Origin of the sequence: Acuticoccus yangtzensis, assembly GCF_001927245.1 — a bacterium.
GTDB classification, from domain to species: domain Bacteria; phylum Pseudomonadota; class Alphaproteobacteria; order Rhizobiales; family Amorphaceae; genus Acuticoccus; species Acuticoccus yangtzensis.
The window spans coordinates 115,344-171,817 of the sequence record NZ_MJUX01000006.1 but is presented as its reverse complement, the minus strand read 5'-3'; the positions used below and the strand labels follow the sequence as shown (position 1 = coordinate 171,817).

Below are 56,474 nucleotides of genomic sequence, written 5' to 3'. Positions count from 1 at the left end.
CGCCGCGTCTGGCGGGGCGGCGGCGTCACCGTGCAGTTCCTGCCGGAGGCGGCCGAGCGCATCGTCGTCCACGACATCGACCCCGGCGACGCGCCGGACGATGCCGCGCGCGACGAGAGGGACGAAGACGACGCATGGATCGAGGCCGCCGCCCGCACCCAGAGCGCGCAGGACCACGAGCTGGTCGACCCGGAGATCACCGCCGAGCGGCTCCTCCTGCGCCTCTTCAACGAGCGCGACGTGCGGGTTTTCGACCCGTTCAGCCTGAGTGCAGAGTGTCACTGCTCCAATGAGCGGATCCAGGTGATGCTGGGCCAGTTCAGTGAGGAGGACCGCGCCTCGATGGTCGAGGACGGTGCGATCAAGGTGACATGCGAGTTCTGCAACACCCACTACGTCTTCGAGCCGGAAACGCTCGCCCCGCGCGGCAAACCCCACTGACGGGGCCGTCGGTGGCAGAGCCCGTCTCCCGGCCGGGAGTATCGTCATGAGGCGTATGGCGGCCCGCACGGCCCGTCTTCTCGCCCAGGCGGTGCTCCCGGCCGTCATCCTGTTCGCCGCCTTCACGTGGACGAACCGCCTCGTCGCCGACCGGCCGCAGATGCCGCACGGCGCGGCCGGCCGGGCCGAGACGGTCTACTCCGTCACCGCCGAGGACATTACCCTCGGCACCCACCGCGCCACCCTGCGCGCGTTCGGCGAGGTTGTGGCGCGGGAGAGGGCCGAGCTGCGCGTCGCCTCGCCCGGCCGCGTGGTGGACATGCACCCGCGCCTTGCCGTCGGCGCCGTGGTGGACGAGGGCGAGGCGCTCGTCACCATCGACCCCTTCGCCTACGAGGGCGCCCTCACCGAAGCGCGCGCCCAGCTGCGCGAGGCCGAGGCCGCCGCCCGCGAGGCCGAAAGCCGCATCGCCATGGCGAGGAGCGCGCTGGACCGCACCCGCGAGCAGCGCGACCTCGCCGAACGCGACCTCGAACGCGCAACGCAGCTTCGCACCGGCACCATCACCGACCGCGCCGTCGACGAGCGGCGCCTGATCGTCAGCCAGCGCCGCCTGTCCGAGGACGAGGCGCGCTACAATCTGGAGGGCGAGGAGGCCCGGCTGGAGCAGCAGCGCGCCGCCATCGAGCGGCTGGAATGGGCTGTCGCCGAGGCCGAGCGCGCGCTGGAGGACACCGTGCTCACCGCGCCCTTCCGCGGCATCGTCGAGAGCGAGACCGCGGCGCTCGGCCGCATCTTCGCCGCCAACGACGTGGCCGTGACCCTGGTGCGGGCCGACGCGCTGGAGGTCCGCTTCGTCCTGTCCGACGCGCGCTATGGCCGCCTCGTCGCCGGCGGCTCGCTGATCGGCGCCGAGGTGGAGGTCGCATGGGCCATCGGCGACGTTCCGCTGACCTATAGCGCCGCCATCGAGCGCATCGGCGCCGAGGTCGAAAGCGATACCGGAGGCGTCGACGTCTATGCCCGGCTGGCGATACCCGCGGGGGCCGTGCCGCGCCCCGGCGCCTTCGTGGAAGTGTCCGTGCCCGATCGCGCGCACCCCGGCGCCGCCCGCATCCCGGCCGCCGCGCTCTATGGCGACCACGTCTTCGTCATCGGCGACGAGGACCGCCTGGTGCGCCGCCCGGTCACCGTGCTGGCGCGCGACGGGGACGAGGTCATCGTCCGCGGTCCGCTGAGGCCCGGCGAGGTGCTGGTCACCACCCACCTCGCCGAGGCGGGGGAGGGGCTGAAGGTGCGCCGCGTCGAGCTCGCCCCGGCGGATGGGCCCGGCGCATCCGCCGCCGCCCGCGAGCCGTCCTGATGAACCGTCTCATCGGCGGCTTCGCCCGCCATCCCAACGCCGCCAACCTGTTGATGGCGCTCATGCTGGCGCTCGGCATCTTCGCCTTGTCCGGCCTCACCACGCGCTTCTGGCCGCCGACCAACCTGTCGCAGGTCGAGGTGACCATCCGCTGGCCCGGCGCCAGCGCGGAGGACGTGTCGGACAACATCCTCTCTGCCGTGGAGCCGGCGGTGCGCTATCTCACCGGGGTCGACACCGTCCGCTCCACCGCGCGCGAAGGCTCCGCCAACACCACCATCGAGTTCGAGGCCGGCAGCGACATGCAGAAGGCCTTCTCCGACGTGGAACAGGCGATCAACGCCATCACCACGCTGCCGGAGGAGACCGAAACGCCCGTCGTGCGCTTCGACACGCTGCGCGATCCCGTCGCCAAGGTGTCGGTGTCCGGCCCCTTCTCGGAAGCCGCGCTGCAGGTGTTCGCGCGGCGTATCCGCGACGGGCTTTTGGCCGAAGGGCTCGACCGCGTGACCATCGGCGGCGCGCGCGACCGCGAGATCGTCGTCGACACGCGCGAGGCGGACCTCCTGCGCCTCGGCCTCACCGTGGAGGACGTCGCCGCCGCGGTGCGCGCGAACACGAGGGACCGGCCGTCCGGCGTCGTCGAGGGGGTGGTCGAGCGGCAGGTGAGGGTGCTGGCCGCGGGCGACACGCCGGACGCCATCGCCGCCTTCCCCGTCCGTGCGCTGGCCAACGGCGAGGCCATCACGGTTCGCGACGTGGCCGACGTGGCGGAAGGTTTTGCGCGCGGCTCCGTCTCTGGCCTGCGGGGCGGCAACCCGGCCATCGAAATCACCATCGAGCGCGCCCCCACCGCCGACGCGCTCGACGCCGACCGCACCGTGCGCGCCTACGTGGAGACCGTGCGCCCGACCCTGCCCCCAAGCCTCGACGTGAAGCTCTACGACGTGCGGACCGAGATGCTGTGGGAGCGCATCTCCATCCTCGTCACCAACGGCTGGCAGGGCCTCGCCGTGGTGCTGGCGGTGCTGTTCGTGTTCCTCGACGCGCGCATCGCCCTGTGGGTGGCGCTCGGCATCCCGGTCGCCTTCGCCGGCACGCTCGCGGTCATGCTGGCGAGCGGGCAGAGCCTCAACATGGTCTCCCTGTTCGCCCTCATCATGATGCTCGGCGTCATCGTCGACGACGCCATCGTGGTGGGCGAGCATGCCGACACGCTGGCCCAGCGCGGCGTGCCCCCGGCCGACGCCGCCGTGCGCGGCGCGACCGAGATGATGGTCCCGGTGCTCGCCTCGTCGGTCACCACCGTCGCCGCCTTCGCACCCATCTTCCTGATGCGCGACGTGATGGGGCAGATGATGTCGGCGCTGCCTCTGGTGGGGATCGCCATCATCGTCGCCTCGCTGGTGGAGTGCTTCCTGGTGCTGCCGGGGCATCTGGCCCATTCCGGCCACACGAGCGCAGGCACGGGCGCAGGCACCGGGGGCGGGCGGCTGGCGCTGGGGCGCTTCGTGCGGCTCACGGTCATCGCCGGGCTCGGCGCGGCGTTCATCGGCGGGCTGATCCGCGCGACGGCCTGGCTCATCGACAACGGCACGGCGGCGGCCGAGGGGCTCGCCTTCCTGCGGCCGGTTCTGGCGCTGCCGCCGTCGCTCCTCGCCGTCGTGGCGATCCTCCTCGGCCTCGCGGCGGCGGGGCTTGTGGAGCGGCGCATCGCACGCGGTGCCGGGCGCCTGCCGCGGGACCCTCTCGCCCGTTTCCGCGCCGGTTTCGACCGTGCCTTCAACGCCTTCCGCGACGGGCCCTTCACGGCGATCGTGCGCGCCACCTACGCCTTCCGCTACGCCACGGCCGCCTTCGCGGTGGGCGCCATCATGGTGGTGGTCTACGGGCTCTATATCGGCGGCGGCCATGTGCGCTTCGTCTTCTTCCCGTCGCCGGAGTCCGAGTTCGTCACCGCGCGGGTGGAGTTTCACCCCGGCACGCCGCGCGGCTCGGCCATCGCCGGCATCGAGGCGATCGAGGCGGCGCTGCTCGCCACCGAGGCGCGGTTGGCGCAGGAGGGGGCGCTTGTGGCCGACGCCTACGCCCTCATCGGCCGTGCGGGGCGGGACACAGGCGACAACCTCGCCACGCTCAACGTGCAGCTCACCCCGTCCGAGACGCGTCAGGTGAGGACGCCCGACCTGGTGCGCGCCTGGCGGGCGGCGCTGCCGGACCTCGCGGGCGTGAAGTCGGCCTCCATCGAGGAGCGGCGAGGCGGGCCGCCGGGGCGGGACCTCGACCTGCGGCTGACGGGCGCCGCGCCCTCCGCGCTGAAGCTGGCGGCGACGGAGGTGATGTCCATCGTCTCCGCATGGGACGGCGTGTCGGGCGTCGCCGACAACCTGCCCTACGGCAAGCCGGAGCTGGCGCTGAGCCTGACCCCGCGCGGCGAGGCGCTGGGCTTCACGCTGGAGAGCGTCGGCGCCCAGATGCGCGGCGCGTTCGAGGGGGAGATCGCGCGGCGGCTCATCATCGGGCCTGACGCTGAGGAGGTGCCTGTGCGTGTCCGCCAGCGGGACGGCGGTGCGGCGGTGGCGGTGGAGGACCTCTTCCTGCGCGCTCCGGGCGGGCGCTTCGTCCCTGCGTCCGAGGTGGTGTCGGTCACCGAGCGCAACAGCTTCTCCACCATCCTGCGGCGCGACGGGACGGTGACCATCGCCGTCACCGCCGACGTGGACGCCGACGTCATCACCCCGCAAGCGCTGACCGAGCGTGTGGCGGCGGAGGTGCTGCCGATGGTGGAGGCGCGCTACGGCGTGCGCGGCGAGTTCGGCGGGCGCGACCGTGAGCGGCGGCGCTCTTTCGAGGATCTGCGCGCCGGGGCTTGGATGGCGCTCACCGTCATCTACCTCACCCTGGCGCTCGTCTTCGGCTCCTACTGGCGGCCGGTGGTGGTGATGCTGATCATCCCCTTCGGCGCGGTCGGGGCGATCCTCGGCCATGCCGCGCTGGGGATGAGCCTCACGATCGTGTCGTTCGTCGGGCTGCTCGGCCTGGGGGGTATCCTCGTCAACGATTCCATCATCCTGGTGAAGCGGTTCGACGAGCGTCTGGTGGAGGGCGAGGCGTTCGCGGGCGCGGCGGTGGGGGCGAGCGCGGACCGGCTGCGGGCGGTGCTCCTCACCTCGCTGACGACCATCGGCGGGCTGGTACCGCTGATTTTCGAGGGCTCGATCTCGGCCGAATTCCTGAAGCCGATGGCGGTGACGATGGTGTTCGGCCTCGCCTCGGCGACGGTTCTGGTGCTGGTCCTCGTGCCGGCTTTGCTGGGCATCGGGGCCGATATCGGGCGCACGGTCCGCGTCCTGCTCGGCCAACGCGCCCCTGAACCGGCGGAATGAGGCGCAGCAGGTGCGGGGGCGGCCTGTAGGCGCGGTAACGATGCGGTGCTCTCCGATCCGGCGACCATGACCCGCGCGGCGGATTGATAGCGGTGCGGGCGCCGCAGGGCGAGTTGGCGCGGTTGCCCGCGGACCGCGTTGGCGCCGGTATACGCCCGGGCGGATCGGTCTCGGCCCGTGCGAGGCGGTTTTGTACCGGTTTGTTCGAGGCGGATTGGGGCCTGTGCCTGCCGGATGCGGTATCGCCGGTGCGCGGGCGGCAGGTTAACGCCGATCTTCATCGCGTGTCGGCGTCGGCGCGCGCGATGCACGTCGTAGCCTGTCGGCGCCGGGCGAATTTGCGCCGAGTGGGTCGGTACCGCTGCGTGCGGGGCGGGTTGGCGTCTATGCGTGCCGGACGCGTAGTCGCCGGTGCGCGCGAGGCGGATTGGCGCCGGTGCGCGCAGGGCGGCTTGCGCCGGTGTGCGCAGGGCGGATCGGCGCCGGTTTGTGCCGGTTCCGCGTCGGTCAGTGCAGCGCGGTGGCAGCGTCGTTCTGCGCCTGGATTACTGCCAGGCGGATGGCGTCGTTGAATTCGTTGCGCGTGAAGGGTTTGGCGAGAAGGTTCACCGTATCCGGCAGGCCGACGCGTTCTTCGACGCCGAGATCGGCGAAACCGGAGACGTAGACCACGGCGGCGTGGGGGAACTCCTCTTTCACCTTCTCGGCGAGCTGATGCCCGTTCATGGCGAGAGGCATGACCACGTCTGTCACCAAGAGGTCCAGGCGGGGCAGGCCCTTGAGGAGGCGCAGGGCCATGGGGCCGTTCTCGGCGCCGGTGACAGCGTAACCGAGGCGTTCCAAGAGCTTGGTGGTGTGCTCGCGGACCATGGTGTTGTCGTCGGCCACGAGGGCGTGCTTCGTGTTTCTGCCGGGTTCCAGGGCGAGCCGTCCCATCGGCCAGCTTTGGAGCGGTGCGTCTGCGTCGCCACCGGAGCCCATGCCATCAGAGCCCTCGCCACCGTGGTCCATATTGCCGGAGCCCACGCCACCGGCGTCCATACTGCCGGGGTGCGCATGGCCGGAACCCATGGCGCTGCCGTTGAGCCTGCCGCTGCCGGGGCCGGCGGTGGGGCGCGGAACCTCGCCGCTTGGCACTTCGCAGGGTCTTCGCGCGCCGGCACCGTGTGGGGCCGTGCTGGAGCCTGGCGGCGTTCCGGAGGCGGGATTTGCCGCGTGGGCTCCGTCCGGCTGGGCGACCGAGGCGGCGGCCTCGGCGTGGCGGTCCATCATCCCGGCATCCTGATCGGCGGGGTCGCCGTGGTCGGGAAGGCCGAGCGCCAGCATTAGACTCTGGCGAAGCGTTTCTCCGTGCCGGTTGGGCGCGAGGAGAAGCGACAGCAGGGACACCTCTTCGCGGACGAGGTCCTGCAGCTCGTCCTCACGGTTTGGGCCGGTGGGCTTCGGAGTCTCGGTCATCGTGAACTCGCTGCTTGGATCTGCGCCGGGGCTACCCTCACTGTCGCCGCTCAGGGTTGTTCCAAGCTTGTAAGTGCAACCAGAGGATAGGTCCAGCCTCAAGAGCCAAATCCGTCCGATGCACCCGCCGAAATGTTCGATTCTTCCGAAGTTTTTGCCGGTTAGTCCAAAATATATCCGACGCCATGCACCGTCCGAATGCGATGCGGGTCGTTCAATTTCAGCTTTTTGCGCAACCCTGAGACGTAGACGTCGATCCGCCGGTCCAGGGGATCACGCGCTCCGGGTCCGACGACCTCGCGATAGAGACCGTCGCGGCTCATGACCACGCCCTGGTTGCGGAAGAGGCTGATCAGCGTGCGGAATTCCGCGTCGGACAGAGCCGCCCGGTCGCCGGTCTCGTCGTAGACGGCGCGGCGCGACTCGTCGATCGTCCAGCCGCCCAGCGACGCACCGGCCTTGCCGTTCGCGACGGGCTCGGACGTCGGACCCGACTGTCCGCGGATGAACTGGATCCGTGCGGCATGACGTCGCAGTCTAGCAGCGAGTTCCCGGTTGTTGAACGGTTTCGTCACGTAGTCGTCGGCGCCGACTTCGAGGCCGATGATGCGGTCCATGTCGTCCGCCGCGCCGGACATGATGATGGTCCCCACCATGGGATCCATCGACAGCCGGCGGACGAGATCGAGGCCGTTTCCGTCACGCAATGTGAGGTCGATCAGGGCGAGGGTCACATCCTCGCTTTCCAGGATCGCTTCGGCCGAGCGCACGCTGTCGGCCAAGGCGACGCGGAATTTCTCACGCTGCACAATTTGGGAAACGAGCTCCTGAACAGGCACTTCATCCTCGACGATGAGGACCAATGCACTTTCGGCACCGCTTTGATCGGTGCGTCCGTTGCCGTTTCCAACGCCCACTTGCTTACCTCATGCATGCCATACCTGGCGGCCACGGGCGGAGTTTTACAATTGAATCGAGAGTTCGGCCATACCCCTGTCAGTGCAGGTTGGGCTCTTTCCCTTTAAAACCCTGTGCTTAGGGCGAAAATAAGATTATTCAGATGTGCACGAGTTTACTACATCAACTATTTTGTAAAACGAGCCGCGGCGTGAACACTTGTGCGGCTTTTTAGCATATACTCCAACAGTGGTGCGTAGATCATCGTACGAACGCCAGGCGGTCTGCTGACCAAACTGGCCCGGCCTCGCCTGTAAATTTCCAATGATCGTCTTGTGGAAGGGTATGACCAAGTCGGCGTCCATCCTCCTCGTCGAAGATAATCCCGCAGACGTGGTTCTGATGGGCGAGGCGATTGCTGACCGCGACATCGAACTCCACGTGGTCGGCGGCGGGGCGGACGCGTTCGCCTTTCTCACCGGGCAGCGGCCCTATCAGGGTCAGCGCCGGCCGGACCTCATCGTCCTCGACCTCAACCTGCCGGACATGAGCGGCAAAGACGTCCTCGCCGGCATCAAGTCCGACCTCGACATGCGCTCGATCCCGGTGGTCATTTTCTCATCGTCGCGTGCCCGCTCGGACGTCAGCGAAACCTACGAGCTCGGCGCCAACTCGTACATGCAGAAGCCGCTCGAGCTGGAAAGCTACCGCGATGCGGTGCGGTCGATGGAGCATTATTGGTTCTCCGTCGCCCATCTGCCGCCGACCCCGGTGATGGGCCACGCCTGAGCACCGGGCGGCCGATCCGCCTCTTTCGTAAGCAAACATGACCGATCTCGCCGCAGTTTCGCCACACTGCGGCCGGCATCGCGGCTGCAACCTCCGCGCTCGGTTGCCGCATCTGTGTGCTGCGATTGTGGCAAGCGTCTTGCTTCAACCGATTCGCGCATCTGTCGCAGTCGAAGGAGCAATCAATGAAAAAGACAATCGTCGCGGCTGCCCTCGTGGCCGCCGGCGCCGTGCCGGCCGCCGCGCAGGACGCCGAGTGCCCGATCAAGGTGGGTGTCCTCCACTCCCTCTCCGGCACCATGGCGATCTCCGAGACCACGCTGAAGGACACCATCCTCATGCTGGTCGACGAGCAGAACGAGAAGGGGGGCCTTCTGGGCTGCCAGCTCGAAGCGGTCGTCGTCGACCCCGCGTCCGACTGGCCGCGCTTCGCCGAGCTCGCCCGCCAGCTTCTGACCGTCGACAATGTCGATGTGATCTTCGGCAACTGGACCTCGGTGTCGCGCAAGTCCGTGCTGCCGGTCATCGAAGAGCTGAACGGCCTGCTTTTCTACCCGGTCCAGTATGAGGGCGAAGAGTCCTCCAAGAACGTCTTCTACACCGGCGCCGCGCCGAACCAGCAGGCGATCCCGGCCGTCGACTACTTCCTCGAAGAGCTCGGCATCGAGAAGTTCGCGCTGCTCGGCACCGACTATGTCTATCCGCGCACGACCAACAATATCCTCGAGGCCTACCTCAAGGAGAAGGGCATTCCCGAAGAGAACATCTTCGTGAACTACACCCCGTTCGGTCACTCCGACTGGTCGACCATCGTCACCCAGGTGACCGATCTCGCCTCCGACGGGTCCTCGGTCGGCGTCATCTCCACCATCAACGGCGACGCGAACATCGGCTTCTACAAGGAGCTCGCCGCGCAGGGCGTGTCGGCCGACGACATCCCCGTCGTCGCCTTCTCGGTCGGTGAGGAAGAGCTGTCCGGCCTCGACACCTCCAACCTCGTCGGCCACCTCGCCGCGTGGAACTACTTCCAGTCCGCCGACACCCCGGCGAACGAAGAGTTCATCGCCAAGTGGAAGGAGCGCATGGGCGAGGACCGCGTCACCAACGACCCGATGGAAGCGCACTATATCGGCTTCAACATGTGGGTGAACGCGGTCGAAGCCGCCGGCACCACGGACGTCGACGCCGTCGAGCAGGCGATGATCGGCCAGGAGTTCCCGAACCTCACCGGCGGCACCGCGGTGATGCTCCCGAACCACCACCTCGCCAAGCCGGTCCTCATCGGTGAAATCACCGCCGACGGCCAGTTCGACATCATCTCCCAGACCAAGGAAGTCGACGGCGACGCCTGGACCGACTTCCTGCCCGAGTCCGCAGTCCTGGAGTCCGACTGGAAGGACCTGAAGTGCGGCATGTACAACACGCAGACCAACACCTGCGTGCAGATCAAGTCGAACTACTGACGCGCCGACGGGGCCGGGGACATCCCGGCTCCGTTCCAACGCGCCCGCGCGGTCCCGCCGCGCGGATACGCCTCGATCATATGATCATTGCTTGCGTTTAACCTAATTTAACTGCAAGATTGATCCGGAGTTCGTGCCGCGTTGCGCCGCCGCCATCGGCCCACCACCCGATGGCGGTCTCGGCGGCCGCCGTACAGGCCATTCCGGCCGCCGCCGCGCCAGGCGGTGCGCCTTCCCATCCTCGAGGGCCGTCTCTTGCCGATCCATGCCGCCGCACGGGCCATGCGCCCCCTCTTCGCCGCGCTCGCCCGCCTGACGCTCGGCCTCGTCGCCGCTTTCGCCGTCCTGATCGGGGCTGCCGCAGCCCAGCCGGCACCAACGCCGATCGAGCAGCTCCTGCTCGACCACACCGCCGAGATTCAGGAGAGCTCCCGCCGCACCATCGGCCCGGTGATCGACGCCATCGCCGCATCCGGCATCGACGGCGCCGACACGGTGCTGGAGCGTTGGAGCAACCGCGAACTCGTCGCCCGCACGACGGACGGGCGCATCTTCCTCGGCGCGCGCCAGGGCAACGACTATGTGCTCTCCCACGTCATCACCGGCGAGGAGCTCGCGACCGCGCCGCGCGGTGACGTCAGCGAGCTGCGCCCCAACCGCGGCATCCAGGGCCTGATCGCCACGGCGCTCGTGCGCTTCCAGCTCACCAATCCGGATGCGGACGTGCGCAAGTCCGCCGTCGCGTCCATCCTGTCCGACCCCTCCGAAGAGCAGCTCCCGCTCCTGCGCGAGGCGCTGGCCGCGGAGGAGACCCCCTCCGTCAAGCGCGAGATGCTCCTCGCCGAGCGGCTGCTGGCGCTCCGCTTCGCCGACGACGAGGCCGAGCGCGTCGCCGCCATCGAGAGCTTCGCAGGCGACATCTCCGTCACCGCCCGCGCCGCGATCACGCCGCTTCTCGCCACCACCACCAAGGTGATCGAGGGCGAGCCGGCGGAGGACGAGAACGTCGCGCGCGTGCTGTCGCCGGGCTCGGAGACGTTCGGCACCGCCGCCGCATACGATCTCCTTGTGCGAAACGACATGGCGCCCGCCATCATCGACGCCGCCCAGCGCGACGCGGCATTGGTCGCCAACATCGAGAACGGCAGCGTCGCCGGGGTGCCGGTCGCCAGCCTGGACAGCCGCGAGGCTCGCGACGAGGCCTATGCGCGCCTCGCCGCCGCAGGCACCGTGCGGCCGACGCTGACGGAGGAGGACCGCGACGACCTCATCAGCGGCCACACCTTCTACGAGGCCTACCTGCAGCCCAAAGCGATCACCGACGCGGCCGAGACCGCGCTGAACGGCATTCAGACCAAGGTCGGCGCCTACCAGGTCCTCGACCTGTCGCTCGACGCGCTGTCCCTCGCCTCCATCTACTTTCTCGCCGCCATCGGCCTCGCCATCACCTTCGGCGTGATGGGCGTCATCAACATGGCCCACGGCGAGTTCATCATGATGGGCGCCTATACCGGCTACGTGGTGCAGCAGTTCGTTCCGGACCGGACGCTCTCCATCATCATCGCCCTGCCGCTCGCCTTCGCGGTCGGCTTCGTCGCGGGCGTGATCCTGGAACGCCTCGTCATCCGCTGGCTCTACCACCGCCCGCTTGAGACGCTGCTCGCCACCTTCGGCATCTCCATCGCCCTGCAACAGCTCGCCAAGAACATCTTCGGCACCCAGGCGCGCCCGCTCACCTCGCCGGACTGGCTCGCCGGGTCGTGGGAGATCAACGCCATCGCCGGCATCTCCTATATCCGCATCGCCATCTTCGTTCTGGCGCTGGTCTTCTTTGCGGCGCTCCTGCTGGTGCTGAACCGCACGCGCCTCGGCCTCGAGGTCCGCTCGGTCACCCAGAACCGCCGTATGGCCTCGTCCATGGGCATCAACCCCGACCGCATCAACATGCTCACCTTCGGCCTCGGCTCGGGGATCGCCGGCATCGCCGGCATCGCCATCGGCCTCTACGCCCAGGTGACCTCGGAGATTGGCCAGCAGTACATCGTCCAGTCCTTCATGACGGTCGTGGTCGGCGGTGTCGGCAACGTCTGGGGAACGCTCACGGGCGCGGCGATGATCGGCTTCCTGCAGAAGGGGATCGAGTGGTTCAACCCGTCCAACACGCTGGCGGCGCAGACCTACATGATCATCTTCATCATCATCTTCATCCAGTTCCGGCCGCGGGGCATCTTCGCCCTCAAGGGCCGCGCGGCGGAGGCGTAAATGGCGCTCACGATCAAGCCGGCGGACCTTTCCGACCCGGCCGTGGTGGGGCTCCTCGCGACCCACGCCGGCCACTGCGAGGCGTCGAGCCCCAAGGGAAGCTGCCACTATTTCGACGTCTCGAAATTGAAGGCGCCCGGCATCACCGTCTGGGCCGCCTATGAGGGCGACACGCTCTTCGGCGTCGGCGCTCTGGCCGAGATCGGCGAGGCGGACGGCGAAGTGAAGTCCATGCACACCGCGGCCGCCGCGCGCCGTAAGGGCGTCGGCCAGGCGATCCTGGCGGAGATCCTCGCCGCGGCGCGGGCGCGCGGCTACACCCGCCTGTGGCTGGAGACCGGCAGCAACGAACCCTTCGCCGCCGCGCGCGCGCTCTATGCCCGCAACGGCTTCACGCCGTGCCCGCCCTTCGGGTCCTACGTTTACGACCCGTTCAGCTCCTTCTTCACCCTCGACCTCATGATGGCGGAGGCCTGAATGCGCGCTGTCTTTGCACAACCCTCCACCATCATCGTCCTCCTGGCGCTGGCGATCTTCACCGGCACCATCGTCGTGATGGCCGGCAACGGCGACATCTCGACGAGCCTCGTCAAAGTGCTCGGGATGACGCTCTGCTTCTGCCTCGCCGCCGTCGCGATGGACCTCATCTGGGGCTACACCGGCATCCTCTCGCTCGGCCACTTCGCCTTCTTCGGCATCGGCGGCTACGCGGTCGGCATGTGGATCATGTACGCCCGCACCGAGGCCATCGTGGTCGCCGCGCAAGCCTCCGCCGCCCTGCCGCCGACGCCTGAGGAGATCCGCTCCGCCATCGGCACGCAGATCTTCGGCGTCGTCGGCTCGGCCGAGATCCCGCCGCTGTGGATGTTCGCGCACAGCTTCTGGCTGCAGATGCTGATGGTGATCCTCGTGCCGGGCCTCCTCGCCTTCGTGTTCGGCTGGCTCGCCTTCCGCAGCCGCGTCACCGGCGTGTACCTGTCCATCCTCACCCAGGCGATGACCCTGGCGCTGGCGCTCTACCTCTTCCAGAACGATTCCGGCCTGCGCGGCAACAACGGCCTGTCGGGCCTTCAGAACATCCCGGGCTTCGAGGGCACGCCGCAGTCGGACATCTCCATCGCCTTCTTCATCGCCTCGGCGGTGGCGCTGGCGCTCGGCTACGTGCTGTGCGCCTGGGTGGTCTCCGGCAAATTCGGCTCCGTCATCCGCGGCATCCGCGATGACGAGAACCGCGTCCGCTTCCTCGGCTACCAGGTCACCCACTTCAAGCTCTTCGTCTTCGTGCTGACGGCGGTGATCTGCGCCATTGCGGGGGCGCTCTATTACCCGCAGGCCGGCATCATCAACCCGGCCGAGATCGCGCCCATCGCGTCGATCTACCTCGCCGTCTGGGTGGCGATCGGCGGGCGAGGGCGGCTCTACGGGGCGATCCTGGGCGCGGCCACCGTGTCGCTCCTCTCCACCTGGTTCACCGGCGGCCGCGTGCCGGACATCGACCTCGGCTTCACCCGCATCCTGTGGGTCGACTGGTGGACGGTCCTCCTCGGCCTCTCCTTCGTCCTCGTCACCCTGTTCGCGCCGAAGGGGCTCGCCGGACTGTTCGACTATCTGCGCCTGCCGAGCGCCGTGAAGCCCTACAAGGGCGAGCCGAAGAGGATCAAATGAGCGCGCTCCTGGAAGTCGCCGGCGTCTCGGTCTCCTTCGACGGGTTCAAGGCCATCAACGATCTCTCGTTCGAGATCGAGCCGGCCTCGCTGCGCGCCATCATCGGCCCGAACGGCGCCGGGAAGACGACGTTCATGGACATCGTCACCGGCAAGACCCGGCCCGACAAAGGCCGCGTGACCTGGGGCGAGCACAATATCTCGCTGTTGAAGAAGAGCGAGGCGGAGATCGCGCGCCTCGGCATCGGCCGCAAGTTCCAGCGCCCCACGGTGTTCGAGGACCAGAGCGTCTTCGAGAACCTCATCATGGCGCTGAAGAACCCGCGCACCACCTTCGCCACGCTGTTCTACCGCCGCACCGAGCCGGACGTCACCCGTGTCGAGGAGCTGGCGCGCGAGATCGGCCTGACCTCCGAGCTCGGCCGCAAGTCCGGCGAGCTCAGCCACGGCCAGAAGCAGTGGCTGGAGATCGGCATGCTGCTCGCCCAGGACCCGCAATTGCTGCTGGTGGACGAGCCCGCCGCCGGCATGACCGTGGGCGAGCGCGAGCACACCACGCGGCTGTTGCGCGAGGTCGCCAAGACGCGCTCCGTCATCGTCGTCGAGCACGACATGGAGTTCGTGCGCCAGCTCAACTGCCGCGTGACGGTGCTTCACGAGGGCTCGGTCCTCGCCGAAGGATCGCTGGACTATGTGACCAACGACGAGCGCGTGATCGAGGTCTATCTCGGCCGCTCGGGGGAGAGGTGATGCTGGAGCTCTCCAACCTGACCCTGCACTACGGCCAATCGCAGATCCTCAACGGCATCTCCATGGACGCCGCCGTGGGTGACGTGACCTGCGTGATGGGCACCAACGGCGTCGGCAAGACGAGCCTTCTGAAGGCGATCGCCGGCGTCCACCACCGCTCGGGCGGCGGCTACCGGCTGAACGGCGAGGACATCGCCAAGCCGCCGCCTTACGCGCTCGCCAAACGGGGTGTCGGCGTGGTGCCGCAGGGGCGCGACATCTTCCCGCTGATGACGGTGAAGGAGAATCTGGAAACAGGGTTCGCCTGCCTGCCGCGCGCAGAGCACTTCATCCCGGACGAGATCTTCACCCTCTTCCCGGTGCTGAAGCAGATGATCGGCCGCCGGGGCGGCGACCTGTCGGGCGGGCAGCAGCAGCAGCTCGCCATCGCGCGGGCGCTGATCACCAAGCCCAAGCTGCTGCTGCTCGACGAGCCGACCGAGGGCATCCAGCCCAACATCATCGACCAGATTGGCGACGTGATCGAATATCTGCGCGAGCAGCGCACGATGGCGATCATCCTGGTCGAGCAATATTTTCAGTTCGCCTACCGGCTGGCCGACACCTTCGTGGTGATGGAGCGCGGCGCGGTGGCGCTGCGCGGCCGCAAGAGCGAACTGTCGGAGGCCGAGCTGTTGAAGGCGGTTTCGGTTTAGGCCGCTGTGGGTGGCGGCGCCGGGGATTATCCGGCGTTCCGGGCCGCGGCCTTGGTTCTCACCGCGGATGCTCCGCCATCGGCCAGAACAAGCGTGTCCGCGGTTTCCTTGCATGGCAGCCATGCAGGGCGGCAGGCACGGATCCGGCCGGCGCATGGCCAGCGCTAACGTGACGCGCGGGAGATCGTGGGAAAGGCGTAGGCCGTGATGCCGGGCGTTAAGCTTGGTCAGGGCGTTAAGCCGGGGCAGGCGGTAACCCGAGGCAGCGGGGGCGGCGCGCGCCGATGCTACGCTGGGGCCGGCGTGCCGGTCGCCCGTGCAAAATCGGGATGGATGTTAAAGTTTGGCGCCGATTGCGTGACCCGTCAGCCTCAGGACAGCAAGGTGGGCCAGAGTTCGGAGGCGCCGAGGAAGATGAGGTATCCGGCAACGATGTAGTTGAGGATACGGGGAAAAATCAAAACAACCAGTCCGGCGATGATGTAGGCGGCTGGTTGAAACTCGGGAAGATTTTCCATCGTCGGCTCGGTCGCTTGCCTTTGGTGCGGTGATCGCGCGAAAGCGTTGCGGTGATCGCGGCCACGGCTCCGCCTCGTGCTCTCACCCTTCTAACAGGTCGGGTGGATATGTGGCGGTGAAGATGGCGCTTTGATGATGCCGCACGCCAGGCGGGCCAAAACGATGCGCAGCGGGCAAGATGCCCGCCGCGAAAGGTGGTGCCGGGAAGAGGCTTAGGCCGCCTTCTCGTGCAGTTCGTCCTCGTCGTCCTCGGAGTCGGCGTCCGCTTCGGCATCGGTCTTTGCCGCGCGCTTCGGGCTCTTGGCGAGCTGCGTCTCGATCAGCTTGATCGCCTCGTCTTCGTCGCTCTTGTTGATCGCGGCGATTTCGCGGGCCATCCGGTCGAGCGCGGCTTCGTAGAGCTGACGCTCGGAATAGGACTGCTCGGGCTGCGATTCGGCGCGATAGAGGTCGCGGACGACTTCGGAGATGGCGATGAGGTCGCCGGAGTTGATCTTCGCTTCGTATTCCTGGGCGCGGCGGGACCACATGGTGCGCTTCACGCGGGCGCGTCCGGCAACGGTTTCGAGAGCCTTTTTCATGGTCTCGGCATCGGCCAGTTTACGCATGCCGACGGATTTGGCTTTACCGATGGGCACGCGAAGGGTCATCTTGTCCTTCGGGAAGGTCACCACGATGAGTTCGAGCGGGTGCCCCGCGAACTCCGTTTTCTCGATGGCCTGTACTTGGCCGACGCCATGCGCCGGATACACGACGTGCTCGTTCGGCTTGAACGCCGACTTGGGAGCGGCGCTCTTCTTCACCGTTGCCATATGGTCTGAGTACTCCTCGAGAACACGGGTCCGGATGGACCTGCGTGCCTAGTTCTTGTGGATCGTGCCTCTGTGGCTTGCGCCCCGGCACAAAATGCGGCTTACAACTCGACGTGCGAGGTTGGGGCGACGCCATGCTGTCGACCGAACCGGACTCTTCGCTCCTGTTGATGCTGCAACTTTAGCCTCGCGGTCGCACAAAAAGAGCGCAACTGGACGTGCGCGGCATTTTGACAATATAGCACAGCCCGCCGCCAAAATGAAGGGGGGCGAGTGACGTGCGCAATTCGCCCGTCGATTGAAACGGTTTGTTAGGACCTCGGGGTCTTGACTGGTCCGCTCGCGATACAGGTGACCGCTGCCGCCAACGTCGGCACGCCCGCGCCCTCGAGGAGGGGGCGCCGGTTTCGCCAATGGCGGCAAATCCTTGCGGCAGCGGTCGCTCGGACTCCCGCCGCCACATCCTGACTGGGTCTCAGTCGCCGGCGCCCGGCTCGGCGCTGAAGTGGGTGTCCAGCTTGTCCTTCACCTCACCCCACTTGTCCGCATCCGGGAAGGGGTCCTTCTTGACGGTGATGTTGGGCCAGGACTCCGCATATTTGCGATTGAGCTCCACCCACGGCTCGGTGCCCGGCTCGGTGTCCGGCTTGATCGCGTCGATCGGGCACTCCGGCTCGCACACCCCGCAGTCGATGCACTCGTCAGGATGGATCACGAGCATGTTCTCGCCTTCGTAGAAGCAGTCCACCGGGCACACTTCCACGCAGTCGGTGTACTTGCATTTGATGCATGCGTCGCCGACGATGTACGTCACTTCACAAACTCCTTCTATGCGCGTTGGATTAGGGCGTTCGCGCGTCCGGCACAAGCGCCGCCATGCGCTTCGGCACGGCAACGCAGTGTTGCAGCGGGCGAGGATGCCGGCGGGGAAGGGGGCTCTAAGCGGCTCAATCCTCGCCTTCGGTGACGACGGGTTGGTAAAGCCCTGCGGTTTCGGGCGGGGACACGCGCCGGTCCGAGAACCCCGTGACCCGCACCACCTTCACGTCGCGCGGCAGGCGGATCGTCAACACGTCGCCCGCCCGCACCAGCCGGCTCGACGACGTGATCTTTTCGCGATTGAGGCGCACCTTGCCGCCCTCGACCAGCGCCTGGGCGACGGTGCGCGTCTTGGCGAAGCGGGCGTAGCAGAGCCACTTGTCGAGGCGCTGCCCGCCGCTTTCGTCCTCAGCGATCGCGCTTCTCCATCTGCTCCTTCAGCGCGGCGAGCTTGGCGAAGGGCGAGTCCGGGTCCGCCTCGCGCTCGCGCTTCGGCGGGCGGGTGTCGCGCACGGGCTGCTGGGTGTCTTTGCCGCCCTTTCCGCGCTTCTTGCCCTTCCCGCGCGGATGATCGCCACGAGGATGGTCGCCCCGAGGATGATCCCCACGAGGATGGTCGCCGCGCGGATGATCACCGTGGGGTGCGCGGGCCTCGGGGGAGAGGCCGTGCGCCGCTGCGCCCGCCTCGCCACCCGCCTCGGCACCACCTGCGGCCGCCGCCGGCCGGTCGCCGTGCGGACGACCGCCGCCCTGGCCACCTCGTTCACCGCCTCGTTCAGCGGGACCACGGTTGTCCGGCCCGCCGCGTCGGCGTCCTTCCTGCTGCCCCCGCCCGCGGCCTCCGCCCTGGGACTCGCCGGGCTTGCCGCGACGTCGCCGCTGCTGGTCGCCGCGATGATGCCGCGGAACACGCCAAACCTCGACGAGCACCACTTCGGGCTCGGCGGCGTCTGCGGCGGGCTCGGCAGCGCCGGAGGTCTCCTCGGCGCCGGCGGGATCGGCCGGCGCGGCCTCTGCCGTCTCGCCGCTCTCGGCCGCGTCAGCACCAGGCGCCGCTTCCTCGCCGGACAACGGGGCGCCGGACTGGTCCGGTGCCGCCGCGTCGGCAGGCGCAACCGCCGTCTCCTCGCCATGGGCCGCTTCGGTGCCAGCCACCGTCTCGTCCGGCGCAGCGCCTTGCGTCTCGGTTGCCGCCGCGTCGCCGCCGATGCTGTCGGCGTGGGTGCTCTCGGCGTGAGGGCGCGCCTCGGTTGCCGGTTCGCCGGCGGCCGTGTCCGCCGTGTCGGCGGTCGGCGCGGTCTCGCTCGTCGTCTCGCCGGCTGCTGACACCTCGGACGCAGGCGCTGCAGCCTCGGCTGACGGATCCGCCGCAGGCGCCGCAGGATCGGCCGCGGGCTCCGTTGCCGGTGCGCTGCCGGGGGCCGGCGGCACAGGGGCCGACGCCACGCGGATCGGCACCGGAACGGGGCGCGCCCCGCGCTCGGCCTGACGCGCCGCCTTGGAGCGGATCTCGTTCGCGGCCTTCAGCGCATCGCGCTCCGCGGCGTTGGCCTCGTGCCGGTCCACACGGTAGCCGAGCGACGTCAAGATCGCCGCGAAGTCCTCGCCCGAGCAGCCGAGCAGCGACGTCATCGCCACGGTGACGAGGAAGCCGCCGCCCTGGGGCACGGCGCCCGGAGGCGGGTCGCCCGCATCCGGCCCCGGCCGCCAGGCGACGAGCGGGCGGATCTGATCGGCCAGCCGCTCCAGAATGTCGATCCGAACCGCGCGCGGCCCGCACGGGCGGAAGCCGACGACCTGGTAGAGCGGCTTCGGCACATCCGGGTCGAGCGTGATGGAGGTGCGGCCCGATGCGGAGAGCTGCGGCACGTCGGTCAACCCCGGAACGTCGAGGTCGGCGTTCTTCAGCGCCCAGAGGAGCGCCATGAGCTGGCTCGGCGCCGGCTTCAACAGGGCCGGGACGAAGATGTGATAGGCGCCGAAACGCACACCCAGCGCCCGAAGCCCAGCACGCGCCGTCTGGTCCAGCGCCTTCGCCTCGTCGGCCACCTCGGTCCGCTCGATCGACCCGAGCTGCTCGGACAGGCGATAGGCGAGGCCGCGCGCCCCGCCGTCCAGCGTCTCGGCATCGCGCAGATCGAACAGCGGCTTCAACTGCGTGCCGATGTGCGCGCCCAGCCACTGCGTCAGCCGCGCGTGCACCTTCTCGCGCGAGGGAGCGGGCAGCATGTCGTCGGCCAGAAGCACGGCGTTGGGCTTCAGCGTGTCGTCGCTCGCCACCACCTTGGCGATCACCGCGCCCTGCCAGCGGATCGCCGCGTCAGAGCCGAGCGTCATCGCCGTGTCGGGCGCAGCCGCCACCTTGTCGGCCCGGCGTTCCATCTCCTTGGCGAGCGCCTTGGAGGCCGCCGCGCGGAGTGCTTTCGCATCCCGCGGGTCGTCCGCCGACGTGTCGGCCTGGAAACGGAACCCGTGCAGCGACCCGACGTGCTGGCCTTCCACCATCACGTCTCCCGCGTCGTTCACTTCGGATTCCAGCATCGCATTCTCTCGTAACCGCTTCATCAGGACGCTGGTGCGCCGATCGACAAACCGCTGCATCAAACGCTCATGGAGAGCGTCCGACAAGCGATCCTCAACTTTTCTCGTCGTTTCGCGCCATTCGGCCGGGTCGCCAAGCCAATCATTACGATTGGCGACGAATGTCCAGGTCCGAATGTGCGCAATCCGGTTCGACAGGGTGTCGATATCACCGTCTGTCCTGTCTGCGTAGCGCACTTGTCGCGCGATCCAGTCGTCAGGGATGGTCTTTTCCGTGACGAGGAAGCCGTAGAGCGTCAGGATCAGGTCCGCGTGGTTGGCCGGCGCGATCTTGCGGTAGTCCGGAACCTGGCAGACCTCCCACAGCCGCTCGACACGTGCCGGACTGTCCGCAAGGTCCATGATCTCGGGGCTTTTGGCCGCATGCTCCAGCGCGCGCTGGTCGTCCGCCGGGGGCGCTTTGGTGAGCCCGTCCTCGTTCGGCGGATCGTCCAGCGAGGCGCGCAAGGCCGGCACGGACGAGAAGTCCAGCGCCGGATTGCGCCACTGAAAAACTTTCGCCGGCTGGAAGGCGTGCGTCTCCAACGCTTCGACCAGGCTGTCCTCGAACGGGGCCACGCGGCCCGTCACGCCGAAGGTGCCGTCGCGCGTGTGCCGCCCGGCGCGGCCCGCGATCTGGCCGAGCTCGCCCGGATTGAGGTTGCGGTACTGGTACCCGTCGAACTTGCGCGCGGCCGCGAAGGCGACGTGATCGACGTCGAGGTTCAGCCCCATGCCGATCGCGTCGGTGGCGATGAGGAAGTCCACGTCGCCGGACTGGAACAGCTCCACCTGGGCGTTGCGCGTGCGCGGCGAGAGCGCGCCCATGACGATGGCCGAGCCGCCCCGCTGGCGGCGCATCAGCTCGGCGATGGCGTAGACCTCACCGGCCGAGAAGGCGACGACGGCGGACCGTGGCGGCAGTCGCGTGAGTTTCTTCTCACCCGCATAGGTCAGCATCGACATGCGCGGGCGGGTGACCACGTTGAGCCCCGGCAGCAGCTTCTCGAGGAGGTTGCGGGCCGTCAGCGCGCCGAGGAGCAACGTCTCGTACTGGCCGCGCACCCTCAGGATGCGGTCGGTGAAGACGCGGCCCCGTTCGAGGTCGGCGGCGAGCTGCACCTCGTCGATCGCGACGAATTCCGGCTTCAGGTCGAGCGGCATCGCCTCGACGGTCGCGACGTAATAGCGCGCCCCCGGCGGAATGATCTTCTCCTCGCCGGTGACGAGGGCGACCGCGTCGGGCCCGATGCGGCCGACCACGCGCCCATAGACCTCGCGCGCCAGAAGGCGCAGCGGCAGGCCGATGAGCCCGGTGCGGCGGGCCAGCATTCTGTCGATGGCGAGGTGGGTCTTGCCCGTATTGGTGGGGCCCAGCACCGCCGTCACGTTGCGCGAGCGCTCGGCGCGGTGGAGGAGGGGGCTGGCGGCAGTCACGACGTGTGTCCCCGAGCAGATGCCGGCAGAGGGCCGCCGGCACGGTGATTGTCAGGCGTTTGTGGCGCCGGTGATGATGGGCATGGTGGCCGCCAGAAGCTGGGGTCGCCGATGCCGCAATGAAAGTCTCATAGTGCCAGCGGCGCGCCGATGCACCCCCCCGCACCGCCTCACGCACCGCCTCAGACGCCGGTGCCTGTGACCGAAAAGGCGCTCGGCTCGATCAGGATCTCGCCGTTGGGTGTGCCGATCTTCACGCCCCAGGGAATGGCATAGCCCGTTCCCGTCAGCGGCACCATGGTGACCTCGAGCGCCTTGTTCCGGGCGAGGTACTGCACCTCGGGCTTCTGCGGGCGGTGACCGGCCACCGGCACCCAGCGCGCCCCGCATACCGAGGCGGTGCCCGAAAAACCCTCGGCCTGAACGTTGCGACGGCCCTTGTAGTAGAGCTTCACGTCGTAGCGGGTCCAGCCGTCGAAAATCTGCAGCGTGTTGTCACATGCGTCGCGCGCGTCCGCCGCCTGGGCCGGCATCAGGCCGGAGGACAGCGGGTCGACGATACCGCGGCGGTGCGCATTGGTCACCGGAACGCGGCCTGGCCGCTCGCGCAGAGGCGGCCGCGCCCGCAGCGCCGACACGTTGCCCGAGGCCATCTGCATCGACACACTGACCGGCCGGTTAATCTCCTCGGCGCTCACCGTGTAGTTGGACGGCAGAACGCGGCCGCGGGTGGCGCTTCCCTTCGCCGTCACCGTCGTGCGAACGGCGGTGACGATCGTCGCCACACCCTTGGGGCGCATGAAGAGATCGGCCTCGTAGCGCCCTTGCTTGTCGAGCGTGAAGTCGAGCGTGGCGCGGGCGATCCCCCAGCCGGCGATGGAGATTTCGTATGTCGCATCGACCTTCACGTCGGCCTGCGCCGGAGCGAAGCCCAACGGCACGAAGGCGAGTGCCGCTGCAAAAACTGCCATACGAACTCGTGTCATCGCACTCCCCAATCCCGCGCGAAACGCGCCCCGAACACGGGGGCCGCACGGGCTGCCCAGGTGGACCATCCTTAACGAGCTTTAGGAGATGCCCGTTGCAAGATCAAATCGCTTCCCCTAATGAACCCCACTTGAACAGACGGGGTGGCGCAAGCCAAGGCACGCCGACGGCGCATCCGCGCTTGACGTAGCCTCGCCGCATGCCTATTCACCCCGTTCACCTTCGTACTCTCGTTTATAGGGCGCTGGCCTCAAGGCTGGCGATTGGAACATGGCTCGGCGCTGCGAACTGACAGGCAAGGGCGTGCAGGTTGGCAACAACGTCAGCCACGCCAACAACAAGACGAAACGTCGCTTCCTCCCCAACCTGGTGGATGTGACCCTCCAGTCCGAGGCTCTCGGCCGCGGCGTGCGCGTCCGCTGCGCCGCCGCCGCCCTGCGCACGGTCGAGCACCGCGGCGGGCTCGACAAGTTCCTCGCCGTGGCGAAGGAAGGCGAGCTCAGCACCCGCATGCTGAAGGTGAAGCGCGAAGTCGCCGCGGCTGCCGCCACCCCGGCCGCCTGATCCGCTGCCTGCGACGCCAACCATGAACCCTCTCGTTCTCGGTGCCGGCGTCGCCGCGATGGCGGCCGTCGTCGTAACGTCGAATATCCTGGTCCAGCACCCGGTGACGGGCACCGTCGGCGGGATCAACCTCGCCGACATCCTCACCTGGGGCGCCTTCACCTACCCCTTCGCCTTCCTGGTGACGGACGTCGTGAACCGGACCTTCGGGCCGAACAAGGCCCGCCTCGTCGCTCTCGCGGGCTTCTGCATCGCCGTCGTCATGTCGGTGATGCTGGCCAGCCCGCGCATCGCGCTCGCCTCCGGCACCGCCTTCCTGCTGGCGCAGATGTTCGATATCTCGCTGTTCAACCGCCTGCGCGACGGCGTTTGGTGGCGTGCCCCGCTGGTGTCCTCCGCGGCCGCCTCCGTGCTCGACACGGCGATCTTCTTCACCCTCGCCTTCGCCGCCTTCATTCCCTTCGGCGGTGACGATTTCGCCACCTCGGTGGACGGACTGTTCGGCATCGCCGGCGCACCGGAAGCCCCGCGCTATGTCTCCTGGGCCATCGCCGACTTCGTGGTGAAATTCGCGGTCTCCGCCGTGGCGCTCGGACCCTACCGCGTCCTCACCGCCCGCACCGCGCACTGACCGCGGACGACCGGCAAGATCTCGCATGAGACAAGACCTCGCATGAGATAAGGCGCCCCATCGGGCGGCTTTTTCGCGTCAGCCGCTCTGGCTGCGGGCCTGGCGCGAGGCACGGGCCTCACCGGGGAGCGGCTTCGGGCGCGGCAGCGGATCGCGCAGCGCGAACCGCAGCATCAGCGTGCGCTGCAGGAAGGCGTGGTTGTCGTCCGACATCAGCGTGAAGACGAGCCGCCCGTCGTCCTCCACGCTCGCCGCGATCGCCTCCATGTTGTCGATCTCCGAGGAAAAGCCCGCCTCCATCAGCACCGGACCATCCACGACACCCGTCGCGCGGTCCACGGCGTCCGCACCGATCCGCCGGACGCGCATGCCGACGTCGATGCCGCCACCATAGCGCCGCTCGACCAGAACCATATCGCCGCCGGGCAGCATGTCCGCCCCGGTCACCGACCAGTCCGCATCGCGCTTCACGGCAAAGCGCCGCTCCTGTCCGCCGGGCTGCGGCAGGTGGAAGACGGGGAGGGTGTCCACCCGCCTCTCGCCCCCTTCCGCGATGGCGATGAGCGAGCCGTCCCCGCGCGCCGCAAGCGCCTCGAACCCATAATGGCGAAGCTGGACAATGGCCTCGGTGGAAAGATCGCGCCGCGTTGCGGGCGCCGTCACGTCGACGTCGATGCCGTCCGCCGGGTAGAAGAGGATCTGCTGCGTCATCTCCACGCCGACGAGGACGCCGTCCTCGGCGCGGGCCAGCGTTTCGGCATCCCCGGCAGTCTTTCCCATGATCGGCCGGCCGTGAATGTCGACCCGCGGATCCATCCGCGCGTCCGCCACGCCGCTCAGCCGCCCGTCCGTCAGAAGAAGGCGGCCCTTCAACCAGGCCCCCGTGTCGCTGACGGCGAGGAAGCGCTCACCCTCGACGAGGAGGCCAGACCAGCCGCCGAAGCCGCGCGGGCCGGACAGCACCAGCCCGCCGCGAAAGTCGAGCCGTCCCTCCTCCTCCGCGGTGCCGCCGAAGCGGGTGATGACGCGCGTTCGCAGCTCCAGCGGTTCCGCCAGGACCGGCCGCGTGAGGGACGAGAGGAGGGCGGCGGAGCCGAGGAGGGCGGCGGCGAGCGCGGCGCCCGTCCGGCGCCGCGGCAGGCGGCGCCGTGCGCCGGGCCTCACGCGGCGCGGCGCTGGCCGCCGGGGCGGGCCTTGCGTCCGCGGGGGGACGTCTCGCGCTCGTCGTCGAACAGCTCAGCGAGCTGGTTCACCATCGCGCCGGCCAATTCCTCCGCGTCCACGATCGTCACCGCGCGGCGGTAATAACGAGTCACGTCGTGGCCGATGCCGATGGCGATCAGCTCCACCGGCGAGCGCTCCTCGATCTCCGCGATCACCGCCCTCAGGTGCTTCTCCAGATAGTTGCCCGCGTTCACCGACAGCGTGCTGTCGTCCACCGGCGCACCGTCGGAGATCATCATCAGGATGCGCCGCTGCTCGGACCGGCCGATCAGCCGGTCGTGCGCCCACATCAGCGCCTCGCCGTCGATGTTCTCCTTCAACAGCCCCTCGCGCATCATCAGGCCGAGGTTGCGCCGCGCCCGGCGCCACGGCGCGTCGGCGGACTTGTAGATGATGTGGCGCAGATCGTTCAGCCGTCCCGGTGCCGGCTTCTTGCCGTGCTGAACCCAATGGTCGCGCGACTGTCCGCCCTTCCACGCCTTGGTGGTGAAGCCCAGGATCTCGACCTTCACGTGGCACCGCTCGAGCGTGCGGGCCAGAATGTCGGCGCAGGTGGCGGCGACCGAGATCGGCCGCCCGCGCATCGAGCCCGAATTGTCGAGCAGCAGCGTCACCACGGTGTCGCGGAAGTCGCTCTCGCGCTCCATCTTGAAGGCGAGCGGCTGCATCGGGTCGATCACCACGCGGCTGAGGCGCGCGGTGTCCAGAACGCCCTCCTCCTGGTCGAACTCCCACGAGCGGGACTGCTGCGCCATCAAGCGCCGCTGCAGCCGGTTGGCGAGCCGCGCCACCGCGCCCTGAAGCGGCTGAAGCTGACGGTCCAGGAAACCGCGCAGACGGTCGAGCTCGGCCGTGTCGCACAGCTCCTCGGCGGTCACGATCTCGTCGAACTGGCGCGTATAGACGCGGTAGTCGGACCCCGGCGGCCCCTGCGTCAACGGCTCGTCGACGCGCATGCCGTCCGTCGTCTCCTCCGCGTCGCCCATCTCGTCGTCGCGCACGTCGTCGGCGGTGAACTCGGAGACGTCGACCTCCTCGGCCGTCTCGTCCTCGCCGGAGCGCTCCGAATCCTGCGGCGCGGCGTTCTCGTCGGACTCGTCCTCACCGACTTCGCCTTCGCCCTCGTCCGGCGAGTCGGTCTCCGACTGGCCGTCCTCGCTCTCCTGCTCCTCGCCCCGCTCCTCGGCGATGGACTCGGCCATGTCGAGCGCCGACAGCATGTCGCGCACCACGGTCGCGAAGGCGCGCTGGTCGTCGATCTGGCCGGAGAGGGAGGTGAGGCTCTCGCCGCACTTCTCCTCGAGCTCGGACCGCCACAGGTCGACCAGCTTCTGCGCGCTTTCCGGCGGCTTAGAGCCGGTCAGCTTCTCACGCACCAGAAGGGCGAGCGCGTCCTCGATCGGCGCGTCGGCCTGATCGGTGATCTCGTGATAGTTGCCGCGGAAATATTTGTCTTCCAGCATCGCGCCGATGTTGCCGGCGACACCGGGCATCGCCTGGGAGCCGAGCGCATCGCACCGCGCGCCCTCCACCGCGTCGTAGACGGCGCGTGCATCCGCCCCCGCGGGGGCGTAGCGGGCGTGGACGCCGGGATTGTGGGCCGCCAGCTTCAGCGCCATGGAATCGCCGAGGCCGCGCGTGACGGCGACCTCCTTCGGCGTCAATCGGCGCGGCGGCTCCGGCAGGCGCGCGGCATTGCCGATCAGCGCCGGCTTGTCCGACGAGAAGGTGACCTCGAGGTCCGGGTTCGCCGCGATCGCCCGCATCGTGCCGGTGATGGCCGAGCGGAAGGCGTCGTGGCGCACGTCGCCGGGTTTGTTTCGCTTCGCGTTATCGCCGGGACCGGCCATAACAAATCACTCCTTACGACGTGCGTTCCGGCGCATCCGGCCCGCGCCCCGGCCGGATCGGCCGGGCGAAGCGGACCTTGCGCTGCGGGCCGACCAGCGCGGTCGCCGCATTTTCACTCACGCCCATCTTTCAAGCTAAGCCGCCGCGCTGCAACTGAAAGAGCGGCGACGGGGGCAAATTTTCGCGGCTCAGCGTTCGGCCAAGGCAAGGCGGATGCCGAGCCCGCAATAGACCGATCCGACGATGCGCCGCTGCCAGCGTGCGACGCGCGAACTGCGCCGCAGGACGCTGCCGATCCACCCCGCCATCAACGCCGCGCCGATGGTGGCGCACAGGCCGATGGCGACGAAGAGGACACCCAGAATGGTGAGCTGAAGCGCCGGCGAACCACCTGCCGGGTCGACGAACTGCGGCATGAAGGCGAGGAAGAACATTGCCGTCTTCGGGTTCAGCACCTCGGCCAGCATCGCCTGGCGCATGGCGGCTCCGGCCGTCAGCCGTATGGGCGCGGCCGGTTCGGTCTCCGCCGGACGGCTGAAGAGCGCGCGGATGCCGAGCAGGACGAGATACGCCGCGCCGAGAAGCTTGAGCATCGTGAACAACGTCGCCGACGCCGCGATCACGGCGGAAATGCCGACGACAGCCATCAGCGTGTGGGTCAGGTCACCCCCGGCGATCCCCACCGCCGTCGCGATGCCGACACGAGGGCCGGACGTGCTCGCCCGCGCCATCGTGAGAAGGGTCGCCGGGCCGGGCATCACGGCGAACCCGGCGACGATCGCAACATAGGTGAGGAGGGTCGCCTGCTCGATCATGCCCCGCTCCCGTCTCCGTTTTCGGGGGCGCGGCCCGCCGGAGCGGGCACCCGCGCTCAGTTCATGACGACGTTGTGGCTCGCCGGCAGCTCCTTGCCGAAGCACCGCTGGTAGAACTCGGCGACGATGCCGCGCTCGGTCTCGTCGCACTTGTTCAGGAACGACACCTGGAACGCGAAGCCGACGTCGCCGAAGATCTCGGAATTCTCCGCCCAGGTGATCACCGTGCGCGGGCTCATCACCGTCGACAGGTCGCCGTTCATGAACGCGTTGCGCGTCATGTCCGCCACGCGCACCATCTTCGAGACGGTGCTTTGACCGTCCTTGTTCTGGTAGTGCGGGCTCTTCGCCAGAACGATCCCGCACTCCACGTCATGGGGCAGATAGTTCAGCGTGGTGACGATCGACCAGCGGTCCATCTGACCCTGGTTGATCTGCTGCGTGCCGTGATAGAGGCCGGACGTGTCGCCGAGGCCGATCGTGTTGGCGGTCGCGAACAGGCGGAAGGCCGGGTGCGGGCGGATCACGCGGTTCTGGTCGAGCAGCGTCAGGCGTCCGGCGACTTCCAGCACGCGCTGGATCACGAACATCACGTCCGGGCGGCCGGCGTCGTATTCGTCGAACACCAGGGCGGTGTTGGTCTGCAGCGCCCAGGGCAGGATGCCGTCGCGGAACTCGGTCACCTGGGCGCCGTCGCGCACCACGATGGCGTCCTTGCCGACGAGGTCGATACGGCTGATGTGGCTGTCGAGGTTGACGCGGATCAGCGGCCAGTTGAGGCGCGCGGCCACCTGCTCGATGTGGGTCGACTTGCCGGTGCCGTGATAGCCGGCGATCATCACGCGGCGATTGTGCTTGAAGCCGGCCAGGATCGCTTTCGTCGTCGGCGGGTCGAACACGTAAGACGGGTCGACGTCGGGCACATGTTCCGTGCGCTCCGAGAACGCCGGAACCTCCATCTCGCTGTCGATCCCGAAGGTCTGTGCCGCGGACACGGTCATGTCCGGCGTTCTGGTCGCCGCAGCGGGCGTCTCTGACATAGTCATCCTCGCGGGGGGTGTCCGCGCGGGAACGCGAACTGTACACGAAAGTCTAGAGGGGACCCGCCTCGATCAGCAATACCCCGCACGCCTCAGCATGTTGTAGGCATTGATAATGCTGCGCAGCCGGTCCTCTGAACTGCGATCCCCCTGGTTTGCGTCAGGATGGTGACGCTTTACAAGCGTTTTGTAGCGGGATTTGATCGCCTCCTTCGAGGCCCCCGGCTCCAGCCCCAAAATCTCGAACGCGTGCCGGTCCGCGGCCGAGATGCGGCGCGTCTCCGCCTCCGGCGCCGGATGAGGGTCCTGGCCGCCGAACAGGCCGAAGGTGTCGTCCACCATCCCCGTCCAGGCGTTGCGGGCCGCGCGCGCCTGGCGCCCGCGCACGCCGATCGGCGAGGTGGGACGGTGCCCGGTGATCGCATCGCGCTGGTAGGCCAGCACGTCATCGTCGGACATGCCGTTGAAATAATTGTAGCTTTTGTTGTACTCGCGCACATGGTCCAGGCAGAACCAGAAGAACTGCCCTTCCTTGCCGCGCCCCTTCGGCGCCCTGTACGTGGCCTCCGATTTGCAGCCCTTCACGGCGCACTCCCGCCCGATGACGGTGGCGTCCGCCGCACCGCCGCCATCACGCGATCCCCCGCGGCCGGACGCTTTCCGGCGCGATGCGCGTATGCGGTCGTAATCTTTGCCCGAGAAGTCCATGGCGCCGATTATGGGGAGCGGCGCCCAAGCGAACAAGGACTTGACTTTACGCCCTTCACAGACCTCGCCCCGCCGCGCTGACGCGGGGCTGCCCTGCCGTCTGTTCGCGGCCCGTTCCGGCGCTCCGGTCTTGCCAGGGAGAGCCCGAGACACCATCTCGCACTCTATGGAAACCTACAAGACTTCGCCCAGACAAACGTCGTCCCTGGACCAGGCCACCGATGACCTTTTCGGCGCATCGCCCTTCAACGCGATGCTCGTTTGGTCGTCGTTCCTGGTGGGATTCTTCGTGCCGATCACGCCGTTCATCGGCGTGGTCTTCGCTTACATCAACCGGGGTCGCTCCGATCCCGGTTTGCGCACCCATTATGATGCGGCCATCACCACCTTCTGGGTGACGCTCATCCTGGGCTTCGTCGGCGGCCTTCTGACCTGGATCCTCATCGGCTTCCCGATCCTGTTCTTCCTCGCCGTGTGGACCATCTGGCGCTCCATCCGCGGCATGATGAAGGCCAATAGCCGCCGCCCGATGTGGCCGATCTACTCACAGCCTGTCTGATCGGGCCCGTCTGATCCGCCCGCCGGGTCAGCCTCGCGAGACCGAAAGGGCCGCTCCACCGAGCGGCCCTTTCTTCGTCACCACAGCGTCTCTTGCGCCCGCGCCGGCCATGCCTCGTCATACTCGGCCGCGTTGAACTCTTCGGCGACCGCCTCGATCATCTCGCCCACCGTCGGCAGCGTGGCGACATCCACATGGCCGCCGCTCCACAGCTTGGAGCGCACCACCGACTTCGCGCACTGGAAATAGACCTCGTCCACGTCGACGAACATGACCGTGCGCGGCGGCTTCTTCTTGACGACGTAACGCTCCAGCACCGCAGGGTCCGCCGTCAGCGAGGCGCGCCCGTTCACCCGCATCACCGTGCCCGAGCCGGGGATGAGGAACATCAGCGACACGCGCGGGTCCCGCAGGATGTTGCGCAGCGTGTCGATGCGGTTGTTGCCCATCCGGTCCGGCAGGGCGAGCCGCGTGTCGCTGACGATGTCGACCACGGGGCCGTCGTCGCCGCGCGGCGAGCAGTCGAGCCCCTCCGGCCCCACGCTCGCCAGCGCGCAGAAGGGCGAGGCCTCGATATAGGCGCGGTAGAGCGGCGTGATGCGCGGCAGCACCTTGTTGCGCGCCGGCGTGGAGACCGCACCATAGTGCCCCTCCAGCTCCTCGATCGTTTCGATCAATTTCATCGGCCCGGCCTCACTCCTGCTTGCGGCGCATGTTCAATAAGGTGCAAAGACGCACCCAGTTCAGTCCCATCTTAACGGGCGTGAGAGCGAGAGGCGATGACGATGACGGCCAAGACCGACTCCTCTGCTAAGCATTTCGAGCTCAAGCTGAAGGACCGCCCGGCCGGCTCCATGAGCCAGACCGAAGCGATCCAGCACCACTACGACAACGACACCCGCTTTTTCTCCCTGTGGCTCGACCCGTCGCTGACCTATTCGTCCGGCCGCTGGTTCGATCCGATCACCGGCGCGCCGCTGGCGGACGACCTCGCCGCCGCACAGGACGCCAAGCTCGCCTTCCACCTCGACGCGGCGCAGGTCACCGAAGGCACCCGCCTCATCGACATCGGCTGCGGCTGGGGTGCCACCTTGCGCGGGGCCTCCCAGCGCGGCGCGGCCCATGCCCTCGGCCTCACCTTGTCGAACGACCAGCTCACCCACATCGCCGCCCAGGGCTGGGACAATGTCGAGGCGCGCCTGGAAGACGCCTACACCTTCACCACCGATGAGCCCTATACCGCCGCCATCTCCATCGGCGCCTTCGAGCACTTCGCCAAGCCCGGCCAGACCCGCGCCGAGAAGATCGCCACCTACGCCCGCTTCTTCGAGGTGATGGCCGCGGCCCTGACCCCGAATGCGCGCTTCTCGCTGCAGACCATCGTCTGGGAGGCGGTCGACTTCGAGCACTCCAACACCTCGCTCCCCGAAACGGTGTTCCCGGAATCCTCGATCCCCTACATCGAGGAGGTGGTGGAGGCCTCCGCGCCCACGTTCCGCCTCGTCTATCTCGAAAACGACCCGCGCCATTATGCGATGACGCTCGACGTGTGGCTGAAGAACCTGAAGGCCCAGAAGGCGCTGATCGAGGCCGAGTGGGGCACCGAGAAGTACCAGTTCTTCCTCGACTATCTGCGCTATAGCCGCCTCGCCTTCACCCGCCGCAAGAACTCGCTCGCCAGGTTCGTCCTGCAGCGCCGCTGAGGCACCCGCTCACGGCTTGAAGATCGAGTTGCCGCCGTCGGCCAGCATCGCCGTCCCGGTGACGAAGCTCGCCTCGCCGCCGAGCAGGAAAAGCGCCGCGGCGGCGATCTCCTGTGCCTCGGCGAGCCGCTTGCCGGGGTGCAGGCCGGCCGCCCACGCCTGCGCTTCGGGATCGGACATCATCTCGGTCTTCGTTCCGCCCGGCATGAGCGCGTTGACGCGGATCCCCGCCGCGGCATGCTCCACCGCCAGCACCTGCGTCAGCCCCACCAGCCCGGCCTTCGACGCCGCATAGGCCGCCATGCCCGGCAGCCCGATGGTGTGGCCGACGAAGGACGAGGTGAAGACGATCGACCCGCCGCCCCGCGCCGCCAGCGCCGGGATCTGGTGCTTGGCCGCCAGCGCCGCTGCGGTGAGGTTGGCGGCGATCACCGCGTCCCACTCGTCCCGGCGCATCGCGGGAAGTGGGCCAGGCGCGCCCATGGTGCCGGCGTTGTTGAAGGCCGCGTCCAGCCCGCCGAACCGCTCGTGCGCCAGGGCGACCAGCGCCTCGTGGGTGGCCTCGTCCGTCACGTCGCCGGCCTGGGCGGCCGCCTCTCCGCCGTCCGCCGCGATCGCCGCGGCCAGCGCCGCGATCCGCTCGCCCCGCCGGGCGCTGAGCACCAGCCTGGCCCCGCCCCGCGCGGCCATGCGCGCCGTCGCCGCGCCGATCCCGCTCGACGCCCCCGTGATGATGATGACCTTGCCGCCGACCTGCATGCCGCCCCTCCCGCGCTGACGGGGGAAGGAAAGACGATCCCCGCCGCGCCGGCGTCCGGCCGCTTGCCGTCAAACCCGCGAAGAGGGCGCTACGCCTGGCCGATCAGGATGCCCGCCGCCAGCACCAGCGCGCCGCCCATCACCACCTGCATCGCCGCGCGCCAGAACGGCGTTTCCATATAGCGGTTCTGGATCCACGCGATCGCCCACAGCTCGATGAACACGAGAACGAAGGCCGTCACCGTCGCCGTCCAGAAATGCGGGATGAGATAGGGGAGGGCGTGGCCGAGGCCGCCCAGCGTTGTCATCACGCCGGTCACGATGCCGCGCACCACCGGCGAGCCGCGCCCTGAGATGACGCCGTCGTCCGACGCGGCCTCGGTGAAGCCCATCGAAATGCCCGCACCCACCGACGCGGCGAGGCCGACCAGGAAGGTCGCCCCCGTGTCACCCGTCGCGAAGGCCGCGGCGAAGATCGGCGCCAGGGTCGACACCGACCCGTCCATCAGCCCCGCCAGGCCCGGCTGCACATAGGTCAAGACGAAGCGCCTGTGGGCCGCCGCGTCCTCCTCCGACCGCGCGTCCTCGGTCAGGTGACGGCCCTCGATGTCGTCCCAGGCCTTCGCGTGGCCGTCCTCCGCCGCGGCGAGGTCGCCCAGCAGCTTGCGCGTGTCCGCGTCCTGGGTGCGTTTGGCGGCGCTGAGATAGAAGTCACGCGCCTCGTCCTCCATCCGCGCCGCCTCCGCGCGGATCCGGTCGATGCCGAGATGCTCCATCATCCACACCGGGCGCCGGTGATAGTAGCCGGACACGTGCTCGCGCCGCAGCGGCGGAATGACGTCGCCGAAGCGCTTCTTGTGAAGGTCGATGAGCCGGGCCCTGTGCCCGTCCTCCTCCGCCGCCATCTCCTCGAACGCATCGGCGCTGGCGGGAAACTCCGCCCGCAGCGTCTGCGCATACCAACGATAGATCCGCGCGTCCTCCTCCTCCGAGCCGATCGCGAGGGCGAGGATCTCCTGCTCGGTCAGATCGGAGAAGCGGCGGCGGCCGGTGAGTCTCGAGAACATGGCGCTACCTTCAAATCATTCTAATTCTATTGAGCGCGCACGGCCCGCCGCGTCAATGCCGCCCGCCGCCGGCGCCGCTTGCCATCGCCCGTCCCGCCGTGGCACACCGCCGCCATCCCGCGCACACCGGCCCGCTCCGTGCGCGACCCCCCGCGCACCGACGAACCGATCAGACCCCGCATGTCAGACTTCAAAAAGATCGTCCTCGCCTATTCAGGCGGCCTCGACACCTCCATCATCCTGAAGTGGCTTCAGACCACCTATGGCGCCGAAGTGGTGACCTTCACCGCCGATCTCGGCCAGGGCGAGGAGCTGGAACCCGCCCGCAAGAAGGCCGAGATGATGGGCTGCCGCGAGATCTACGTGGAGGATCTGCGCGAGACCTTCGTAAAGGACTACGTCTTCCCGATGATGCGCGCCAACGCGCTCTATGAAGGCGTCTACCTGCTGGGGACCTCCATCGCCCGCCCGCTGATCGCCAAGCGGCAGATCGAGATCGCGCATGAGACCGGGGCCGACGCCGTCTGCCACGGCGCGACCGGCAAGGGCAACGATCAGGTCCGCTTCGAGCTCGGCTACGCGGCGCTCGACCCGAAGATCAAGATCATCGCCCCCTGGCGCGACTGGGAGTTCAAGTCCCGCACCGACCTCATCGAGTTCGCGCGCCTCAACCAGATCCCGGTGACGAAGGACAAGGAGGGCGAGGCGCCCTTCTCGGTCGACGCCAACCTTCTGCACTCCTCCTCCGAGGGCAAGATCCTGGAAGACCCGGCGGTGGCTCCGCCGAACATCGTCTACCAGCGCACCATCAGCCCGATGGACGCGCCGGACGTCCCCACCGAGATCGCCATCGACTTCAAGGCCGGTGACGGTGTGGCGCTGAACGGCGAGGCGATGAGCCCGGCCACGCTGCTGACCGCGCTCAACAAGCTCGGCCACGACAACGGCATCGGCCGGCTCGACCTGGTGGAAAACCGCTTCGTCGGCATGAAGTCGCGCGGCGTCTACGAGACCCCCGGCGGCACCATCTACCATGCCGCGCACCGCGCGATGGAGAGCCTGACCTTGGACCGCGGCGCCGCTCACCTGAAGGACGAGCTGATGCCGCGCTATGCGGAGCTCATCTATAACGGTTTCTGGTTCTCGCCGGAGCGGGTGATGCTGCAGGCGGCCATCGACCAGTCCCAGGCCGACGTCGAAGGGCGCGTCACGCTGACCCTCTACAAGGGCAACGTGATCGTGACCGGCCGCTCCTCGCCGCGCTCGCTGTACCAGGAAAAGATCGTCACCTTCGAGGACGATGCGGGAGCCTACGACCAGAAGGACGCCGCCGGCTTCATCCGCCTCAACGCGCTGCGCCTCAGGATCCTCGCCGACCGCGGCTGAGCGCCGGGCCGCCTTCGCGGCCCGCGAACCGAACACGCCGGGCCGCCTCGCGGCCCGTGCGCCGGGCATTCAGGGCCGCCGTTGCGGCCCGGTGATCCACGCCAGCGCCTTGCGCTTATTCCGTGATGATCTTGGCGAGGTCGCCCGCGGTCAACTGATGCTCGTCGAGCCCGTTGAGCACGCGGAACAGCGGCAGCTTCATCGCCGGCTCGACACCGCTCATGCGCTCGGCAAGGCTCGTCTCGCTCTCGTTCGGGCGGACGGGAACGATGCGGACCCGCAGCGGGCGCATCGCCGCACGCTGCGATGGGCTGAGCAGGCGGAACGAGGACAGCGTCCGCCGAAACGCCCCTTCATAGGCCGACGCCGCCTTCGACGACGCGAAGATGAATCGGAAAATCCGGTTCTTGTCGCGCACCACGCCGATGCGGAAGGACCAGCCTTCCACCAGCGCCGAAGCGGTCGCGCCTGGCAGGCCGTTCACGGTGTCGAGGCGCACAGAATCCTCCACCAGGCCCTTGATCCAGCCGGACTTGAGGTAGGAGATCAGCGACTCGTTCTCCGGCAGGCCCAGCGCGTCGAAGCGGATCGCCGTATGCTCCCCGTCCGTCGCCAGCACCGCCTGGGAGGTGTTCTTCAACACGTAACCCTCGGGCACCGTGAAGGCGATGCCGAGATCCACATGGGCGAACTCGCGCCCGCGCACGAACCCTTCGCTGGGATCGTCGCCATAAAGGATGCCGTTCAGCGCGCGCAGATATTTGGTGCGCTGACGCTGGCCGATGCCTGGCGCGCCGAACTGCCGCGCCACGCGCTTGGCGTGCTCCACCCGCGCCGGGGTGGACGGGTGGGAGGACAGGAAGCCCGGCTTCTGCTCGGTGGCCGAGTTCAGCGAGGGGAGGGCGGCGAAATCGGCCATGGACTTCAGGAAGCGCGCGGCGGCGAACGGGTCGAACCCCGCCTTCGCCAGCGTCTCGACCCCCAGCTTGTCCGCCTCCAGCTCCTGCTGCTGGCTGAAGGTGGCGAGGCTGAGGTCGGCGGTCTCGCGCGTGTCCTGCGCCACGGCGGGGTCGATCACCACTTCGCTGACGCGCCGGGCCAGCGCCGCGGCCTCCGCCTGACGCGCCCGCGCCCGCGCATGGTCGGCGGTCACGTGGGCGATCTCGTGGGCGATGACGGCGGCAAGCTCGCTCTCGTCCGTCGCCAGGGCGATCAAGCCGCGGGTGACGTAGACGTCACCTGTCGGCAGCGCGAAGGCGTTGATGGCGGGCGAGTTGAGGATGGTGACGCGCACGGAGCGGTCGGTCAGCCCGCCTGCGGTGACGAGCTGGGCGACGATATCGCCCACCATCGCCTCGATCACCTCGTTGCGATAGAGCCCGCCATAGGCGCCGATGAGCTTCAGATGCTCGGCGCTTCGGGGCGTCGACGGGCGTGCGACCTGTCGCGGCGCCGGGGTTTGCGAGACGGCAGGCGCCCCGCCGGTCATCAAGGAGTTTTCGCTGATCGAGCCGCCACCGCACGCGGCGAGCCCCAGAACGAGGGCGAGCGTCAGCGCAGTCGCGCGAACGCGTCCAGCCGCTCGATTTGCGCGGGATGCTCGACCTTGATCAAGCCGCCGTTCCACGCTTCCAACACACCCCTTATTCGCACCCGCGCGCCCTCGAGCGTTGCCGGTGCCTCGGCCCACTTCGACTGCCCGTCCCGGTCGATCATGGCGGTAAAGTCGGTCCGCCATTCCGCTCCGAAGTTCAAATAGATCGTTTTTGTTGACTGCCCGATGGTCAACACCGTGCCCTCGACCAGCACGCTCTCGCCCACATGATCGAGCAATTCCGACGCCTTGGCCGACACTGCCGGACTGCGCCCTGACCATACTCCTTTCGCAGTTTGTTCAGCGCGCCGCTCGGCGGCAAATGACTCATCCAGGCACGCTACGGACATAACAGTCGGATCGACGAGCGCAAGGCCGGTTCCGATCAACCGATCACGAAGTCCGCCGGTTGTGTCTTTGACAACAACGTCACCCTGCAGCCTGCCGTAGCGATCGCGCGGATCCGCCGCACGGACGGGGCGGAAGATCGCCGCCTTGCCCGCCGTTGCGGCGAGGGTCGCCATGGCCTCCTCGGGCGGGCCGGCGAGGCGGATGTCGGCCAGGCGGACGGTGCGCCCGTCGGCAAGGCGCAGCGAGAGGGGGTCGGCCGGACCGGCGATCGCGACGACCTCGTCCTCACCCCAGCATGCGGGTGCGGCGGCGTCGGCCGTGCTGTCGTCCCCGGTCAGGATGAAGAGGGCGACGCTGGCGGCGCAAAGACGGGAGGCGAGGCGGCGCGACGGGAAAGCGCCCGGACGGCGGCGCGGCGGAAGATCAGGCGGCGCGGCATCGCGGAAGGCGCGTGCCGTGCCCATGGCTCAGCGGGTCGGAACCGGGGTCTCGCCCCGATAATCGTAGAAGCCGCGCCCGGCTTTGCGCCCGAGCCACCCCGCTTCGACATATTTCACCAGCAGCGGGCAGGGCCGGTATTTAGAGTCCGCCAGACCGTCGTGCAGCACCTGCATGATGGAAAGGCACGTATCGAGGCCGATGAAGTCGGCGAGCTGCAGCGGCCCCATCTTGTGGTTGGCGCCGAGCCTCATCCCGGTGTCGATCGCCTCCACCGACCCGACGCCCTCGTACAGCGTATAGATCGCCTCGTTGATCATCGGCAGCAGGATGCGGTTGACGATGAAGGCGGGAAAATCCTCCGCCGTCGCCGACACCTTGCCGAGACGCGACACGAAGCCGGCGGCGAGCTTGAAGGTCTCGTCCGCCGTCGCGATGCCGCGCACCAGCTCCACGAACTCCATCACCGGGACGGGGTTCATGAAATGGATGCCGATGAACCTCTCCGGCCGGTCCGTCGCGGCGGCGAGGCGGGTGATGGAGATCGACGAGGTGTTGGTGGCGAGCACCGCTTCGGGCTTCAAGAGCGGGCAGACCTGCGCATAGATCTTGCGCTTCATCTGCTCGTTCTCGGTCACCGCCTCGATGACGAGGTCGACGTCCGCCAGCTCGTCGAGATTTTCGGAGGCGTGGATCTTGTGGATCGCGGCCTTGCGGTCGGCATCCTCGATCCGGCCGGAGGAGACCTGACGGGCCATGTTGCCGGTAATCGTGGCGAGGCCGGACTGGATCCGCTCGCGGGCCATGTCGTGCAAATACACGTCGTAGCCCGCGAGGGCCGCGACGTGCGCGATACCGTTGCCCATCTGACCGGCGCCGATGACGCCGATGCTTCTCACTTCGTCCATGAACGCCGCCGCTGATCGCCGGTACTTGTCGTCGATGAAACCGGACTTGCCCGGCACGTCAAGACGGCGGGCGCCGGACATTGGTCGATCGCGGCGGCTCGTGGTCAAGCTTTCTTCTCGAGTTCGGCCTTCAGTTCCGGCACGATCGTGAAAAGATCGCCCACAAGGCCATAGTCAGCAACCTGGAAAATGGGAGCCTCCTCGTCCTTGTTGATGGCGACGATCACCTTCGAGTCCTTCATGCCCGCCAGATGCTGAATGGCACCTGAAATGCCGCAGGCGACGTAGAGCTCGGGGGCGACCACCTTGCCGGTCTGGCCGACCTGCCAGTCGTTCGGAGCATAACCCGCATCGACCGCCGCGCGCGAGGCGCCGATCGCGGCCCCCAGCGCATCGGCCAAGGGCTCGATCACTTCGCGGAACTTCTCGTCCGACCCCAGAGCGCGGCCGCCGGAGACGATGCGCTTGGCGGAGGTCAGCTCGGGACGGTCGGAGGCGGCGACCTCCTCGCCCACGAAGGTCGAGAGGCCGGGATCGGCGACAGCGTCGGCGGCCTTCACCGTGGCCGAGCCGCCTTCCTCCGCCGCCTGGAAGGACGCGGTGCGGATCGTCATGACCTTCTTCGAGTCTGTCGACTTCACCGTCTGAATGGCGTTGCCGGCATAGATCGGGCGCTTGAAGGTGTCGGCGGAGACGACCTCCATCACGTCGGAGATCTGCATCACGTCGAGGAGGGCGGCGACGCGCGGCATCACGTTCTTGCCGAACGTCGTCGAGGAGGCGACGAGGGCGTCGTAGCCGGAGGCCAGCGCCACCACGAGGGCGGCCACGGGCTCGGCCAGGCCGTGCGCATAAGGTTCGTCCGCGGCGGTGAGGACGGTGGAGACACCGGCGAGCTTGGCCGCCTCGTCCGCTGCGCCCGCAGCGTCCTTGCCGACGACGAGGATGTCGACCGGCGCACCGAGCGCCACGGCGGCGGTCAGGGCCTTCTTCGCGGAGTCTTCGAGCTTGCCGCCGGAGGTTTCGGCGATCAGGAGCGTCGTCATGGTCGTGTTCTTCTCCTCGTCGGGGTCAGATGACCCCGGCCTCGTTCTTCAGCTTGTCGACCAGCTCGGCCACGGAGCCGACCTTCACGCCCGCCTGACGCTCGGCCGGCGGCTCGGTCTTCTCCACCACCAGGCGCGTCTTCACCTCGACGCCGAAATCGGCCGGCGCCTTGGTGTCGAGCGGCTTCTTCTTCGCCTTCATGATGTTGGGAAGAGACGCATAACGCGGCTCGTTGAGGCGCAGGTCCGTGGTGATGATGGCCGGGGCCTTCAGCTCGATCGTCTGCAGACCGCCGTCGATCTCGCGCGTGACCTTCACGGCTTCGCCCGCCACTTCGACCTTGGACGCGAAGGTGCCCTGGGCCCAGCCGAGGAGCGCCGCCAGCATCTGGCCGGTCTGGTTGCAGTCGTCGTCGATCGCCTGCTTGCCAAGGATGATGAGGCCCGGCGTCTCCGCCTCGGCCACACCCTTCAGGATCTTGGCGACGTCGAGCGGCTCGACGGTGTCGTCGGTCTGGACCAGGATGGCGCGATCGGCACCCATGGCGAGCGCGGTGCGCAACGTTTCCTGCGCTTTGGCCGGGCCGATGGAGACCGCCACGACCTCGGTCGCGGTGCCGGCTTCCTTCAGACGAAGCGCCTCTTCGACGGCAATCTCGTCGAAGGGGTTCATGCTCATCTTCACGTTGGCCAGATCGACCCCGGAGCCATCGGGCTTCACTCGGATCTTGACGTTGTAGTCGACGACCCGTTTGACGGGGACCAGAACCTTCATCGCCTCCGCTCGCCTTTCTTGCTTTGGATTGAGGGGGCGGACGCTAGTCCCGCCACTCGCTGAAGTCAAACAGACGGTTAAGCGGTCCGGCTCTGCCCCGGAACCCACAAAACTTCGGCTTTTCCGTCGTTGTTGGCGATGCGTGCGGCGACGAACAATAGGTCCGATAGGCGATTGATATAACGCAGCGCCGGGCTGCCGACGGTCTCCGCCGCGGCAAGCTCCACCATCAGCCTCTCGGCCCGCCGGGCCACCGTGCGGGCGAGGTGAAGCTGCGCCGCCAAAGGACTGCCGCCGGGCAGCACGAACGACTTCAGCGGCGTCAGGCGGGCGTTCAGAAGGTCGATCTCCCGCTCCAGCCGCGTCACCTGCGATGTGTCGATCCTCAGCGGATCGTAAGGAAGGTCGGTCCCTTCCGGCGTCGCGAGGTCGGCGCCGAGGTCGAAGAGATCGTTCTGCACCCGCATCAGCATGTCCGACAGGGCCTTGTCTTCGCACACCGCGCGGGCACAGCCGATCACCGCGTTGGTCTCGTCGACGGTGCCGTAGGCGGCCACCCGCAGATCATATTTCGACCGCCGCTCGCCCGAGCCGAGGCCGGTCGATCCGTCGTCGCCGGTGCGGGTATAGATCTTGTTCAGCGTAACCATAGTGGGTTCATCCGGTCGTGAAGTAGAGCGCCAGCATGGCGATCACGATGGTGACGAGTTGCAGCAGGACGCGCATACGCATCAGCGCCTGCGACCGGTTCGGAGAGCCGCCGCGCACAAGGTTCCACAGCCCCATCAAAAGGACCATGGCCACCGACAGGGCGGCGACGACAGTGATGAATGTGACGATGGTGGGCATGAGAGCCTTTCCGCTCGAATCGAAATGTCAGAGAAGGGGCGGCCGGGCGGCGGCGACGGCTGCGGGCCGCGGCAGCGCCGGCCCGGTCAGATCGCCTCGCCCCGCATCAGGCGCGGCAGCTCGCCTTCCAGGCCCGCGGCCTCGCGCATGAAGAGCGATTTCAGCTTGTCCCGCTCCTCCACCAGCCCGAGCGCAACGGAACGTGCCGCGCGGAGCAGGCTCGACCGTTTGGAGAATAGGGCATTGAGCCCGTCGGTGACCAGCGCCATCTGCACCGTGTCCGCCCGCCGCCGCTTGACGTAGCGCGGTAGGCCCGCCGCCGGATCCTCGCCGATCCGCGCCGCCTCGATCAGACATTCGGCGAGCACCGCCGCATCCCTGAGGCCGAGATTGAGCCCCTGCCCCGCGAGCGGGTGGATCACATGGCCGGCATCGCCCGCCAGCGCCACGCGCCCGGCCGCGAAGTCCCGCGCCACGCTGGACCGCAGCGGATAGACCTGCAACGGCTTCTCGACCGTGATGCGCCCCAGGGACAGGCCGAAGACCCGCTCGACCTCGAAGCCCGCCAGCATCGGGTCCATGCGCGCGATATCCGCCGCGAACTCCGGCCGCTCGGTCCACACGATCGACGAGCGCCGCCCCGTCAGCGGCAGCATCGCGAACGGCCCCGCGGGGAGGAAATGCTGCGTCGCGATGCCGTTGTGTTCCAATTCGTGCGACACCGTGCCGGCGATGCCGCACTGGCCGTAGTCCTTCTCGACCACGCCGATCCCGGCGATCTGCCGGACCTTCGAGTGGCGCCCGTCCGCGGCGATCAACACGTCGGCGGTGATGCGCCCGCCGCCGGACAGCTCCACGACGACGCCCTGCGCGTCCTCGTCATAGAAGGTGACCGTCTCGGCGTGCTCCTCGATGCCGAGCGCGGCGCACCGGGCCTTCAGCGCCCGGAACAGGGTCTCGTTCGGCACCATGTGGGCGAAGGGATGGCCATCGGTCTCGCCCTCGAAGGTCAGGACCTCGGGCCGCACGAGGTCGCCCTCGGCGCTGTCGGTGATCACCATGCCGCGCATCGGCTCGGCCTCGACCGCCACCGCCTGCCACACGCCGAGTCGCGCCAGCATCCGCCGTGCGGAGGCCGCCAATGCGCTCGCCCGCTCGTCCGCGGCCGGATGCGGCCCGGCGATCAGCCGCACGTTGAGGTGGGATTGGCTCGCCAGCGCCACCGCCAGCACCCGCCCGACGATGCCACCGCCCGCGATCGCGATCGTGCGTCCCATCCGTCCCCCTCCCGTTCCTGGCCCGGCCGTGGCGGCGCGGGTACGCTGCGGCCCGGCGGCCGCGATGATCCTCTGGCGCCCGCAACGCGCCGCTTGTCCGGCCCGGTGCGTTGCGCCTGAGCCGTCCTCGTGACAGCTTCCGGCCCGCCGAACAACTCTATGCGACAGGATCCGATGCGCGCCGCGATCGAAGAACTCATCACTCTCCTCGACCTCGAACCGCTCGAGCACAACCTGTTTCGAGGCCGCAGCCCTCAGGCCGGGTGGCAGCGCGTGTTCGGCGGCCAGGTCATCGGCCAGTCCCTCGCCGCCGCCAACCGCACCGTCGACGGCCGCTTCTGCCACTCGCTCCACGGCTACTTCATGCGCCCCGGTGATCCCGCCGTGCCGATCATCTATCAGGTGCAGCGCCTGCGCGACGGGCGGTCCTTCACCACCCGCCTCGTCAACGCCATCCAGCACGGCGAGTCCATCTTCACGCTGATGGCCTCCTATCAGGTCGAGGAGGGCGGATTTCAGCACGCCTTCGAGATGCCGGACGTCCCCGGCCCCGAGGAGCTGCCCGACGAGGCCGAGCTGAAGCGCCTGATCGACGAGCGCGCCCCGGAAGAGATCAAGCGCTACTTCGCCCGGCCGCGCCCCTTGGAGCTGCGCCCGACCGAGCACACCCACTACCTCACCCACGACAAGCTGCCGCCGCGACAATATCTCTGGATGCGCGCCACGGATCATCTGCCCGACGACGTGCTCATCCACCAGGCCGCGCTCGCCTACATGTCCGACATGACGCTGCTCGACACGTCCCTCTTCCCGCACGGCCAGTCGGTGTTCTCCAAGGAGGTGATCTCCGCCAGCCTCGACCACGCGATGTGGTTCCACCGCCCCTTCCGCGCCGACGACTGGCTGCTCTACGCGATGGATTCGCCGTCCTCATCCGGCGCCCGTGGCTTCACCCGCGGTTTCTTCTTCACCCGGGACGGGACGCTGGTCGCCTCCACCGCGCAGGAAGGGCTGATCCGGCCGCGCACCCGCTGACCCGCTGACCCGGCGGCCCTCCATGCCCGTGCGGCAGCGGCTCAGGCCTTGATGCCCCGCTTGCCGGCGCCCAGCAGCGGGGCGGCGGTGGCGGCGGACGCGTCCAGCGGCCAGCGCGACCGCACACGGCCCGGCGGGTCGACGATCCCCGCCGCCAGACGGTCGATCGCCGTGTAGGCGATCATCGCCCCGTTGTCGCCGCACAGCGACAAAGGCGGCGCCGCAAAATCGACGCCGTGCGCCGCAGCCACATCCGCCAGCGCCGCCCGCAACACGCCGTTCGCGGCGACACCGCCCACCGCCACCAGCGCCGACGGGGCACCGTGCGCCGCCGCGAACGCGTCGAGAGCCCGCGCCGACTTCAGCCGAAGCAGCCGCGCGACCGCGTCCTGGAACGAGGCGCAGATGTCGGCGATGTCCTGGTCGGTCAGCGGCGCGGTCTTCTCCGCCGCCAGCCGCACCGCCGTCTTCAGCCCCGCAAACGACAGGTCGCATCCCTCGCGCCGCGCCAGCGGTGTCGGGAAGGCGAACCGCTTCGCATCGCCGCCGCGCGCCGCCGCCTCCACCGCCGGGCCGCCCGGATAGCCGAGGCCGAGAAGCTTCGCCGTCTTGTCGAACGCCTCGCCCGCCGCATCGTCGATCGTCCCGCCCAGCCGGCGATAGTCGCCCGGACCCAGCGCCGCCACGAACTGCGCATGACCGCCCGACAGAAGCGCCACGCAATAAGGGAAGGCCACACCGTCCGACAGGCGCGGCGAGAGGACGTGCGCCTCCAGATGGTTGACCGGCACGAAGGGTTTCCCCGCCGCCATCGCCAGCGCCCGGCCGAAGGTGGCGCCGACGAGAAGACCGCCCAGCAGCCCCGGCCCCGCGGTCGCCGCGACGTGGGTGATGGAGGAAAGGTCGACCCCCGCCGCCGCCAGCGCCTCGCGCGTCACGGTGTCGATCGTCTCGCCATGCGCCCGCGCGGCGATCTCCGGCACCACGCCGCCGAACGCCTGGTGCAGGTCGATCTGGCTCAACACCACGTTGGACAGGATCCGCGCCGCGCCCGGCCCGCCTTCAACCACCGCGACGGCACATTCGTCACAACTTGTCTCAATGCCGAGGACACGGGCTTCCTCAGCGGGGGCCGCTCCCCTATTCTGCGCGGCAATGTCCACGACCCACTCCTCTTCGCCCATCCGCATCGGCACCCGCGGCAGTCTCCTCGCCATGGCGCAGGCGGACATGGTCGCCGCCGCCCTCCAAAAGGCCGGCGAAACGACCGAGATAGTCGTCATCACCACCACTGGCGACAAGATTCTGGACCGCCCGCTGTCCGAGATCGGCGGCAAGGGCCTGTTCACCAAGGAAATCGAGGCGGCCATGCTGGAGGGGCGGATCGACTGCGCCGTCCACTCCGCCAAGGACCTCGAAACCATCCTTCCCGCCGAGCTCACCCTCGGCGCCTTCCTCCCGCGTGAGGACGTGCGCGACGCCTTCATCGGCCGCGCCGGCCAGCGCCTCGCCGACCTTGCGCCCGGCGCCGTCGTCGGCACCGCATCGCTGCGCCGCCAGGCCCTCGTGCGGCGCGCCCGGCCGGACCTCAGGTGCGACATCCTGCGCGGCAACGTGCAGACCCGCCTGCGCAAGCTGGAAGAGGGCGTGTGCGAGGGGACGCTCCTGGCGCTCGCCGGCCTCAACCGCCTCGGCATCGCCGAGGTGGCGACGGAGATCCTGCCGACCGACACCTTCCTTCCCGCCTGCGCCCAAGGGGCCATCGCGGTCGAGATCCGCCGCGACGACGATCGCCTGATCGCCGCCTGCCAGACGATCGACGATGCCGCCACCGAGCGCATGGTCCGCGCCGAACGCGGCTTCCTCGCCGCGCTCGACGGGTCGTGCCGCACCCCCATCGCGGGCCTCGCCACCATCGAGGGCGAGGACATCCACATCACCGGCCTCGTCGCCTCGCCGGACGGTGAGCGGGTCGAGGAGATCACCGGGCGCGGCGCCCTCACCGATGCCGCGGACGTCGGCTACGACGCCGGACGCCGCCTGCGCGCCCGCGTCGGCGAACGCTTTTTCGAGCCGCTGATCTGATGCGGCGGGCGGTACCATGATGGGTGGGACCGCCCCCGGCCCCGGTCGCTGCACGGCAAACCCCGATGGGGCAGGTCCGGGCATCGCACTTCGCGACGGGGCAGATCCCACGGGCACCCGCGACGCGGGTCGCCTGGACACGGGTAGCCGGGAAACGGATGGCCGGGACACGGGTGGCCGCGAGAATGGCGCAGGCGACGCGGCGGGCCGAAGCAGGGCCGGGCGGGGCGCGCGCGACAGGGATGGGCACGGAACAGACCGGCCCGTCGTCGCGGTGACGCGGCCCGAGCCGCAGGCGAGCGGCACCGCCCGCCGCCTCGCCGCCCTCGGCTACACACCTCTCGTCGCACCGCTGCTGCAGGTCGTGCCGGTCACCGCGGACGGCACGGAGGCGGGGGAGGGGCCCGGCAGCGCGAACGGCATCGGCACGCTCGCCCTCACCAGCCGCACCGCCGCCTTGATCCTGGCCGCACACCCCGCCTTCCACAGCCTCCCCGTCGCCGCCGTCGGCAGCGCCACCGCCGCCGAGGCCCGCCGCGCCGGATTCACCCGCGTCGACGATGCGGCGGGAACCGTCGACGTGCTGCTCGACCGGCTTGCGGGCGCGCCCGAACCCATCGTCCACATGGCGGGGCGCGAGCACACCGGCGACCTCGTCGAACGCCTCGTCGCGCGCGGGCAGCGGGCGAGCCGGCGCATCGTCTACGCCATGGCGCCGCAGCGCCTGCCCGCCGCCCCCCGCGTCGACGCGGTGCTGATCTATTCACCTCGCACCGCGCACGTTTTCTCCGGGGAGGTCACGCGCGCGGCCGACAGTGGGGACGCAGCACAGGGCGCTGGAACGTCGCCGTGGGACTCGGCCGCCGTCGTCGCGATGTCGGACAAGGTGGCCGCCGCGATGCCGGGACGGCTCGTCTGCGTCGCCTCCGCCCCCACCGAGCCGGCCATGCTGGAAGCGCTCGCCGCCATCCTCCCGTCCCCCGCGTCGGCCTTCGCGCCCGCGGCACGCGGGGCCGGCCCGCAGCCGTCCGATCCGGCCGGCTGACCCGTGCTGCGTCTCCTCGCCTTCATCGCCCTCGTCGGCGTCACCGCCGCCGCCGCGGTCTGGATCACCGAGCGCCCCGGCAGCGTGACCCTGCGCTGGGGCGAGTCGGAGGCCGTCCTCTCCCTCGGTCAGGCGCTCGGCCTCTTCGCCGCGGCCTTCCTCGCCCTCACCCTCGCCATCGAAGCGGTGCGCGGCGTCCTCGGCGCCCCCCGCCGCATGGCCGCCCGCGCGGAGGAACGCCGCCGCGCCCGCACCCTCGCCGCCTTGCGCGATGGTCTCATCGCGGTGGCCGCCGGCAACACCGCCGCCGCCACTAGAGCCGCCGCGGAGGCCGAGAAAGCCGCCCCAGGCGCGCCGCTCGCCACCCTCCTGGCGGCCCAGGCCGCGCAGATGCGGGGCGACCGCGCCACCGCCGAAGACCGCTTCCGCGCCATGACCGCCTCGCCCGAAACGTTGATCGTCGGGCTGAGGGGGCTCACCCTGGAAGCCGCCCGCGCGGGCGACACCGAGGCCGAGCGCGCCCACGCCAGGGCCGCCAACGCCGCCGAGCCGAGCCTCTCCTGGGCCGCCGCGGCCGCCTTCCATGCCGCCACCGCGGAGCGCCGCTTCGCCGAGGCGCTCCGCCTCAACGACGAGGCGCTGCGTTACAAGTTCGTCGACCGGCCCCGCTGGAAGCGTCGCAAGGCCGTCCTCCTCACCGCCCTCGCCGCCGAGGCGGAGACGCCGGAGGAGGCCCGCCGCCACGCCATCGCCGCGCACGGTCTCGCGAGCGACCTCGTTCCCGCCGCGGTGCTGGCGGCCCGGTTGTTGGCGCCCAAATCACCCCGCCGCGCCCTCGCGGTGGTCGAGGCCTGCTACCGCGCGGCGCCGCATCCGGACCTCTTCGCCGCCGCCCTCGCCATCGGCGATGCTCAGGGTGCCGCCGCCCGCCTGAAACGCGCCGAGGCGCTGGCGGCCCTCCGCCCGGACCATGTGGAGAGTGCGCTCGGCCTCGCCGCCGCCGCCAGCACCGCATGGGAGTTCGCCCGCGCCAGGGCCGCCCTCGGTCCCTTCCTCTCCGGTCGCCCGTCACAGCGCGTCTGCATCGCGATCGCCGAGATCGAGGCGCTGGAGGACGGCAGCGAAGGCGCCGTGCGCGAGTGGCTGGCCCGCGCCGTGCGCGCGCCGCGCGACCCGGCGTGGATCGCCGACGGTGTCGTTTACGAGGCGTGGGAGCCGATTTCGCCCGTCACCGGAACATTGGACGCCTTCGCGTGGCGCTTGCCGGACGGCGCGGAGGCGCCCTCGGGTCCCGCCATCGACCTCACCGCCTTGACCCGCGCTCTGCCCTCGTCGGCCTCCGCGCCGATCGCTTCGGAACGCGCAGACGCGCCGCGGGCCCTCGCCGCGCCGGCAGTGCCGCCCGATGCCGTGTCGGCGGAAGGCGGCGCGCCGTCCCGGCCGGGCGACCCGCGCGAGGCGCCGCGACCCAGCGTCCCGCGCGCCGCCTCACCCTCGCCGTCCTGACGCTTCGGCAGCCCGCACGCCCCAGCTCGGCCCGGCTGAGCCCGCACCGCGCCTCGCCGCCTTTTGCCCGTCGCCTTCATTCGCCACTTCGTATAACGAGCCTCTATGACCCTGCGCTATCCTGCCACAGACGTCTCAGCCGCCATGTGCTTCGGCGTCAATTCACTCGACCGGATGAGCGAGCGGCGCGACGACACCGCCCTCATCCATTCGCTGCGCCGCGACGGTGCCGCCAAGGCGCTTCTCTTCGCCGGGGACCTCCTGGTGATGCACACCGGCGGCGGAGCACTCTTCTCCCGCGCCGACGCCGAAAGCCTCGGCGCCGACTGGGAGAGCGCGACCTTCCTCGGCGTCGGCGATGAGGGGCCGCTGTTCGGCGCGACGATCCCCGAATCGGAGCTGATCGACACCAAGACGCTGCGCAACGTCGCCATCGACAAGGACCTGCCGCTCGGCCTCATGGGCCCCGCCGCGCAGGCGTCGGCGCTGCTGCGCTGGCACCGCACGCATCAGTTCTGCGGCCGCTGCGGCAACCGCACCACGCTCGGCCAGGCCGGCTACAAGCGCGATTGCCCGTCCTGCGGCGCCCAGCATTTCCCGCGCACGGACCCGGTCGTCATCATGGTGGCCATCGACGGAGAACGCTGCCTCCTCGGCCGCCGCGCGGGGATGCCCTTTTATTCCAGCCTCGCCGGGTTCATGGAGCCGGGCGAGACGATCGAGGCCGCCGTGCGGCGCGAGATCTGGGAGGAAGCCGGCATCAGGACCGGGCGCGTTCTGTATTATGCCAGCCAGCCCTGGCCGTTCCCGACCAACCTGATGATCGGCTGCTTCGCCGAGGCGACCTCGTTCGAGATCGACCCGCGCGACCTGGAGCTCGAGGACGTGCGCTGGTTCGACCGCGCCGAGCTGCCGGAGATGATCAAGGGGGGCAATCCGCCCTTCGCGATCCCCGGCGAATATTCGATCGCCCACCAGCTCATCAAAGCCTACGCGGCGCACGGCGCGCCGATCCTCGGCTGAGGCGCCGGACGCAAGGCGGCCCGCACTGGGCCGCCTCACGGGCCGGGTGTCAGACCGCCGGGCTGGGGCGCAGCGGGCGGTTTTCCGCCGGCTCGCGGATCGCCTCGCGGAAGGGCGAGGCGGGATAGGTGCCCAGGATCCGCACCTGCGCCGAAAAGAAGCGCAGCTCTTCCAGCGCGAGCGCCACGGACTCGTCCTCAGGGTGCCCCTCCACGTCGGCATAGAACATCGACACGAAGAACTGCCCGCCGGTCTGGTAGCTCTCCAGCTTGGTCATGTTCACGCCGTTGGTCGCGAAGCCGCCGAGCGCCTTGTAGAGCGCCGCCGGAACGTTTCGCACGCGAAACAGGAACGACGTCATCACCGTTTCGCCCTTCGGCGCCGGCTCCGGTTCCGCCGACATGACGACGAAGCGCGTCGTGTTGTGCGCCTCGTCCTCGATGTCGCTCCTGACGATGTCGAGGTCGTAGATCTCGGCGGCGAGGCGGGAGGCGATGGCGCCCGCGGTCGGGTCACCGTCGGCGGCGATCTGTCGCGCGGAGCCCGCCGTATCGGCCGCCACCACCGGCGTCAGCCCCAGCGCACGCAGCGTCTTGCGGCACTGGCCGAGCGCCTGCACGTGGCTGAAAACGTGCGTCACCTTCTCCAGCGGCGCGCCCGGCAGAACCATCAACTGGTGGCGGATCGGCAGAAAATGCTCACCGACGAAGTGGACCTTGGAAGCCGGCAGCAGCGAATGGATGTCGGCTACGCGCCCGGCGGTCGAGTTCTCGATCGGGATCATCGCATAGCGCGCGGTCCCGCCTTCGACGGCGGCGAAGCAGTCCTCGAAGGTGGGCATCGCCACGGCCTCGAAGTCGGGGAACATCTCGCGCGCGGCGATGTGCGAGTTCGCGCCCGGCTCGCCCTGATAGACGACGGCCTCGGTCATCGCGACAAGGTCCGGGAGGGGGCCGGCGCGGCGAAGACGGCGCCGCGATAGGTTCGGCTGCTAGAGCGGCCAGCCGACCGCCATGTGGCGAGCGGCGTTGATGGTGGGGTCACGATTGCAAGGTCCTTCCGGGTCTGGCATTCGACGAAGGTGGCGGTACCTTTGAGCGAATCCAACGATGGTTCAATCAACCAACGGCGGCGAAGTGTTGCGGAACGGTTACTATGATTTGGGTTAAATGCAACCGAAGCGCGCGGCGCCTGCGGCCGGAGCGAGCACAGACCGGCGGCTCAGTTCAGTATTGCCGCATATATTACGGTCTTAACTGATGAAACGGCTTCTCCCGGATGGAAATGTGCCGCGCAACCCGTGCGGGTGACTGAACAATTTGATACGGCGTGCGGGTCGCTCTATAGCTGACGCGACTTCGACCGATTCTACACATTGATGCGGGTGTGACCCGCGTCAGCGGCAGATGCGGCAGATCCGGACGAGGGGGGAACACGATGAGCGGACGGCGAACGAGCAAAGGTCTGGAACGGGAATGAACTCTTTCGAACTCAACAAATTCGTCGGCGCGCTGCTCGCCGCGCTGGTGTTCATCATGGGCCTCAGCGTCTTGTCCGAGATCATCTTCGAGGAAGAGGCGCCGGAGACTCCGGGCTATGCGATCGCCATCGAAGAGCCGGGCGGCGGTCCGCTGGAGGCGGCGGCCATTCCGCTCGGCGTGCTGCTGGCGAGTGCCGATCCCGATGCGGGGGCGCGCGGTGCCCGTCAGTGCGGCGCCTGCCACACGTTCGACGAGGGTGGCCCCAACGGCATCGGTCCGAACCTGCACGGCGTGGCCGGCCGTCCGATCGCCAGCCACGAAGGGTTCGCCTATTCCAGCGCGATGCAGGAATATTCCAATGGTGGCGAGCCCTGGACCTACGAGAAGCTCGATCACTTCCTGGAGAACCCGCGCAACGCCGTTCCGGGCACGATCATGAGCTTTGCCGGTATCCGCAACGCGGAAGACCGCGCCAACGTGATCGCCTATCTGAAGTCGGTTTCGCCGGATGCGCCGCCGTTCCCCGAGGCGCCTGCCGCGGAAGAGGCTGAGGCTGCCGACGCTGTCGCCGAAGGCGAGGCCGCGGCTGACGCGCCCGCCGATGAGGCCGCGCCCGCCGAAGAGGCTGCGCCCGCCGAAGAGGCTGCGCCCGCCGAAGAGGCTGCGCCCGCCGAAGAGGCTGCGCCCGCCGAAGAGGCTGCGCCTGCCGAAGAGGCCGCGCCTGCCCAAGAGGCCGCGCCTGCCGAAGAGGCTGCGCCTGCTGAAGAGGCTGCGCCTGCTGAAGAGGCCGCGCCTGCCGAAGAGGCTGCGCCGGCCGAAGAGGCTGCGCCCGCCGAAGAGGCTGCGCCCGCCGAAGAGGCTGCGCCCGCCGAAGAGGCTGCGCCTGCCGAAGAGGCTGCGCCTGCCGAAGAGGCTGCGCCGGCTGAAGAGGCCGCGCCTGCTGAAGAGGCTGCGCCTGCTGAAGAAGCTGCGCCTGCCGAAGAGGCTGCGCCGGCTGACGACGGTTCCGTTACGGTCAACGAGGCCGAGCCCGCCAACGTCGAGATCGTCAACCCGACGCGCTCCGCCGAGTAAGGGCGACACGGCCGGCCTTGCGCCGGCCGCATCCCGCAAGCCGGCCCCACGACGCGGCCCGAACAACGAAAAAGCGCCCGAGCGGGAAGCTCGGGCGCTTTTTTTCGTTGTGCGTGAAGATCTCCGCCCGCAGGCGGCGCGCGGGTCAGGCGCCGCCGATCGCGTGCAGCATCCGTCCGTGCGTCTTCAGCCACAGGCGCGCGGCTTCGTGGTTCGGGTCCAGCTTGGCGTTCAGCGCCCAGAAGGCCGCAGAGTGGTTCAGCTCGATCAGGTGCGCCACCTCGTGCGCGGCGACATAGTTGAGGACCAGAGGCGGCGCCAGCACCAGCCGCCACGAGAAGGACAGCACCCCCGACGGGCTGCACGAGCCCCACTGGGCGCGCGTGTCCTTCACCTTCAGCATCGACGGGCGCTTGCCTACGACGGCCGCGTGGATCGCCACCGCCGCCTCCAGGTCCGCCCGCGCCTCGGCCTTCAGCCAGGTCGCGAGGCGCCGGCCGATATGCTCCGGCGCGCCGGGCACCCACAGGATGTGCCCCTCGTCAGTCGACTCGGCGGCGACGGTACCGCGCACCCGGCCCGTCGCGCGGATCTCGTGCGCCTCGCCCCTGAGCGGGATGACCTCGCCCACCGCGAGCGGAACGATCGGGCTGCGCTCGGCGAGGCGCGCGGCCAGCCACGGCGCCTGCCCCTTCACGAAACGCTCGGCATTGCTGATCGGCGCGCGCACCGGCACGGTGACGATCGGCGCGGCTCCTCCCGGCGGCACGCGCAAGGTCATGCGCCGCGCCCGCGTCGCCCGGCGAAGCTCCACCACGGTGGGTCCGTCCGGCAGCTCCACGGTGATCTCCTCGCGCTGCGACGGGTCGGGCTTGGCGGCGACGACCGGCGAGCGCCCGGCATAGCGGCGCGTCATCTCCCGCGCCCCGCGGGCGAGGAAGGAGAGGCCGTGATACCAGTCTTTCTCGTCCGGCTGGTCCAAGCGCGAATCTCTGCTGGCGGTGATGAAAGGGCGCTCACTATCGTGCGGCGGAGCGGAACTGTCCACTCGCTTGCGATCCCGGTGAACCGGCGCGGCGGCGCCGTGTTCCGTCTGCGCAGGGGCGCTCTCTCAAATGCGCGCGGGGGCGCCAGCGGCACACGAGCCGGCACGTCCATGTCGATCCCTCCTGATGCGCGCCGGCTCCTCTGCCAACCCATGCGAATCGGAGCCACGGCGCGCGCCGGATTGGATAACGCGCCGCGGTGAAGAAAGTGTCAGTCCGCGACGGTGCCGGCGGGGGCGGCCTCGTGATGCAGTGCCGCGGCCATCAGCGCCTTGGTGTAGTCGGTCTCCGGCGCGTCGAAGATCTTCGCCGTCGGGCCGCGCTCCACCACCTTGCCGCCCTTCATCACGATCACCTCGTTGGCGAGCGCGCGCACCACCTGCAGATCGTGGCTGATGAAGAGGAAGGTGAGGTCGTGCTTCTTCTGCACGTCGCGGAGCAGGTCGACCACCTGGGCCTGAACCGAGCGGTCCAGCGCGCTGGTCGGCTCGTCCAGCACGATGAGGTCCGGCTCCAGCACCAGCGCGCGGGCGATGGCGATGCGCTGGCGCTGCCCGCCGGAGAACTCGTGCGGGTAGCGGTGGCGCATCTCGGGATCCAGCCCCACCTCGGTCAACGCCTGCACGACGCGCGCCTCCCGCTCCGGCGCGCTGAGGCCGGAATGGATCGTCAGCCCTTCGGCGATGATCGCGCCGACCGACATGCGCGGCGACAGCGAGCCGAACGGGTCCTGAAACACGATCTGCATCTTGGACCTCAGCGGTCGCATCTTCGCCCACGAGCGCGCCTCGATCGCCTCGCCCATGAAGACGATGCGCCCCTTGGAGGCGATCAGCCGCAGGATGGCGAATCCGAGCGTCGATTTGCCGGATCCCGACTCGCCGACGATGCCCATCGTCTCGCCCCGGCGCACGGCGAGGTCGATGCCGTCGACCGCCTTGATGTGGCCCACCGTGCGGCGCATCAGGCCGCGTTTGACGGGGAACCAGACCTTGAGGTCGTTGGTCTCCACCAGCATCGGGGCGTTCATGTCCGGCTCCGGTGCGGTTCCCTTCGGCTCGGCCGCCAGAAGGTGGCGCGTATAGGCGTGGGACGGATTTTCGAACACCTCCGCCGTGGGGCCGGTCTCCACCACCTTGCCGCCGGTCATCACCGCCACGCGGTCGGCGATGGAGCGGACGATGCCGAGGTCGTGGGTGATGAACATCATGCCCATGCCGGCGCGGGTCTGCACCTCCTTCAGAAGCGCCAGGATCTGCGCCTGGACGGTGACGTCGAGCGCGGTGGTCGGCTCGTCGGCGATGAGGAGGTCCGGCTCGTTGGCGAGCGCCATGGCGATCATCACGCGCTGCCGCTGCCCGCCGGACAACTGGTGCGGATAGCTCTTCAGCCGCCCTTCCGGGTCTGGGATGCCGACCGCGGCCAGCAGCTCCACCGTGCGGGCGCGCGCGGCCTTGTCGCCGAGGCCCTGGTGGACCTTCAGGATCTCGCCGATCTGCCGCTCGACCACGTGGAGCGGGTTGAGCGAGGTCATCGGCTCCTGGAAGATCATCGTGATGTCGTTGCCGCGGACCTTGCGCATCTCCTTGTCGGGGAGGCTCATGAGGTCGCGCCCCTTGAACATCACGCGGCCCGAGGCGGTGGCTCCCGGCGGCAACAGCCGCGCCACCGACAGCGCGGTGACGGACTTTCCCGACCCCGATTCGCCGACGACGGCGAGCGTCTCACCCGGTGCGACGGTCAGCGACACGCCATCCACCGCGGTCGTCGTGCGCCCCTCCTGGCGGAAGGTGACGGAGAGGTTCTCGATGGAGAGGAGGGGGGAGGTCACCGATGATAGGCCTTGTCGAGCAATGCGTTGAAGGGAGATTGGTCGGTGTCGTGGAAGGAGATGACGTCGACGGGGTTGGTGTCGATTGCTGTGGGACGAAGCGTGGAGGACCAAGGGTGCGCCCACCGGTAGCGCCCGCAGAGGCGCTTGTCGCCCGTGAGAAGGAGGCTGCATTTGTGGCGCAGTGCCGCCGCCACATGGATGACATCGGGCGCACGCAGCGCCTTGTGCCTGCCGCGGAGCAGGCCGGCGGCGTGGAATATGGACCAGTCGATGGGCAGAACGTCGATCAGGTCATCATCTCCGAAGAAGTGTTCGTAGCGGTCGAGCAGGTCCGCATTGCCCTCCCGCGCGGGGTGGACGATGCATTCGGTTAGCGACAATTCGCTCGAGCAGATCGTGTTCTCAGGCTGCGCCGCGTAGTGAGTGAAAAGGCTGCGCAGCCGGACGCTGAGATCGTCCTCGCTTTCGAACAGCGGAATGATCGCGGGGGCATCCAAATAGAGGCGCAGGTCTAGCGCTCCCATTCGTCGCGCAGCGCATCGACATCCTGGAGGATCTCCTGCGTCGACCGCGGGGGGATCTGGCGGGCGGTATCCCAGGCCTTGAAAATTTCGGCGGCACGGGCGGCGCGGTCTTGCTGCGTCGCGCTGGCGCCGAGGTCGCGCACCGACACCTCCACCTCGTGGGCGGGGTCGATGGTGCCGCGCAGATGGTCCGGCAGGTCGGCGGCTTTCAGGCGGATCCGAACGTCATCCATCACGGCACCTCATGCGAAGGTTTTGCGCGGGTCGAAGGCGTCGCGGACTCCTTCGCCGATGAAGATGAGCAAGGATAGCATGATCGCCAGCACCGCGAAGCCCGTGAGGCCGAGCCACGGCGCGCCGGGATTGTTCTTGCCCTGTGCCAGAAGCTCGCCCAGCGACGGCGAGCCCGGAGGCAGGCCGAGGCCGAGGAAGTCCAGCGACGTCAACGTGGTGATGGAGCCCGACATGATGAAGGGCAGGAAGGTGAGCGTCGCCACCATCGCGTTGGGGAGGAGGTGGCGCCACATGATCGTCACCGAGCCGACGCCGAGCGCGCGCGCCGCCGCGACATATTCGAAGTTGCGGGCGCGCAGGAACTCCGCCCGCACCACGCCGACGAGGCCGACCCACGAGAACAGCAGCAGGATACCGAGCAGCAGGAAGAAACTCGGCATGAAGACGGACGAGAAGATGAGGATGAGGTAGAGGGACGGCACCGAGGTCCAGATCTCGATGAAGCGCTGAAAGAGCAGGTCCGTCCAGCCGCCGAAATAGCCCTGTACGGCGCCCGCCGCGATGCCGATGATGGATGACAGCAACGTCAGCGCCAGGCCGAAGATGACCGAGATGCGGAAGCCGTAGATGGCGCGGGCGAGAACGTCGCGCCCCAGATCGTCGGTGCCGAGCCAGTTGTAGTTCCAGACCGAGCAGGCCGGATCGTCCACCCCGCCCTGGTAGGGGGCGCACAGTTCCTCGCGCGTGAACATCCAGGATGGCGGCGAGGGGAGGGCGGTCGGCGGGTTCTTGTTCTCGATGCGGTAGTCGTAGCGGATCGGCGGCCAGACCATCCACCCGTTGGCGGCGATCTCCTCGCTGATGAAGGGGTCGCGGTAATCGGTCACCGCATAAAAGCCGCCGAACTTCTCCTCCGGGTAGTCGACGAGGACGGGGAAGAGAAGCTCGCCCTTGTACATGGCGACGAGCGGCCGGTCGTTGGCCAGAAACTCGGCGAACAGGGTGAGGATGAAGAGCGGGATGAAAATGCACAGCGACCAGAAGCCGAGCCGGTGGCGGCGGAAGATCGCCCAGCGGCGGGCGTTGATACCGCTCCCCTTCGGTGCCTTGGCGGGCGCGGCGGCGGTATCGTGCGGCATCGGCATGGTGTCGGGGCTCGTCATCCTCAGACCTCCCGGCTTTCGAAGTCGATCCGGGGATCGACCATCGTGTAGGTGAGGTCGGACACGAGGTTGATGAGAAGCGCCATCAGCGAGAACACGTAGAGGGTGCCGAAGACGATCGGATAGTCACGGTCGAACACCGCCTCGAAACCGAGGAGGCCGAGCCCCTCCAGCGAAAAGATCGTTTCGATGAGGAGCGAGCCGGTGAAGAAGGCGCCGATGAAGGCGCCCGGAAAGCCGGCGATGATGATCAGCATCGCATTGCGGAAGACGTGGCCGTAGAGCACCGAGCGCTCCGACAGGCCCTTCATCCGCGCGGTCATCACGTACTGCTTGCGGATCTCCTCCAGGAAGGAGTTCTTCGTCAGCAGCGTGGTGGTGGCGAAGGCGCCGGTGGAGAGGGCGATCAAGGGCAGCGTCATGTGCCAGAAATAATCGGCGATCTTGGCCGGCCAGGAGAGCTGGTCCCAGTTCTCGGACGTCAGCTCGCCGAGCGGGAAGATGGACCAGAAGGAGCCGCCGGCGAAGAGGATGATGAGGAGGATGGCGAACAGGAA

General features: G+C 68.8%; 53 protein-coding genes (2 of these 53 cut by a window edge). 21 read left to right on the top strand and 32 right to left on the bottom strand.

Features of this window, described 5'->3' with window-relative positions; translation table 11 throughout:
- The 3 genes in view from BIX52_RS15570 to BIX52_RS15560 are tightly spaced (at most 46 nt apart) and all read left to right on the top strand, a layout consistent with a single transcriptional unit that may run on beyond the window.
- Window positions 1–441, top strand: partial view of an Hsp33 family molecular chaperone gene (locus BIX52_RS15570; RefSeq protein WP_245803212.1) — the 3' end only. The gene continues 531 nt to the left of window position 1, outside the view; the window shows 441 of its 972 coding nt (coding positions 532–972); its start codon lies off the left edge, out of view; the stop codon is at window positions 439–441.
- 46 nt (window positions 442–487) lie between these two features.
- Window positions 488–1,804: an efflux RND transporter periplasmic adaptor subunit gene (locus BIX52_RS15565; RefSeq protein WP_083660324.1), complete on the top strand. Its 1,317-nt coding sequence runs from the start codon at window positions 488–490 to the stop codon at window positions 1,802–1,804.
- On the top strand, window positions 1,804–5,190 hold the full coding sequence (locus BIX52_RS15560; protein ID WP_075222007.1) for an efflux RND transporter permease subunit: 3,387 nt from the start codon (window positions 1,804–1,806) through the stop codon (window positions 5,188–5,190). The genes BIX52_RS15565 and BIX52_RS15560 overlap by 1 nt, the downstream gene beginning before the upstream one ends.
- Before the next feature lie 507 nt (window positions 5,191–5,697).
- Here the strand turns inward: BIX52_RS15560 and BIX52_RS15555 are convergent.
- The gene (locus BIX52_RS15555; RefSeq protein ID WP_075222006.1) at window positions 5,698–6,648 is read right to left on the bottom strand and encodes a response regulator; all 951 of its coding nucleotides are present in this window, start codon (window positions 6,646–6,648) and stop codon (window positions 5,698–5,700) included.
- A gap of 161 nt (window positions 6,649–6,809) precedes the next feature.
- Window positions 6,810–7,565, bottom strand: coding sequence for a response regulator transcription factor (locus BIX52_RS15550; RefSeq protein ID WP_083660322.1), 756 nt, complete (start codon window positions 7,563–7,565; stop codon window positions 6,810–6,812).
- 325 nt (window positions 7,566–7,890) lie between these two features.
- On the opposite strand from BIX52_RS15550, the gene BIX52_RS15545 reads away from it, so the two are divergent.
- The 7 genes from BIX52_RS15545 (at window position 7,891) to urtE (ending at window position 15,168) form a co-directional block, all read left to right on the top strand.
- Complete coding sequence (locus tag BIX52_RS15545; protein ID WP_075222004.1) at window positions 7,891–8,334, top strand: response regulator; 444 nt, start codon at window positions 7,891–7,893, stop codon at window positions 8,332–8,334.
- Between the two features lie 185 nt (window positions 8,335–8,519).
- The gene (gene urtA / locus BIX52_RS15540; RefSeq protein WP_075222003.1) at window positions 8,520–9,797 is read left to right on the top strand and encodes an urea ABC transporter substrate-binding protein; all 1,278 of its coding nucleotides are present in this window, start codon (window positions 8,520–8,522) and stop codon (window positions 9,795–9,797) included.
- Between the two features lie 225 nt (window positions 9,798–10,022).
- Complete coding sequence (gene urtB, locus BIX52_RS15535) at window positions 10,023–12,059, top strand: urea ABC transporter permease subunit UrtB (protein ID WP_245803211.1); 2,037 nt, start codon at window positions 10,023–10,025, stop codon at window positions 12,057–12,059.
- Window positions 12,060–12,536 carry a GNAT family N-acetyltransferase gene (locus BIX52_RS15530; RefSeq protein WP_075222002.1) on the top strand — a complete coding sequence of 159 codons (477 nt, stop codon included), beginning with the start codon at window positions 12,060–12,062 and terminating at the stop codon, window positions 12,534–12,536.
- Window positions 12,537–13,724, top strand: coding sequence for an urea ABC transporter permease subunit UrtC (urtC, locus tag BIX52_RS15525; RefSeq protein ID WP_075222001.1), 1,188 nt, complete (start codon window positions 12,537–12,539; stop codon window positions 13,722–13,724).
- On the top strand, window positions 13,721–14,473 hold the full coding sequence (gene urtD, locus BIX52_RS15520; RefSeq protein ID WP_075222000.1) for an urea ABC transporter ATP-binding protein UrtD: 753 nt from the start codon (window positions 13,721–13,723) through the stop codon (window positions 14,471–14,473). Before urtC ends, urtD begins: the two co-directional genes overlap by 4 nt.
- Window positions 14,473–15,168: an urea ABC transporter ATP-binding subunit UrtE gene (gene urtE / locus BIX52_RS15515; protein ID WP_108676502.1), complete on the top strand. Its 696-nt coding sequence runs from the start codon at window positions 14,473–14,475 to the stop codon at window positions 15,166–15,168. Before urtD ends, urtE begins: the two co-directional genes overlap by 1 nt.
- A 371-nt stretch (window positions 15,169–15,539) precedes the next feature.
- Here urtE and BIX52_RS15510 read toward each other — a convergent pair whose 3' ends face one another.
- The 6 genes from BIX52_RS15510 to BIX52_RS15485 all read right to left on the bottom strand — a co-directional run bounded on the left by BIX52_RS15510 (window position 15,540) and on the right by BIX52_RS15485 (window position 22,306).
- A complete protein-coding gene (locus BIX52_RS15510) occupies window positions 15,540–15,686 on the bottom strand; it encodes a DUF3096 domain-containing protein (RefSeq protein ID WP_075221998.1) in 147 nt (48 codons plus the stop codon).
- A gap of 213 nt (window positions 15,687–15,899) precedes the next feature.
- A complete protein-coding gene (locus tag BIX52_RS15505) occupies window positions 15,900–16,499 on the bottom strand; it encodes a CarD family transcriptional regulator (protein WP_075221997.1) in 600 nt (199 codons plus the stop codon).
- Window positions 16,500–16,974: 475 nt separating this feature from the next.
- A complete protein-coding gene (fdxA, locus tag BIX52_RS15500) occupies window positions 16,975–17,313 on the bottom strand; it encodes a ferredoxin FdxA (protein ID WP_075221996.1) in 339 nt (112 codons plus the stop codon).
- A gap of 133 nt (window positions 17,314–17,446) precedes the next feature.
- On the bottom strand, window positions 17,447–17,734 hold the full coding sequence (locus BIX52_RS15495; RefSeq protein WP_075221995.1) for an RNA-binding S4 domain-containing protein: 288 nt from the start codon (window positions 17,732–17,734) through the stop codon (window positions 17,447–17,449).
- A complete protein-coding gene (locus tag BIX52_RS15490; RefSeq protein WP_075221994.1) occupies window positions 17,727–21,335 on the bottom strand; it encodes a helicase-related protein in 3,609 nt (1,202 codons plus the stop codon). The genes BIX52_RS15495 and BIX52_RS15490 overlap by 8 nt, the downstream gene beginning before the upstream one ends.
- A gap of 182 nt (window positions 21,336–21,517) precedes the next feature.
- Window positions 21,518–22,306, bottom strand: coding sequence for a DUF3108 domain-containing protein (locus BIX52_RS15485; RefSeq protein ID WP_075221993.1), 789 nt, complete (start codon window positions 22,304–22,306; stop codon window positions 21,518–21,520).
- 286 nt (window positions 22,307–22,592) lie between these two features.
- Here BIX52_RS15485 and rpmB point away from each other — a divergent pair, with 286 nt between their 5' ends.
- Together rpmB and BIX52_RS15475 are read left to right on the top strand one after the other, a co-directional pair.
- Window positions 22,593–22,886: a 50S ribosomal protein L28 gene (gene rpmB / locus BIX52_RS15480; protein WP_075221992.1), complete on the top strand. Its 294-nt coding sequence runs from the start codon at window positions 22,593–22,595 to the stop codon at window positions 22,884–22,886.
- A 22-nt stretch (window positions 22,887–22,908) separates the two neighbouring features.
- Entirely contained in the window at window positions 22,909–23,517 is a 609-nt protein-coding gene (locus tag BIX52_RS15475; RefSeq protein ID WP_075221991.1) for a VUT family protein, read from the top strand.
- A 78-nt stretch (window positions 23,518–23,595) separates the two neighbouring features.
- On the opposite strand, the gene BIX52_RS15470 is transcribed toward BIX52_RS15475, so the two are convergent.
- The 5 genes from BIX52_RS15470 to BIX52_RS15450 form a co-directional block, all read right to left on the bottom strand.
- Window positions 23,596–24,681 carry an esterase-like activity of phytase family protein gene (locus BIX52_RS15470; RefSeq protein WP_075221990.1) on the bottom strand — a complete coding sequence of 362 codons (1,086 nt, stop codon included), beginning with the start codon at window positions 24,679–24,681 and terminating at the stop codon, window positions 23,596–23,598.
- Window positions 24,678–26,591, bottom strand: coding sequence for a cobaltochelatase subunit CobT (cobT, locus tag BIX52_RS15465; RefSeq protein WP_075221989.1), 1,914 nt, complete (start codon window positions 26,589–26,591; stop codon window positions 24,678–24,680). Before cobT ends, BIX52_RS15470 begins: the two co-directional genes overlap by 4 nt.
- A 189-nt stretch (window positions 26,592–26,780) precedes the next feature.
- Entirely contained in the window at window positions 26,781–27,407 is a 627-nt protein-coding gene (locus BIX52_RS15460) for a LysE family translocator (protein WP_075221988.1), read from the bottom strand.
- Window positions 27,408–27,463: 56 nt separating this feature from the next.
- On the bottom strand, window positions 27,464–28,447 hold the full coding sequence (gene cobS / locus BIX52_RS15455) for a cobaltochelatase subunit CobS (protein ID WP_205647766.1): 984 nt from the start codon (window positions 28,445–28,447) through the stop codon (window positions 27,464–27,466).
- 72 nt (window positions 28,448–28,519) lie between these two features.
- Window positions 28,520–29,155, bottom strand: coding sequence for a J domain-containing protein (locus BIX52_RS15450; RefSeq protein WP_075221986.1), 636 nt, complete (start codon window positions 29,153–29,155; stop codon window positions 28,520–28,522).
- Window positions 29,156–29,408: 253 nt separating this feature from the next.
- Between BIX52_RS15450 and BIX52_RS15445 the strand changes: the two genes are divergently transcribed.
- Entirely contained in the window at window positions 29,409–29,714 is a 306-nt protein-coding gene (locus BIX52_RS15445) for a DUF4870 family protein (RefSeq protein WP_075222119.1), read from the top strand.
- A 77-nt stretch (window positions 29,715–29,791) separates the two neighbouring features.
- Here the strand turns inward: BIX52_RS15445 and BIX52_RS15440 are convergent, their stop codons facing one another.
- Window positions 29,792–30,397, bottom strand: a complete 606-nt coding sequence (locus tag BIX52_RS15440; RefSeq protein WP_075221985.1) for a pyridoxamine 5'-phosphate oxidase family protein — start codon at window positions 30,395–30,397, stop codon at window positions 29,792–29,794.
- A 96-nt stretch (window positions 30,398–30,493) separates the two neighbouring features.
- Between BIX52_RS15440 and BIX52_RS15435 the strand changes: the two genes are divergently transcribed.
- Window positions 30,494–31,417 (top strand): class I SAM-dependent methyltransferase, encoded by a 924-nt coding sequence (locus BIX52_RS15435; RefSeq protein WP_075221984.1) that lies wholly within the window; start codon window positions 30,494–30,496, stop codon window positions 31,415–31,417.
- 9 nt (window positions 31,418–31,426) lie between these two features.
- Here the strand turns inward: BIX52_RS15435 and BIX52_RS15430 are convergent, their stop codons facing one another.
- A complete protein-coding gene (locus BIX52_RS15430; RefSeq protein WP_075221983.1) occupies window positions 31,427–32,176 on the bottom strand; it encodes an SDR family oxidoreductase in 750 nt (249 codons plus the stop codon).
- Window positions 32,177–32,265: 89 nt separating this feature from the next.
- A complete protein-coding gene (mbfA, locus tag BIX52_RS15425) occupies window positions 32,266–33,243 on the bottom strand; it encodes an iron exporter MbfA (RefSeq protein WP_075221982.1) in 978 nt (325 codons plus the stop codon).
- Between the two features lie 180 nt (window positions 33,244–33,423).
- On the opposite strand from mbfA, the gene BIX52_RS15420 reads away from it, so the two are divergent.
- Window positions 33,424–34,629, top strand: coding sequence for an argininosuccinate synthase (locus BIX52_RS15420; RefSeq protein ID WP_075221981.1), 1,206 nt, complete (start codon window positions 33,424–33,426; stop codon window positions 34,627–34,629).
- 115 nt (window positions 34,630–34,744) lie between these two features.
- Here the strand turns inward: BIX52_RS15420 and BIX52_RS15415 are convergent, their stop codons facing one another.
- From BIX52_RS15415 to BIX52_RS15380, 8 genes are all read right to left on the bottom strand, one after another.
- Window positions 34,745–36,118: a M48 family metalloprotease gene (locus tag BIX52_RS15415; protein WP_083551126.1), complete on the bottom strand. Its 1,374-nt coding sequence runs from the start codon at window positions 36,116–36,118 to the stop codon at window positions 34,745–34,747.
- A 62-nt stretch (window positions 36,119–36,180) separates the two neighbouring features.
- Entirely contained in the window at window positions 36,181–37,038 is an 858-nt protein-coding gene (locus BIX52_RS23695) for a thermonuclease family protein (RefSeq protein ID WP_075221980.1), read from the bottom strand.
- A gap of 3 nt (window positions 37,039–37,041) precedes the next feature.
- A complete protein-coding gene (locus BIX52_RS15405; protein ID WP_075222117.1) occupies window positions 37,042–37,920 on the bottom strand; it encodes a 3-hydroxybutyryl-CoA dehydrogenase in 879 nt (292 codons plus the stop codon).
- A gap of 104 nt (window positions 37,921–38,024) precedes the next feature.
- Window positions 38,025–38,966: an electron transfer flavoprotein subunit alpha/FixB family protein gene (locus tag BIX52_RS15400; RefSeq protein ID WP_075221979.1), complete on the bottom strand. Its 942-nt coding sequence runs from the start codon at window positions 38,964–38,966 to the stop codon at window positions 38,025–38,027.
- Between the two features lie 25 nt (window positions 38,967–38,991).
- Window positions 38,992–39,741: an electron transfer flavoprotein subunit beta/FixA family protein gene (locus tag BIX52_RS15395; RefSeq protein WP_075221978.1), complete on the bottom strand. Its 750-nt coding sequence runs from the start codon at window positions 39,739–39,741 to the stop codon at window positions 38,992–38,994.
- 77 nt (window positions 39,742–39,818) lie between these two features.
- On the bottom strand, window positions 39,819–40,391 hold the full coding sequence (locus tag BIX52_RS15390) for a cob(I)yrinic acid a,c-diamide adenosyltransferase (protein ID WP_075221977.1): 573 nt from the start codon (window positions 40,389–40,391) through the stop codon (window positions 39,819–39,821).
- Window positions 40,392–40,398: 7 nt separating this feature from the next.
- The gene (locus tag BIX52_RS15385) at window positions 40,399–40,590 is read right to left on the bottom strand and encodes a twin transmembrane helix small protein (RefSeq protein ID WP_075221976.1); all 192 of its coding nucleotides are present in this window, start codon (window positions 40,588–40,590) and stop codon (window positions 40,399–40,401) included.
- Between the two features lie 86 nt (window positions 40,591–40,676).
- A complete protein-coding gene (locus BIX52_RS15380; RefSeq protein ID WP_075221975.1) occupies window positions 40,677–41,867 on the bottom strand; it encodes an FAD-dependent monooxygenase in 1,191 nt (396 codons plus the stop codon).
- Between the two features lie 174 nt (window positions 41,868–42,041).
- On the opposite strand from BIX52_RS15380, the gene tesB reads away from it, so the two are divergent.
- Window positions 42,042–42,902: an acyl-CoA thioesterase II gene (tesB, locus tag BIX52_RS15375; RefSeq protein WP_075221974.1), complete on the top strand. Its 861-nt coding sequence runs from the start codon at window positions 42,042–42,044 to the stop codon at window positions 42,900–42,902.
- A gap of 41 nt (window positions 42,903–42,943) precedes the next feature.
- On the opposite strand, the gene tsaD is transcribed toward tesB, so the two are convergent.
- Window positions 42,944–44,065, bottom strand: a complete 1,122-nt coding sequence (gene tsaD / locus BIX52_RS15370; RefSeq protein WP_245803210.1) for a tRNA (adenosine(37)-N6)-threonylcarbamoyltransferase complex transferase subunit TsaD — start codon at window positions 44,063–44,065, stop codon at window positions 42,944–42,946.
- Here tsaD and hemC point away from each other — a divergent pair.
- The 4 genes from hemC to nudC all read left to right on the top strand — a co-directional run bounded on the left by hemC (window position 44,058) and on the right by nudC (window position 48,561).
- Entirely contained in the window at window positions 44,058–44,987 is a 930-nt protein-coding gene (gene hemC / locus BIX52_RS15365) for a hydroxymethylbilane synthase (protein ID WP_075221973.1), read from the top strand. The two genes, tsaD and hemC, sit on opposite strands and share 8 nt — an antisense overlap.
- A gap of 274 nt (window positions 44,988–45,261) precedes the next feature.
- Entirely contained in the window at window positions 45,262–46,032 is a 771-nt protein-coding gene (locus tag BIX52_RS15360) for a uroporphyrinogen-III synthase (protein WP_075221972.1), read from the top strand.
- Window positions 46,033–46,035: 3 nt separating this feature from the next.
- A complete protein-coding gene (locus BIX52_RS15355; protein WP_075221971.1) occupies window positions 46,036–47,538 on the top strand; it encodes a heme biosynthesis HemY N-terminal domain-containing protein in 1,503 nt (500 codons plus the stop codon).
- Window positions 47,539–47,643: 105 nt separating this feature from the next.
- The gene (gene nudC / locus BIX52_RS15350) at window positions 47,644–48,561 is read left to right on the top strand and encodes an NAD(+) diphosphatase (protein ID WP_075221970.1); all 918 of its coding nucleotides are present in this window, start codon (window positions 47,644–47,646) and stop codon (window positions 48,559–48,561) included.
- A gap of 49 nt (window positions 48,562–48,610) precedes the next feature.
- Here the strand turns inward: nudC and BIX52_RS15345 are convergent, their stop codons facing one another.
- Complete coding sequence (locus tag BIX52_RS15345) at window positions 48,611–49,492, bottom strand: prephenate dehydratase (RefSeq protein ID WP_075221969.1); 882 nt, start codon at window positions 49,490–49,492, stop codon at window positions 48,611–48,613.
- 544 nt (window positions 49,493–50,036) lie between these two features.
- Here BIX52_RS15345 and BIX52_RS15340 point away from each other — a divergent pair.
- Complete coding sequence (locus tag BIX52_RS15340; RefSeq protein ID WP_075221968.1) at window positions 50,037–51,116, top strand: c-type cytochrome; 1,080 nt, start codon at window positions 50,037–50,039, stop codon at window positions 51,114–51,116.
- 145 nt (window positions 51,117–51,261) lie between these two features.
- Here BIX52_RS15340 and BIX52_RS15335 read toward each other — a convergent pair whose 3' ends face one another.
- The 6 genes from BIX52_RS15335 to BIX52_RS15310 all read right to left on the bottom strand — a co-directional run.
- A complete protein-coding gene (locus tag BIX52_RS15335) occupies window positions 51,262–52,098 on the bottom strand; it encodes a M48 family metallopeptidase (RefSeq protein WP_205647768.1) in 837 nt (278 codons plus the stop codon).
- Window positions 52,099–52,373: 275 nt separating this feature from the next.
- Window positions 52,374–53,993 (bottom strand): ABC transporter ATP-binding protein, encoded by a 1,620-nt coding sequence (locus BIX52_RS15330; protein ID WP_075221967.1) that lies wholly within the window; start codon window positions 53,991–53,993, stop codon window positions 52,374–52,376.
- On the bottom strand, window positions 53,990–54,520 hold the full coding sequence (locus BIX52_RS23690; protein WP_075221966.1) for a type II toxin-antitoxin system VapC family toxin: 531 nt from the start codon (window positions 54,518–54,520) through the stop codon (window positions 53,990–53,992). Before BIX52_RS23690 ends, BIX52_RS15330 begins: the two co-directional genes overlap by 4 nt.
- Window positions 54,508–54,753, bottom strand: a complete 246-nt coding sequence (locus tag BIX52_RS15320; RefSeq protein ID WP_075221965.1) for a hypothetical protein — start codon at window positions 54,751–54,753, stop codon at window positions 54,508–54,510. Before BIX52_RS15320 ends, BIX52_RS23690 begins: the two co-directional genes overlap by 13 nt.
- 9 nt (window positions 54,754–54,762) lie before the next feature.
- Window positions 54,763–55,899, bottom strand: a complete 1,137-nt coding sequence (locus BIX52_RS15315) for an ABC transporter permease (RefSeq protein ID WP_075222114.1) — start codon at window positions 55,897–55,899, stop codon at window positions 54,763–54,765.
- Window positions 55,900–55,919: 20 nt separating this feature from the next.
- Window positions 55,920–56,474: the 3' portion of a microcin C ABC transporter permease YejB gene (locus BIX52_RS15310; RefSeq protein WP_075221964.1), read on the bottom strand. The gene runs 549 nt beyond the window's last position; 555 of the gene's 1,104 nt are visible here — the last part of the coding sequence; its start codon lies off the right edge, out of view; its stop codon occupies window positions 55,920–55,922.

Excerpts from the sequence above, each read along its gene's own strand:
- BIX52_RS15315 (WP_075222114.1), bottom strand. The coding sequence starts at position 55,899 with ATGCCGATGCCGCACGATACCGCCGCCGCGCCCGCCAAGGCACCGAAG.
- BIX52_RS15390 (WP_075221977.1), bottom strand. The coding sequence starts at position 40,391 with ATGGTTACGCTGAACAAGATCTATACCCGCACCGGCGACGACGGATCG.
- BIX52_RS15445 (WP_075222119.1), top strand. The coding sequence starts at position 29,409 with ATGCTCGTTTGGTCGTCGTTCCTGGTGGGATTCTTCGTGCCGATCACG.
- hemC (WP_075221973.1), top strand. The coding sequence starts at position 44,058 with ATGTCCACGACCCACTCCTCTTCGCCCATCCGCATCGGCACCCGCGGC.
- BIX52_RS15475 (WP_075221991.1), top strand. The coding sequence starts at position 22,909 with ATGAACCCTCTCGTTCTCGGTGCCGGCGTCGCCGCGATGGCGGCCGTC.
- cobT (WP_075221989.1), bottom strand. The coding sequence starts at position 26,591 with ATGGCCGGTCCCGGCGATAACGCGAAGCGAAACAAACCCGGCGACGTG.
- mbfA (WP_075221982.1), bottom strand. The coding sequence starts at position 33,243 with ATGTTCTCGAGACTCACCGGCCGCCGCCGCTTCTCCGATCTGACCGAG.
- BIX52_RS15485 (WP_075221993.1), bottom strand. The coding sequence starts at position 22,306 with ATGGCAGTTTTTGCAGCGGCACTCGCCTTCGTGCCGTTGGGCTTCGCT.
- BIX52_RS15385 (WP_075221976.1), bottom strand. The coding sequence starts at position 40,590 with ATGCCCACCATCGTCACATTCATCACTGTCGTCGCCGCCCTGTCGGTG.
- BIX52_RS15460 (WP_075221988.1), bottom strand. The coding sequence starts at position 27,407 with ATGATCGAGCAGGCGACCCTCCTCACCTATGTTGCGATCGTCGCCGGG.
- nudC (WP_075221970.1), top strand. The coding sequence starts at position 47,644 with ATGACCCTGCGCTATCCTGCCACAGACGTCTCAGCCGCCATGTGCTTC.
- urtC (WP_075222001.1), top strand. The coding sequence starts at position 12,537 with ATGCGCGCTGTCTTTGCACAACCCTCCACCATCATCGTCCTCCTGGCG.
- urtA (WP_075222003.1), top strand. The coding sequence starts at position 8,520 with ATGAAAAAGACAATCGTCGCGGCTGCCCTCGTGGCCGCCGGCGCCGTG.
- BIX52_RS15435 (WP_075221984.1), top strand. The coding sequence starts at position 30,494 with ATGACGATGACGGCCAAGACCGACTCCTCTGCTAAGCATTTCGAGCTC.
- BIX52_RS15530 (WP_075222002.1), top strand. The coding sequence starts at position 12,060 with ATGGCGCTCACGATCAAGCCGGCGGACCTTTCCGACCCGGCCGTGGTG.
- BIX52_RS23690 (WP_075221966.1), bottom strand. The coding sequence starts at position 54,520 with ATGGGAGCGCTAGACCTGCGCCTCTATTTGGATGCCCCCGCGATCATT.
- cobS (WP_205647766.1), bottom strand. The coding sequence starts at position 28,447 with ATGTCAGAGACGCCCGCTGCGGCGACCAGAACGCCGGACATGACCGTG.
- BIX52_RS15405 (WP_075222117.1), bottom strand. The coding sequence starts at position 37,920 with ATGGACGAAGTGAGAAGCATCGGCGTCATCGGCGCCGGTCAGATGGGC.
- BIX52_RS15450 (WP_075221986.1), bottom strand. The coding sequence starts at position 29,155 with ATGGACTTCTCGGGCAAAGATTACGACCGCATACGCGCATCGCGCCGG.
- BIX52_RS15345 (WP_075221969.1), bottom strand. The coding sequence starts at position 49,492 with ATGACCGAGGCCGTCGTCTATCAGGGCGAGCCGGGCGCGAACTCGCAC.
- BIX52_RS15505 (WP_075221997.1), bottom strand. The coding sequence starts at position 16,499 with ATGGCAACGGTGAAGAAGAGCGCCGCTCCCAAGTCGGCGTTCAAGCCG.
- BIX52_RS15340 (WP_075221968.1), top strand. The coding sequence starts at position 50,037 with ATGAACTCTTTCGAACTCAACAAATTCGTCGGCGCGCTGCTCGCCGCG.
- urtE (WP_108676502.1), top strand. The coding sequence starts at position 14,473 with ATGCTGGAGCTCTCCAACCTGACCCTGCACTACGGCCAATCGCAGATC.
- BIX52_RS15380 (WP_075221975.1), bottom strand. The coding sequence starts at position 41,867 with ATGGGACGCACGATCGCGATCGCGGGCGGTGGCATCGTCGGGCGGGTG.
- BIX52_RS15420 (WP_075221981.1), top strand. The coding sequence starts at position 33,424 with ATGTCAGACTTCAAAAAGATCGTCCTCGCCTATTCAGGCGGCCTCGAC.
- tesB (WP_075221974.1), top strand. The coding sequence starts at position 42,042 with ATGCGCGCCGCGATCGAAGAACTCATCACTCTCCTCGACCTCGAACCG.
- BIX52_RS15415 (WP_083551126.1), bottom strand. The coding sequence starts at position 36,118 with ATGACCGGCGGGGCGCCTGCCGTCTCGCAAACCCCGGCGCCGCGACAG.
- BIX52_RS15400 (WP_075221979.1), bottom strand. The coding sequence starts at position 38,966 with ATGACGACGCTCCTGATCGCCGAAACCTCCGGCGGCAAGCTCGAAGAC.
- BIX52_RS15395 (WP_075221978.1), bottom strand. The coding sequence starts at position 39,741 with ATGAAGGTTCTGGTCCCCGTCAAACGGGTCGTCGACTACAACGTCAAG.
- BIX52_RS15440 (WP_075221985.1), bottom strand. The coding sequence starts at position 30,397 with ATGAAATTGATCGAAACGATCGAGGAGCTGGAGGGGCACTATGGTGCG.
- BIX52_RS15555 (WP_075222006.1), bottom strand. The coding sequence starts at position 6,648 with ATGACCGAGACTCCGAAGCCCACCGGCCCAAACCGTGAGGACGAGCTG.
- rpmB (WP_075221992.1), top strand. The coding sequence starts at position 22,593 with ATGGCTCGGCGCTGCGAACTGACAGGCAAGGGCGTGCAGGTTGGCAAC.
- BIX52_RS15545 (WP_075222004.1), top strand. The coding sequence starts at position 7,891 with ATGACCAAGTCGGCGTCCATCCTCCTCGTCGAAGATAATCCCGCAGAC.
- BIX52_RS15560 (WP_075222007.1), top strand. The coding sequence starts at position 1,804 with ATGAACCGTCTCATCGGCGGCTTCGCCCGCCATCCCAACGCCGCCAAC.
- BIX52_RS15565 (WP_083660324.1), top strand. The coding sequence starts at position 488 with ATGAGGCGTATGGCGGCCCGCACGGCCCGTCTTCTCGCCCAGGCGGTG.
- BIX52_RS15510 (WP_075221998.1), bottom strand. The coding sequence starts at position 15,686 with ATGGAAAATCTTCCCGAGTTTCAACCAGCCGCCTACATCATCGCCGGA.
- BIX52_RS23695 (WP_075221980.1), bottom strand. The coding sequence starts at position 37,038 with ATGGGCACGGCACGCGCCTTCCGCGATGCCGCGCCGCCTGATCTTCCG.
- BIX52_RS15430 (WP_075221983.1), bottom strand. The coding sequence starts at position 32,176 with ATGCAGGTCGGCGGCAAGGTCATCATCATCACGGGGGCGTCGAGCGGG.
- BIX52_RS15320 (WP_075221965.1), bottom strand. The coding sequence starts at position 54,753 with ATGGATGACGTTCGGATCCGCCTGAAAGCCGCCGACCTGCCGGACCAT.
- urtD (WP_075222000.1), top strand. The coding sequence starts at position 13,721 with ATGAGCGCGCTCCTGGAAGTCGCCGGCGTCTCGGTCTCCTTCGACGGG.